Genomic DNA, 55,892 nt, shown 5'->3' with positions numbered 1-55,892 from the left:
TGGACTATGTGAAAGCGCATCCAGACGGAATTCCGGGCCAGATCTCCTTCCTCATCACTGGTGACGAAGAAGGCCCTGCCATCAACGGCACTGTGAAACTGCTGGAGTGGGCCAAAGAGCAAGGGCATGAGTTTGATGCCTGTATTGTTGGTGAGCCAACCAACCCGGATGCTCTGGGCGATGCCATCAAAGTGGGCCGCCGCGGCTCCCTGACCGGCACAATCAAGGTCAACGGCACACAGGGCCATGTGGCCTATCAGCATCTGGCAGACAACCCTGTACCGGGTATGCTCAAACTGCTGAGTGCAGTCTCTGAGGTGGAACTGGACAAAGGTAACGAGCGCTTCCAGCCATCCAATCTGGAAATCACCACCGTCGACGTTGGCAACACAGCAACCAACGTTATTCCGGCGCATGTAATGGCGAAGTTCAACATTCGCTTTAACGATCAGTGGTCCGTCAAATCTCTGAGCGAGCACGTCACCAAGCTTCTGAGCGACGCAGCGCCAGAAGGTCTTGATTGGAGCATTGAGTACGCCAAGGAAGCAACGGACAGCTTCCTGACCCATGACGAAGCGCTGATCCAGACCCTGTCCAACTCCATCAAGACAGTCACAGGTCGTACGCCAGAGCTATCTACCGGCGGTGGCACCTCAGATGCACGCTTCATCAAGAACTATTGTGCTGTAGTCGAGTTCGGCCTTGTTGGTCAGACCATGCACAAGGTCGATGAGCACGTCGCAGTGGCAGATATCGAGCAACTCGCCGACATCTACCTCCGCTTCCTGCAAGACTACTTTCAGGCTTGAGTTGATTAGGAACAGGGTGGTGTGATGGCTCTTGGCATTCAGGAAATTCGCCAGTCCTGCATTGCATCCTGGAGGATCATGAAGGGTGAGGCAGAAGCGGCGCAGCAGTTTGATCTGTCTGCAGACGGCTTCTGGCGATCCTTTCTGGTCATCTTCCTGTTGCTGCCCTTTTACTTTCTGTCTCTGATCTCTGAGCAGGCTTTGATGCTTGAGCATCAGGCCGTTATGGGGCCTGAGGCAACAGAAGTTGTTGCAACTGGCGCTCAGTTCTACACCGGCAAAACTATCTCGCTGTTCGTGGATTGGATTGCCTTTCCGATCGTCGTCAGTCTTCTGGCTGGATCACTGGGGTTGGGGCGCAACTACGGCCCCTACATCATCGTCAGAAACTGGAGCACACTGCTTATTCTGTTACCGCAGACGTTCCTCAATCTGTTCTATCTGGCGGGGTTGATCCCATCTGCTCTGCTGATCATGCTGACATTCCCGATTGTCGGCTGGGTGCTGTGGTACCGATTCCAGATCGCCCGCATTGTTGGTGGATGCACATTCTCCATCTCCATCGGCCTTGTCGTGCTGGATCTGGTGCTTTCCATCCTGATCAGCGCCTCGTTTGACCGGTTGTTTACCTGATCAACCCAGTTTTTCGCTTGCCCCTTTAAATTTTCGGTAGCGCTCACCTGAGTTTCCGCGCACACTTGACGTGGAGGAAAATTGGGAGGGACGGATGTCAGACAATCATCTGACTGTACCTGCGGGTGCACAAAACCCGCAGAACAAGCTGGCGAAACCTATAGTTCGTCAGGTTACTTTGGAGGATATAACAAGCTCCCTGAAGCTTGGAATTCTGGACTTTGTGAAAACGCCGGCTATTGGCTTAACCTTCGGCGCATTCTTTATGATTGGCGGAATACTGGTCACATTGCTCTCGTTCTGGGTGGATATGAGCTACATCAGCTACCCGCTGGCCTGCGGCTTCTTGTTGCTTGGCCCATTTGCAGCGCTTGGGCTCTATGAAGTCTCCAGACGGCTGCAGGCAGGGGAAACACCACGTATGAGTGGCCTGTTCACTCTGATGTGGGAGCAACGGCGTGGTGAGATCGCCTGGATGGCCTTTGTGGTGATCTTCATCCAGTTCCTATGGATGTTTAAAGTCCACCTGCTACTGGCACTCTTCTTAGGGATGCAAGGCTACGGCACATTTGTGCAGTTCGCGCAGACGATCTTTGAAACCTCAGACGGGCTCTTGTTCCTTGCGGCGGGCCATCTTGTGGGGGCGTTCTTTGCAGTCCTGCTGTTTGCTGTCAGCGTGGTCTCTTTTCCAATCCTGTTGGATACGGAACTGGACTTTGTCACTGCGATGATCACGAGCGTAAAGGTCGTAACTGGAAGTCCAGTGGTTATGGTTGGGTGGGGACTGCTCATCACGGCAATCCTGATGGTCTCCATGATCCCTGCGTTCATCGGTCTGCTGGTCACACTGCCAGTGCTGGGCCACACCACATGGCACCTTTACAAGCGTGTGGTGACCTTCGAAGACGCAAAATAAATCGGCAAACCGGAGGAGGACGGCCTCCGGTTTCCTTTTTTAAGCTGTCGGGAAAAGTAGCCTAGTCTTCTTCATCCGCCGGCGCTTCATCAGCACCAACGTTCTTCAGGCTATCCTGATAAGCGAGGAAAGACGCTTCATCCTCTTCTGGTGTGCGATAGTCCACCTGAGTGAGGTAAAGCCCTTCAGGAACGGCAACAGGCCCACACGCCTTGCGATCGCATGCTTCCAACGCAGTTTTCAGATCATCCTTGGTCCAGCGGCCTTCGCCTACAAGACGCAGACTACCCACCATAGAACGAACCTGATTGTGCAGGAACGAGCGGGAACTGCATTCCAGAAATACGTGATAGCCTTGGCGATAAACGCAAATGCGCTCCATGGTCTTCCACGGGCTCTTCGCCTGACACCGCGTATGGCGGAACGTCGTGAAATCATGATGCCCCAGCAGCACCTGCGCCGCTTCATTCATAGCTTCCGCATCCAGCTCCGGCTTCACGTACCAGGCCAGACCACGGTCATGCGTCAGAGGCTCAAGGCGGTTGGCAATCTTGTAGCGGTAATGACGGCGGATGGCAGAAAAACGCGCATCAAAGCCAAGCCCGGCCTTCTCACAGTCTAGGATAGCAACGGGGTCTGGCTGCGCATGAAAGTTCAGCGCATTCTTGACGGTTTCTGCTGGCCAGTCCTTGGAAAGATCCAGATGAGCCACCTGACCCGTTGCATGAACACCAGAGTCCGTGCGGCCAGCGCCACCAATGGTCACTGTCTCACCCGTGAAAGACTTGATTGCGCGCTCAATCACACCCTGAACTGTTGGGCCGTTGTCCTGACGCTGCCAGCCAACGAAAGGGCGTCCGTCATAATCAATGGTAATTTTGTAGCGCGGCATTCTTGTTCTTTGCAAAGGTTAAGCGGCAGGCTGTTCAGCCCGTGCACTGTAGCACAGGCAATCGCCCGCAGGATGCATCGGAAATTTCGCGCTGTACTATCAGATTTGAATGAGCAAGGCCAGACCTCGTGACAAGGCTGGAACGGAACCTACTCAAACTCCTGAAACGGCGTAGCATAGGTCACTTCAACAGGAAGCTCCTCACGTCCCGCCTGAGTAAATGGCAGCGCCATGAAGATAGGCCCGGCATACGGCCCTTGCACTTTCTTTGCCAGTTCACTGTCAAAGCCAAAACGGTTGAAGTAGTCGGGCGCACCAAGCACGAGGACAAGATCTTCACCCAGTCCCTGCAACTCATCCAATGCCGTCTGAATAAGCTTGGTGCCAACGCCTTTGTTCTTGGCAGCAGGTTCAACACAAACCGGCGCAAGGCAGCTGATCTTCAGCCGGTGACCTTCACCAGTGCCAGTCACCCGTGAGAATGCAAGGTGACCGAGAAGATTGCCATCAGTATCCGTCGCAATCCGTTCCAGAACCAGAGCACCGCAACCACGAAGCCGCTCAACCAGCCGACCCTCATTGCTTTGCCCGAATGCCCGAACCAGCAGCGAAAGGATCGCAGGCTCATCTTTCTTTTCTGGCCCACGGAGATCAACTTGATCCACTCCAAACTGTTGGACTTCAACCATGTCGCCTCCGTGTGTTTTTGTGTCTCTTAAGAAAAGCCTATCTGATTAAGGTGGGTCAGGAAACCTTGTCTCCAGCACTAAGCTTAGAGCCGCGTAAAAATTCATCGGTAGACATAGCCTTTTTGCCTGCCCGCTGAACCTGAACCAGCTTGATCGCACCAGAACCGCACGCAATGGTCAGCGTGCTTTCTTCTGCAACCAGAACCTCGCCAGCAGTGCCAGAACCTTCAGCAAGGCTGCTGCGCAGGATCTTCACACGCTCAGCGCTCTTGCCGCCCAGTTCCATCTCACACCACGCACCTGGGAAAGGAGAAAGGCCGCGAATATGGTTGTGCACCTGCTCTGCTGGCAGGGACCAGTCAATGCGGGTTTCGCTTTTCTGGATCTTCTTGGCATAGGTCACACCATCCTCAGACTGAGGCGTAGAACCCAAACCACCACGAGACAGCGCAGAAAGCGCGCGCAGCATCAGGTCACCACCAAGGCCAGAAAGGCGATCATGCAGTTCGCCAGCAGTCATATCCTCAGTGATCGCAACGGTTTCAGACATGCATACTGGGCCTGTATCCAGCCCTTCTTCCATCTGCATCACCTGAATGCCAGAAGCTTTATCGCCCGCCATGATCGCACGGTTGATCGGCGCAGCACCGCGCCAGCGTGGCAGCAAAGATGCGTGACCATTCAGACAGCCGTACTCGGTACCTTCTAAAATGGCTTTCGGCAGCAGAAGACCATAGGCCACCACAACCGCCACATCTGCTTCAAAAGAGCGGAACCGTTCCTGTTCCTCTTCGCTCTTCAGAGAAGTTGGCGTGAACACAGGAATGCCAAGGCTTTCAGCAGCTTCGTGCACCGGTGTCTTCTTCAGCTCCATGCCGCGTCCGGCTTTGCGTGGTGGCTGCGAGTAACACGCAACCACATCCCAACCTTGCCCAACAATCTCAATCAGAGTTGGGACGGAAAAATCGGGAGTACCCATGAAGATGACGCGCAATGACATAGCTGACCTGCCTGCTGTAATTTTTGTGTTGCTGCTTTATAGCCTATCTCCGGCAAGTGGAAACCGGTTTTCCTGCAAAGATGCGTGGGAAACAGACCCGTCTGTCGTCAGAAAGAAAGCAATAAAAAAGCGGCCTCCGCTGAAGGCCGCTTAATCTAAATGCATCGCCAGATGGATCAGGCTTGCTTCTGCTGCTTGATCATCTTTTTGACGATCCGGTCACGCTTCAGGCGAGACAGATAGTCAATGAACAAAACGCCGTTCAGGTGGTCCAGCTCGTGCTGAATGCAGGTTGCCAGCAGGCCGCCAGCTTCAATTTCCTGTTTCTCACCTTCGATGTTGAGGAAGGAGACGCGAACCTCGGCAGGTCGCTCAACATCCTCATAAATCCCAGGAATGGAAAGACAGCCTTCCTGATAGGTGTTCTTTTCTTCAGAAGACCAGGTGATCTCAGGATTGATAAAAACCATCGGCTCTTTTTCGACGCTGTCGTCTTCTTCGCTTTCGCGCTCTGCAACATCCAGAACGAACATGCGCTTCATCACACCAATCTGGCTCGCAGCAAGGCCAATGCCCGGCGCGTCATACATGGTCTGTAGCATGTCGTCGGCAAGTGTTCTGATTTCGTCGTTGATGTCTTCAATCGGAGCGCACTTCTCACGAAGGCAGGCTTCCGGGACAAATTTAATCTCGCGAATCGTCATAATTACTTTTGAAGTTGTTCTCGTTGCAAAGCTGTCCGCTCAACATGAGGCCGGCTGACATTGATGTTCTGGCTTCATATCCTCTTATAGGAACTTTGCCAAGTCGTTGACTATAGGCTTTTGGCTAGAGGTTTTTAAGAGGGCTCCCCATCAATTGAAGGATGTGGGTTGCAGTGCATCCAAGAAAGCTGAGAGGTATCGCGGGCTTGCAAAGTGTTCTATGTTTGTTTCATGGAACAGACAGTCTTCACATACGGTGCATTCACCCTCTCATACATTCAGGCAGCCATCATTGGTGGCGGTCTTTTGTTCTTGCTGCTGCTCATCTGGATCATGGGTTTGCGCGCAAAATTGAACAGGGTGCGCGTTACATCGGCGTTGGAGCAAAAGCAGGCTGCGGATACAGAAGCAGCTCTGGCGGAACTGGTGCGCTCTCAAGGCGAGATGACCGGCCGCATGCAAACCATGGCAGAGGTGTTTGGCTCCCGCCAGTCAGACCTGATGCGTGTGGTGAATGACCGTCTGGATGGCCTTGGCAAAACGCTGGGCGCCTCTGTTCTGGAAACCCACCGCCAAACCCATGCCAGCCTGACGGGACTGCAGGAGCGGATGGCTCTGCTCGACAAAGCTAACAAAACCATGGGTGAACTGGCCGGGCAGGTGACAGACCTGCAAATGGTGCTGAATGATAAGCAGTCTCGCGGAGCGTTTGGACAAGGCCGTATGGAAGCCATCATTGACGATGCATTGCCGCCAACCAGCTTTTCGTTTCAGAGCACACTCTCCAACCGATCACGCCCCGACTGCCTGATCCATATGCCAACGGGTGCACCGCCTCTGGTGGTTGATGCCAAGTTCCCATTAGAGGCTTTTGCGGCCATCAAGGATGCGGAGACCAAGCCAGAACTGAAAGATGCAGCCAACCGTTTCCGAAAGGATATCTCCAAACACCTTGAAGATATCGCAGGCAAATACTTGCTACCGGGTGAAACGCAGGACACGGCACTCATGTTCGTGCCCTCTGAAAGCCTCTTCGCCGAAATCCACGAGGGCTTTCCGGATCTGACGCAGAAAGCTCACCGTCTGCGGGTGGTGATCGTCTCTCCATCCCTGCTGGTTCTGGCCGTGCAGGTGATTCAGTCCGTACTGCGCGACGCCCGCATGCGCGAACAAGCCCATCTCATTCAGGCAGAAGTCGGCAAGCTGCTGCTGGACGTTGGTCGGCTGACAGAGCGCGTCTCCAAACTGCAAAACCACTTCGCCCAGACCAACAAGGATCTGGATCAGATCATGATCTCTGGTGATAAGATCAGCAATCGTGCCCGCAAGATTGACGAGATGCAGTTGGGCGGCAAAGCAAGTGAGCCAGTTACATCCTCTGCTTCACAAGCACCGCAAACAACTCATCTGGCTGACGATGAACTGCCATCTCCCTTTCAGTTCGATCGCAGATAAGCTCTAGGAAACCTGCACGAGGTGGTCACGCAGTGCCGCCACAGCAGGACGCCGCCACGCTGCTGAACTCCCTACCATGTAATAGGCGTTCCCCGTCACATGGCGAGCGGAAACCGGTTCTATCAAAGTACCATCCGCCAGATCTTTCTCAATCAGGAGGGAGGGGAGCAGCGCAAGCCCAAGCCCCTGACGTGCTGCCTCCAACACCATAAAGAAGTGCTCAAAGGAGAGGGAGGTATCTCCTGGCAGATAGCTGGAAAGCTTATGCGCCTCCGCCCAATACTCCCAGCTACCAAGGCGAGTGGAATGGATGAGCCGCGGCAAACCAAGTACATCTTGCAGGCTCTCCGGTTGTACATCACCCAGAAGGCTTTGACTGCACACCAAAACCATCTCTTCATCGCAAATGTGATGGCTCTCCAGCGCAGACCAGCTGCCCCGCCCAACAGTAAGCGCCACATCCACGCTGGAAGGGTCCCAGTTGACGGGGTCTTTGTGCCCAGCAGAAAAATCCGCTGGGATCGTGACAAGATCAATGCTGATAGCAGGGTAGGCCTCTGTGAACCCTCTGATCCTCTGCATCAGCCAAAGGTTAGCCAGAGACGGCAAAGTGCCAATGCGCAGCTGACCTGAGACCGAGCCCTTCAACTCATGCTCCAGATCCTCAACCAGCTTCAGCGCATTCTTCGCTTTCTGGCTAAGCAGCAATCCATCCTGCGTCAGCGCCAGTGTCTTCCCCTGTCGGGAAAACAGAACGAGCCCAAGCTGTTCCTCCAGACTCTGAATACGCCGCGAAACAGCACCCTGTGTAATGCCTAGCTCTCTGGCCGCCCGCGTAAAGCTGCCATGACGCGCAGCAGCGTCAAAAACAGGCAGCACAGATAGGATTTGCGAGGTGATCGAAAGATTGTGTCGGCTCATAATATGAGTTTAACTCATGTCTATGTGACTGTCATTGGCCTATTCATGAGATTTTAGGCAGTTTAAAACAACTCCAACATGAGTTTTAGGTATAGAACGTACTTCAGATAGTGCTTCCGCTTCTCTCATCTGAATGCGTAATGAAGTTTGAAAGTAAGGTGAGGCTGATCATGGCGCATCCATTCCATCTGGCATTTCCAATTGATGATCTGGAGCAGACCAAAGCGTTCTACATGGGCGTGCTTGGGTGCAAACAAGGCCGTGAGCTGGAAGGCAAATGGGTCGATTTTGACCTGTTCGGTCACCAGATGTCCGCTCACCTTCGCGATAAATCGCAAATCTCAATCGGAGTCACTGGCGTAGTTGATGGCGATGCTGTCCCTGTTCCTCACTTTGGCGTTGTTTTGCCAATGGATGAATGGTTGGCTTTGGCAGATCGCCTGAAAGCGCATGAAGGTATTGAATGGCTGCTCGAACCTAAGATCAGGTTTCAGGGCCAGCCGGGAGAGCAGGGAACTTTCTTCATCAAAGATCCCTCGGGCAATGCTCTTGAGTTCAAAGCTTTTGCCAGTGACTCTGACATTTTCGCAACCTGAGTAGAACCCCATGGAAATTTTAGAAGCAACACATACAACACAAAACCCTGCTGCATCTGATAAAATCAAAGTCGCTCTCGCTCAGATCGCTCCGGTCTGGCTGAAGCGCGAAGCAACACTGCAAAAAGTGGCAGATGCGGTAGAACTCGCAGGCAAACAAGGCTGCCAGCTCGTCACCTTTGGCGAAGCTCTGGTGCCGGGTTACCCGTTCTGGATTGAGCGCACCGACGGTGCTCGTTTCAACGACCCAAAGCAAAAAGCAATTTACGCCGAGTACCTTGAACAAGGCGTTGTGATCGAAGATGGTCATCTCGATGGCATCTGCGCAATCGCGAAGAAATACAGCATTGCTGTGTATCTTGGTGTGATGGAGCGCGCGGCCAACAGAAGCGGCCACAGCCTCTACTGCACACTAGTTTATATCGATCAGAACGGCGAAATCGGTTCCTCTCACCGCAAGCTGCAGCCAACCTACGAGGAGCGCCTTGCTTGGGCTCCGGGTGATGGCAACGGCCTGCGCGTGCATCCGCTGGGCCGCTTCACTGTTGGTGGCCTCAACTGCTTCGAAAACTGGATGCCTCTGTCCCGCGCTGCTCTGTATGCGCAGGGCGAAGACCTCCACGTTGCTGTCTGGCCGGGCGGACTTCACAACACGGAAGACACAACCCGCTTCGTTGCGAAGGAAAGCAGAAGCTATGTGATTTCAGTATCCGGCCTCATGCGTCCATCAGACTTCCCGGAAGACACGCTGGAGCTCGCTGAAATTCTGGAAAACAGCAATGATTTCCTCGCAAACGGTGGCTCCTGCATCTCCGCACCAGATGGCTCCTGGGTCGTTGAACCTCAGGTCGGCAAAGAAGTGCTGATCACGGCTGAGCTCGATCATGCAGTCGTGCGTGGTGAGCGCCAGAACTTCGATCCAACCGGCCACTACAGCCGCCCGGATGTGACTCGTTTGGTCGTCGATCGCAAACGCCAGCAACTGGCTGATTTCATCGACGCTGAATGAAACTAAGTACTCAGGAATAAAGAGTGAGGCAGGACGTAAAGTAGACCGGTTTTTCTCTCAAAAATTTCAGTGAAGTTGAGAGATGCAACCCGCTACAGACCAACCTGCCTCATAGTAAGATTAAGATCTGGAACGGCAAAACCTCGTCAGTCAAACGACATTTGTTTTTGCGGCCCTGCCGTGCCTCTCTGTGATCTTCACCTTGCATACTGAGTATTAAGCCATGGAAATTTTGGAAGTTACGCATACATCGCAAAACCCATCCGCATCAGACAAAATCAAAGTGGCCCTCGCGCAGATCGCACCGGTTTGGTTGAAGCGAGAAGCGACCTTGCAAAAGGTACTCGATGCGGTGGAATTGGCTGGCAAACAGGGCTGCCAACTCGTGGCCTTTGGCGAAACACTTGTGCCGGGGTACCCCTTCTGGATTGAACGGACAGATGGAGCGCGGTTCAACGACCCAAAGCAAAAAGCCATGTATGCGCGATTTCTGGATCAGGGCGTCGTCATTGAGGAAGGCCACCTCGATGCAGTCTGTGCCATGGCGAAGAAACACAGCATATCCGTCTACCTTGGCGTGATGGAACGGGCCGCCAACAGAAGTGGCCACAGCCTCTACTGCACGCTGGTCTATATTGATCAGAACGGTGATATCGGATCAGTCCACCGCAAGCTGCAACCAAGCTATGCAGAACGCCTTGCATGGGCACCGGGCGATGGCAATGGCTTACGTGTGCATCCCCTAGGTCGGTTCACCGTCGGGGGGCTTAACTGCGCAGAAAACTGGATGCCGCTTTCCCGCGTTGCCCTCTATGCGCAAGGGGAAGATTTGCATGTGGCCGTCTGGCCGGGTGGTTTGCGAAACACGGAAGACCCAACCCGTTTCGTGGCAAAGGAAAGCAGAAGCTACACACTCTCTGTCTCCGGCCTCATGCGGGCTTCAGATTTCCCGGAGGATACGCCGGAACTCGCTGAAATCCTTGAAGGCAGCAGTGAGTTCCTCGCTGACGGCGGCTCCTGCATCGCAGCGCCGGATGGATCATGGATTGTGGAGCCGCAAGTGGGCAGGGAGCTTCTGATCACCGCAGAATTGGATCACGCCATGGTCCGTGCCGAGCGCCAGCTCTTCGACCCAACCGGTCACTACAGCCGACCGGATGTAACCCGATTGGTCGTCGACCGAAAACGTCAGCAGCTTGCTGATTTTGTCGACTCTTAATAAAACGAACTGCGCAATTGATATATGACAGCGCAGTGCCGAAGATCGCTCAGTGATCTTCGGACGAAACACACTTGGAAATGGAGTGCCTTATGAACCTGGTCTTGTCTCTCAAAAACTTCAACGAAGCTGAGTGGATCGACCGGCTCCAAGCACTCCTGCCCAACCGAAAGATCGAAGGCTGGAATGGCGGTGTTTCTGAGCCGGAAAAGGCAGAGTATCTGCTTGCATGGAAGCCGGACCCTGCTGTTTTCGCAGCGCTGCCAAACCTGAAAGTAATCTTCTCATTGGGCGCAGGTGTTGACCATCTCACATCCCTGCCAGAACTGCCGCGGCTCCCACTCGTACGCATCGTTGATCCGGACCTGACCAGTCGCATGACCGAGTGGGTCGTATTCCAAACATTACTCCACCATCGCCAACACCTGACCTACGCGGCTCAACAAGAAGCGGGCGTGTGGCATGGTCACAGGCAATGGGCCGCAAAAGATGTTCGCGTAGGCATTCTTGGGCTTGGTGAGCTGGGTTTGGATTCCGCCAAAGCGCTCAAATCACTCGGTTTCAACGTCGCGGGTTGGTCCCGCACGTCGAAAACGGCTGAAGGCATTGAAAGCTTTGCTGGTGAAGACCAGCTGGAAGCATTCCTGAACCGCACAGATATTCTGGTCAACCTGCTGCCATCCACGCCAGCAACGCATAAACTGATCAACGCAGACCGACTTGCCATGTTATCGCAAAGTGGAGCGCTTGGTGGCCCTGTCTACATCAACGCAGGCCGTGGTGCGACGCAGGACGAAATCGCGATTGATGCAGCTTTGACGTCTGGAACACTCAAAGGCGTAAGTCTCGACGTGTTTGCTGTTGAGCCTCTGCCGGAAGAGAGCCCCCTCTGGAAACAGAATAACTGCATCATCACTCCACACGTAGCCGCCGAAAGCGATCCGCAGGCGCTCTCCGAATACGTGGTAAAGCAAATCAAGGGCTTTGAGAGTGGGGAGGCTTTGGAGAACCTCGTGGATCTGGAAGTCGGCTACTAAGCCGGTCATGTCTTGATGAAACCTTAGCGGGAAAGCCCGAAAACCCAAACAAGTTGAGCGCCTCAATCAATCTAAGGTTTAGCTGCAAGGAGTAGCATCACACACAACTATAACAATAAAGTTGTGATCTGATGCTCTCCATCCTGCGAGGTTTGTTCCAGCGAGAACTGGGCAGTGCGACAATTGAGTTCGGGCTCATCTCTGGCCTCATCGCCCTGGCCATCCTTGCCATGGTGTCTGCTCCTACACTTACCAATTCTGCTTTTATTCCAGCCAGTAACAAGGCACAGATCGGTGAAACGGAGCGTGATCTACAGCTGTGGGAGCTCGTAAAACCAAACAATTAAATTTGTAAATAAATGAGGTTTCAGGAGATAAAAATATCAGTCGTTAAGCTCCTGTTTGGATTTGCTCTTGCAAAACCATAGTACGGTATTTGTGGGGGAGATCACGACATGATTGCAAATGGACTATTGATCATATTTCCATTGCTGCTTGCGGTTGCTGCTTTCTTTGATCTCTTCACCATGACAATCCCGAACAAACTCAACTTGCTTCTTGTCGTTGCATTTGTTGCCATGGCCTTCCTGCTGCAACTGCCTCTCCAACAAGTGGCTATGAGCTTCGCATTAGGCTTCGGCGTCATGGTCATTGGCTTTGGATTGTTCGCTCTGGGTGTGATGGGCGGCGGTGATGTCAAATTTCTAGCCGCAATCTCACTCTGGCTGGGTTTGTCCATGAACATGTTGGACTTCATCCTGCTCACCAGCATCTATGGCGGGGCATTAACGCTGGTCATCCTGGCATTGCGCAAAGTGCCATACTTCCCGCAGTTCATGCACGGGCAAGCTTGGTTGCTGAAGTTGCACGATAAAAAGTCCGGCGTACCCTATGGAATCGCTATCGCAATAGCAGGGATTCAGGTGTACCCGAACACCCTCTGGTTCTCGCAGATTCCAACTTTGTGAGCATATCGCGAGCAATTAATCTAAACAAAGTATTAATGTTTGGAACTAGTGTGTTTTCACTAGGGTTAACCTGTTGCTCTTCATAGATATTCCCAAATTGACTCTATGCACATAAGTAAAAATTACAAATGTAGTGTTGTTACGGAATATTAACTATGTCTTGACAATTTTTGCTCAAATTAGGGTTAACGAATGCTGCTTAGCCAAATCTCTTAGAGGGTGGGTGCCACATGAAGGCCTCCAGATTATTAGTTTTAATTATCGCTTTAAGCGCCGGTGGATTGGCCGCTTGGCTAAACCTGTCTTCTGGTTCCCGGGAGCCGGCACAAACCATCGTTGTGCAGGAACAGGAAATACCTTCTCTGGAAATTCTTGTCGCCGCACAGGATCTCAAAGTCGGCACCGCCCTCACAGAGGGTGATCTGGCCTGGGCCAAATGGCCGGAAGAATCTGTATCTGACGGCGTGATCCTGCGACGCTCCAGCCCTCAGGCGGATGAAGAGTTCCTCGGCCAAATCATCAAAGCTGCAATGTTCAGCGGCGAACCAATCCGCGCAGAACGATTGATCAACACCGACAAAGGCTTCCTTGCTGCGATCCTCCCAAAAGGAAAACGCGCAGTTGCTGTGCCGGTGGATGCGGTCTCCACGGCAGGTGGTTTTATTCTTCCTGGCGATAAGGTCGACGTGCTGATCAGCATGCAGGCCAAGAAACGCGATGAAGGCTTCATCAGCGAAACGCTGCTCGAGAATATCAAGGTGCTCGCCATCGACACCACGACAGCATCAGAGAACAGCGAAAAAGCCATGTCACCGGATCAGACAGCCACGCTGGAACTCTTCCCTCACGAAGCCGAGACAATTGCACGCGCCACTCAAATGGGAACGCTCTCGCTGTCACTGCGCAGCGCTGCGGACTCAAAGGATGGCGTGAAGCAGCCACCACGCGTGAAAGGTGGTGTGAAGTTTGTGAAGTACGGGATTGCCTCCCAGTCTGTTAACGGAAATTAGTAGGTAAACTATGGTTTTTCATCGACACATTCGTCCGGCGAGAAGTTTACCGCAGAAATCCCGTTTCAGCGGAGCTCTCCTAAACCTGTTCATGGCGCTGACACTGACAGTAGCCGCTCCACAACTTGCCGCAGCCCAAACCAACTTCGAAGCCACAGTAGAAGTCACCTCCCAACACAGCGGCAAAGTCCGCCAGCTGAATGTGGGTGAAGGAAGATCTATTGTCCTGAACACAAACGAAGAAGTCCGTGATGTGCTGGTCTCGAACCCAGAAATTGCAGACGCCGTAGTACGCACAAGAAATCGCGTCTTCGTCTTCGGCAACAAAATCGGCCAGGCGTCTTTGGTTTTGTTTGGTAATGGTGGACGGCAGTTGGCATCATTCAATTTGAATGTTCAACCTGATCCATCTGGACTTATCGAGCTCATCCAGCGACTGCTGCCGAACTCTGCAATCAATGCTGATATTGTGAACGAAAGTGTTGTTCTTTCTGGAACGGCTATTTCTGCACTTGAAGCCCAGCAGGCTTACGATATTGCTCTGAAATTTGTTGGCAATGACGACAAGAAGATAGTCAATACAATCGCCGTTGCTGAAAAAGATCAGGTCCAGTTGAAAGTGACGGTAGCTGAAGTTGAGCGCACGACAATCAAACAGTTAGGCGTGAGCCTACAAGGCGCATTGTCTATTGGTGCGTTGGATGTCAAATTTAACACATCGCCTGCATACAACATCAATCCGTCAGTTGTGAATGCTGGTCTTTTTCAAGGACAGCTGCCAATTGGTGGTGGTTCAATTGTACCGACGATCAAGGCACTTGAACGTGATGGAGTGATGAAAACACTCGCTGAACCAACACTGGTTGCAGTCTCTGGTGAGAATGCAAGTTTCCTGGCCGGTGGTGAATTCCCAATTCCAGTTGCTTATGAAGACAACAAAATCAGTTTGGAGTTTAAACCATTCGGTGTTGGGTTGGATTTTACTCCTGTTGTGTTGTCTGAAGGGCGTATCAAACTTCGTATTAAAACCGAGGTTAGTGAGCTGAGTTCCGAAGGCGCGGTTAATTTGGCTGGTGCAATTTCTGTATCTGCTTTGAAAGTACGCCGCGCAGAATCTACGTTGGAGCTGCCATCAGGTGGTACGTTGGTAATGGCCGGCTTGCTGAAGCACAATTATGGTCAGGAAATTGATGGGATACCTGGTTTGAAAGATGTTCCAATTCTTGGAACCATGTTTAAGAGCCGCGATTACATCAATAAACAAACCGAACTGGTAATTTTTGTAACACCTTATGTCGTAAGGCCAGTTGCACGTTCTCAGATCGCTCGCCCGGATGACAACTTCGCAGCGCCGAGTGATCAATCAACGATTTTTCTAAACCAGCTTAGCCGGATTTACAGGTCAACAGATGCACCTGTGAAAGGCAGCTATCACGGTAAAATTGGCTACATTTACGAGTGAGGATGCGTTCAATGAGTGTACATATGTCACCCTCTACAAAGTGTAGCGGTTTTATCAGGAAGACTGTCGTATCTGTAGGTGGTTTACTATTGCTAGCTGCTTGTAACTCAACACCATCTTATGTTGAACAGCATACTGTTGCTGATATTGATTACAGAAAGCGGCATCCGATTGTTATCACCGAAGTGCCTGAAAATTTTGATATTCCAGTTTCTGGTGAAGCTAGAAATCTGAACCGTTCACTGAAGACAGCTGTAGCAGCCTTTGGCCAACAGGCAATCGTTGATGGGAATGGTTTTGTAGAAGTTTTAGTTCCTTCCGGATCCGCAAATGAGGCCGCGGTAAGAGCAATTTCTCCGCAAATCAGAACAGCGTTAAAGCAAGGTGGAATGGAAGCAAACAAGATCGTTATGAGGTCATATTCTGTTTCTGATATGGCTGCATCTGCTCCTGTTCGCCTCTCCTTTATGCGGGTGAAAGGAGCCGTCCGAGATTGCGGAAACTGGCCTACTGGTATGGTCATCAATCATCAGAATCTTGATTACCATAACTTTGGTTGCGCATCGCAGGCAAATCTCGCCGCGGTGGTAGACAATCCTACCGATTTGCTGCGTCCACGTACGCTTGGTCCTAATGACCCAAGCCGTACAAACGTAGTTCTGACCAAAAACCGAGCAGGTGAAGTGACCGCTGGGGATTATGCAACCGGTGTTGGCGCAGCGATATCCTCTGTAGCGCAGAACTAGTGGGATAAAACATGAGTGATTTGGCATATAAGGGGTCTGGTAACGATCCAATGCAAAATTCGTCAGGGCAACTCTCAACCTCTGAGTTTCAGTTCGTAAGCATCCCGAGAATCTCAGTTCAAGCGTTTTGCTTGGATGCGCAGACTGCTGAGACGATCCAAAATGCAAGTCTGGATCGCCGCATGGCCAAGGCGCACACGATGGTGCGACAAGGAGGTATTCCTGCTGCTGTCGAGACTTTCCAAAGTGCAGCAACGCCGAACTTTTTGATCGTAGAGTCTCTTTCTAGTCCTCATGAGGTTATTGAAGAGCTGGATCAGCTTGCAGAAGTTTGTGATGCTGGGACCAATGTGCTGGTTATTGGCCGCGTGAACGATGTGAACCTCTATCGTGCGCTCATTCAGCGTGGTGTTGGCGAGTACATTGTCGGGCCGGTCGACATCGCGCAGATCATCAATACGATTGGTCAGTTTTATTCAGATACTGAAGCTGAGCCGTTTGGTCGAACGATTGCTGTGATCGGTGCAAAAGGTGGGTGTGGTGCCTCTTCTGTTGCGCACAACCTCTCCTGGTCCATTGCCAAAACCCTGGACAATGATGTTGCGATTGCAGATCTGGATTTGCCTTTCGGAACCGCCGGTCTGGACTTCAATCAGGACCCTCTGCAAGGCGTGATGGAAGCTGTTGCTTCACCAGAGCGTCTGGATGACACATTGCTCGATCGTCTGCTTTCAAAGTGCAATGACCGCCTGAGCCTGCTCGCAGCTCCTGCAACGCTTGATCAGACCTATGATTTTGAAACTGACAAGTTCGATCAGGTCATTGAAGTGATGCAAAAAGGCACGCCAACTGTTGTGCTCGATTTGCCTCATACTTGGAACGGCTGGGTGCGTCATATCCTTGCGCATGTTGATGAAGTTCTGATTGTTGCGGAACCCGATTTGGCAAACCTGCGCAACGCTAAGAACCTTGTTGACAGCATTGGTCAGCTGCGCCCGAACGATGCAAAGCCTTATCTGGTCTTGAATAAAGTCGGCATTCCAAAACGCCCTGAGATCAAACCTGACGAGTTCAGCAGTGCGCTGGATGTTGTCTCTTTGGCGTCCATGCCATTTGAGCCAGCGCTGTTTGGTACCGCTTCCAACAACGGTCAGATGATTGCTGAGTTTGATAGCCGGCATGCAGTTGCCGGTCTGTTTGAAGAGATCGCTGCGAAAGTGACTGGCAAGGCCGAGATGAACCAGAAGAGCAAATCTCTCTTCGCATCCCTAATGAAAAAAGTCCGTAAATAGTCCTTGGGCTGATTTAAAGGCGTTAGAATATGTTTGGTAGACGTGGCAACGGTGAATTTGGAAACAAAAAACCAAAGTCTGCTCCTGTAAACCCAGCGGTACAGGCGCAGGCAGCAAAGCCTGTTGTTCAGGAAACGCCGAACAAGATAAAGCCAACCCAACCGGTTATTGAGAAGCAACCTGAGAAGCCGAAGGAAAGTGCTCCCGAGAACAAACGAACTCAGGAGTATTATGCGACCAAGGCCTCCATCTTCAATGCGCTGGTTGAAGCGATTGATCTCTCGCAGCTAAGCCGTCTGGAACAGGACGATGCGCGCGATGAGATCCGCGATGTTGTGAATGACATCATCGCCCTTAAAAACCTCGTCATGTCCATCGCCGAGCAGGAAGATCTACTCGAGGATATCTGTAATGACGTTCTCGGCTATGGTCCGCTGGAACCGTTGCTGGCACGTGATGATATTGCGGATATTATGGTGAACGGCGCAAACACCGTTTACATCGAAACAGATGGCATGGTGGAGCAGACTGGCATTCAGTTCCGCGATAATCGCCAGCTGATGAATATCTGCCAACGCATCGTATCGCAGGTCGGCCGCCGTGTTGATGAATCCAGCCCAATCTGTGACGCCCGCTTGCCGGATGGATCTCGTGTAAACGTGATCGCACCACCTCTGTCCTTGGATGGTCCAGCCCTCACAATTCGTAAGTTTAAGAAAGACAAACTTACACTGGACCAGCTTGTGAACTTTGGCTCCATCTCGCCAGAAGGGGCTGAAATTCTTGAGATTATCGGGCGTGTCCGCTGTAACACCGTTATCTCTGGCGGTACGGGTTCCGGTAAAACCACACTCCTCAACTGTTTAACACGTTACATCGATAGCACTGAACGCATCATCACCTGCGAAGATAGTGCGGAACTTCAGCTTCAGCAGCCGCATGTGGTACGTCTGGAAACCAGACCACCCAACCTGGAAGGCGAGGGGGAGATCACCATGCGTGATCTCGTCAAAAACTGTCTGCGTATGCGTCCTGAACGTATTATCGTGGGTGAGGTACGTGGCCCGGAAGTATTCGATTTGCTCCAGGCCATGAACACCGGCCACGATGGTTCCATGGGCACAATCCACTCCAACTCACCGCGTGAATGCCTGAAACGTATTGAATCCATGATTGCACTGGGCGGCTTCTCTCTGCCATCCAAGACAGTGCGTGAGATCATCGTCGGTTCTATTGATGTGATCGTGCAGGCTGCCCGTCTCAGAGATGGCTCGCGTCGCATCACTCACATCACCGAGGTGGTCGGCATGGAAGGTGATGTCATCACCACGCAGGATCTCTTCACCTACGACATCACTGGTGAAGATGCGAACGGCAAAATTGTAGGTCAGCACCGCTCAACCGGCATCGGCCGCCCACTCTTCTGGGATAGAGCGAGATACTTCAACGAAGAAGAACGCCTGGCCCGCGCCCTCGACGCCTCAGACATCTCAGGAGGACTGCATGGCTAACCTCGATAGCTTCCTCGCGTCTCCTCTGGCTGACTATCTCATAACGGCACTGATAATGATCAGCGTCGTCGGTGTTACCTTCACCTTGCTGGCGCCGCTGTTCTCAAAGGATAAACTGGGCAAGCGAAAAGAAAGCTTGGTCCAGAAAGATATCTCTGGTCTCAAAGGGAGCAATAAAAAGCTGGACATTACGGCACGCAGAAAGTCCGTACAAGATCAGCTCAATGCTATGGAAGCCGCGCAGGCTGCCAAAAAGAAAAACGCTGACAAACCGATTTTTGCAGACTGGATTGGGCAAGCTGGGCTCAACTGGACGAAACCGAGATACTACGCCTACTCGGTAATCTGTGGTGTGCTTTTGTTTTTGGTTAGCATGCTCTCAGGGCAGTCGATCTGGATTTCACTGGCTCTCTTGTTTGTAGGCATATTCGGTCTGCCTCGCTTTTATGTTTCCAGAGCCAGAAAGAAGCGCTTCAATCGTTTCCTTGAAGAGTTTCCAAATGCGGTTGATATCATTGTGCGCGGCATCAAGTCTGGTATGCCGCTAGGTGATTGTATGCACATCGCTGCTTCAGAGGCGAAAGATCCTGTCGGGACGGAGTTTTCCTTGGTCTTGGACAAAATGCAAATGGGGATGCCACTTGCTGAAGCAATTCAGTCTTTGCCTAAAAGAGTCCCTCTTCAGGAAACCAACTTTCTGGCTATTGTTGTAACCATTCAGGCTCAGGCCGGTGGGAGCCTATCGGAAGCTCTGGGCAACCTTTCTAAAACTTTGCGCCAGCGGAAAGAAATGAAAGGGAAGATCCGAGCCGTGAGCCAGGAAGCAAAATCGTCTGCTGCGATTATTGGGTCCCTTCCGTTTATTGTAACCGCCCTGCTATTCGTTCTGAGCCCGGACTACATAAAGTTACTCGTGGATACGGATATAGGTCTGGTTCTGATTGGCATTGGTTTGTTCTGGATGTCGATTGGAATCCTCGTAATGCGCAAAATGATTGACTTCAAAATTTAGGGTAGCGAACATGAATTTGGTATCTTTGGGAGGTAACAACATCTTCATGGTTGTCCTGACGCTTATAGCGGTATCAGGAACTGTGTTCGCTCTTTTATCTCCGCTTTTTGAGAGAGATGATCTCAAAAGCAGAATGAAATCTGTTGCTTTAGAGAGGGATAAAATCCGTTCTCGTGAACGAAATCGTCTCGCTCAGGAAAAAGAAAATCAACGTGTGTCACTGCGCAGTAATCCGAAGGATGGCGTTCGGGAGTTTGTTGATAAATATGACCTGAAGAAGCTGCTATCGAGTGACAATGTTGCCAAGAAGCTCAAAATGGCAGGGTATCGGGGGGTATCACCTCTTTATACTTATCTCTTTTTGCAGATTATTCTCCCTGTAGCTTTTTTTGCAGCCTCATTTTTCTATCTGGTCGTTATCCTCCAACTGGATATCCCTTTTGCTGGTGTAGTCGCTTGTAGCTTGGGTGTGGCTGCGATTGGATTCTATGGCCCGAGTATTATCGTACAGAACAAAGTGATGAAGAGACAGGAATCCATCAGGCTAGCTTGGCCAGATGCGATGGACCTGATGTTGATTTGTGTTGAATCTGGAATGTCTATCGAAGCTGCCTTCAAAAAAGTAGCAGAAGAAGTCGGTCCACAATCGACAGCGTTGGCGGAAGAGCTGATCTTGGCGAATGCCGAGTTGTCTTACCTTGATGAACGCAGAAAAGCTTATCAAAACTTAGCGGAAAGAACCGGATTGGATGGCGTCAAAAACGTAGTTGTAGCGCTTTCCCAGGCGGAGAAATACGGTACACCAATCGGTTACGCTCTGCGCGTTCTATCTGAGGAAAGTAGACAAGAACGTATGCAGGAAGCTGAGAGAAAAGCTGCAGCTCTTCCGCCAAAGCTTACCGTACCAATGATGCTGTTCTTTCTGCCTGTATTGTTCATCGTATTGATTGCACCAGCAGTCATCAAAGTCTCAGCCCACTTCTAACTCAAGCCTTCCCGAGCATTGTCTTCAGGTACGCCACGTTTTCGGCGGCCTGGCGGGGGTCGATATCGGATTGAGCGACGCGGACGGCTTCATCGAAGCGGCCTTGGAGGCCGAGGGTGAGGGCGAGGTTTTGGCGGACCTGGCTACCGGCGCGGCCTGTGTCGAGAGCAGAGCGCAGCGCGGTCTCGGCGTTACGTAGGTCTCCGGCCAGCAGATAAGACATTCCCAGATTGTTCAGCACAGACGGCTCGTTCGGGGAGATCTTGAGCGCCTGCTGATAGGTGGCGCGCGCCTGCTTGGTTTCTCCCAGTTGATCCAAGATAGCAGCTTTGGCTGAGAGCATTTTCCAATTTGGCTGAGCAGGGTCAAAAGCGTTGTCGATGACATTCAGCGCTTCCTGCAACTTTCCGTTTTCTGCAAGCACTTTGCCGTAACTGGCTGCAATGGTTTTGTTCTCAGCATTGGCGATAACACCACGGCGTAAGATTGCTTCTGCTTGCTGACCTTGACCATCAATCCTGAGTGCTGCTGCATAGTTTAGGATCGTGCGTGGGTTCTTCTGATCCTTAGAATAAGCTCCGCCCCAATAGGCAAGCGCCTTCTGCATTTCCTGTGAACCCGGCTTTAACTGCTGACTTTGAGAAACAGAAGCTTGCGCTCGAGGTTTGTTCGTTGCACAGCCAGAAAGCGCAATCCCGCAAGCCAACAGCAATGAGACAGCTGTCGCACTTTTGAAAATGCCGGTAGACATCTTGGTTTTGTGTGTGCGGTCAAATACGGCCATGGAACCCTCAGCAACGAAGCAATTCAAATATTGTTTGAAAATGAAATATTAACCCTAATTTCTGGTTAACTCTCATGGCGTGCTCTCCCTGTAAGGCAGGGGAGGGAGCCGCTCTCTGTCTTGCACAGAACCGGTAACGTGGTTAGGTTGCCTCAACGCTGCCCATTCAGGACAGATCATAGATTTCTCACATCTTAAAAATGGAGCTCCCGGTGCACGGTCCGTTAATTTCTGCAGAAGAAACAGTCAATCCAATTCCAGTGGTCGCACTCTCGACCAGCGAGTTGGAAGCGCACCTCGAAGCTGCAGGTCCAGTGGCGCAGGCTTGGGCAAAAGCGCAGGAGTTCGAAGCTGCATTTGGTGATACGCTTGTTATGCCGAATGAAGCTGGTGAAATCGCAACCATTCTGTTTGGCTATGGCAGCGGTCAGAAGGACGCGTTGGAAACAGGGGCAATGCTGAACAAGAAGTTGCCTGCTGGTGCTTTTGAACTTTCCAAAGGCTTCGAGGATCATGCCGGTATTGCGCTTGGCTTCTCTCTGGCAGCTTACCGGTTTGATGCCTACAAAAAGGTGCCTGCTGCTAAAGCGCAACTGGTTATTTCTGAAGCTGGCATTCTTGAAGAGTTGGCACCCGTTTTGGCAGGGACGCGCCTCGCGAAAGATCTCATCAATACACCCGCCAATGATATGGGGCCGGAAGAGCTAGCCGCAGCTGCTTCTCAGTTGTTTGAGGACCATGGCGGAGCCGCAAAGATCATCATGGGTGATGTTCTGGAGAACGAGTTCCCGCTGGTGCACGCTGTTGGTAATGGCAGTGACAGAGCGCCTCGCCTGATTGACGCCACTTGGGGGAAGGACACCGACCCTAAAATTACTCTGGTTGGTAAAGGTGTGATCTTCGACAGTGGCGGTCTGGATGTAAAACCAGCTGCTGGCATGATCCTCATGAAAAAAGACATGGGTGGTGCAGCCAATGTGCTGGGCCTTGCAGCCATGATCATGAAAGCAGAACTGCCGATCCGTTTGCGCGTGATTGTACCTGCTGTCGAAAACGCAATCTCAGGCCGCGCCTTCCGTCCATCCGATATTTTCACAAGCCGCAAAGGCCTGTCTGTTGAGATCGGCAACACCGATGCAGAAGGCCGCCTTGTACTGGCAGATGCGCTGGCATTGGCAGATGAGGAAAGCCCAGAACTGATCATCGACATGGCAACGCTGACCGGCGCAGCGCGTGTCGCCCTTGGGCCAGACCTGCCTCCTTACTACACCGATGATGAAGAGCTGGCAGAGACCATCGCAGTTCACAGTGAGGCGGTGAACGATCCGCTATGGCGTATGCCATTGTGGAAGCCATACAAGAAGTACATCACTTCCAAAACGGCTGATCTGGCAAACATCAACACCAGCGGTGTGGGCTTTGCAGGCTCCGTAACAGCAGCTTTGTTCCTGCAGAGATTCGTTGAGAATGCCGGAAGCTGGGTGCATTTTGATATCTACGGTTGGACACCAATCGAAAAGGATTTCAGAACCCATGGCGGCGAAGCTCAGGCAATCCGGGCACTTTTTGATATGCTGAAGACCCGCTTCGGCTAAGGTCTATACGGATTACACCGTCAAAAATACCCAATACCTCAATCTGGTAAGGGTCCCGAAATAATTTGCAGGCTAGGTTTTAGCCTGCAATAGGGATTAGGACGAATAAATATGCCCGTAGAGATCCGCCCGTCGCAGGCGCTTAAGCTATGGCATGATGTAGTGTTGGAATTGGTGCGCGCGGCAGATCAGGATTTGACTGCTCGTCAAATGTCTATTCTTTTAACTGTATATCTTGAGCCTCCACCCCATACCGTGCGCGGATTGGCGCAAAAGCTTGGGGTAACAAAACCTGCCATCACGCGTGCTCTGGATACTCTGGGCGCAAACAAGCTGCTTTCCAGAAAGCGTGATGAAAATGATCGCCGCAACGTTGTTGTTACCCGCACCGTTGCTGGTGCGCTGTATCTGGAGCAACTGGGCGATCTCGTCTCTGAAAAAGCGCAGGATCTTCCGCGATAATCGGGATGCATGTCCTCTGATAGTCAGGTATGACTACAGGACTCTGTTTGGAAGGGGCTCTTCATGACTGCTCAACTCGACCGCCGTTTACATCCGGTACGACCAGACCTCGCCTCCGCCGCCTATCGCGGTCAGGTGGACGCTGAGCGTTTTGTTGACGGAACTGGGTTCTCAGTAACAGTAGATAAGGTTGAGCTGCGCGCACGACCAGAGCTTTCTTGCGGGATCGACACAGAAGTGAACTTTGGCGAAACCTTCCAGGTTTTCGAGAGCACATCAGAGGGTTGGTCCTGGGGCCAGCTTGCGACTGATGGATACGTCGGCTGGCTGCCAACCAGCGCACTTGGCACTAATGAAACGGCAACCCACAGAGTTGCTGCCCTACGCACCTACAGATATCCGGAAGCTGAGATGAAACGCCCTGTTCTGGGGCAGATTTCGATGGGGTCTCTCCTACGCGTTGTTGGGCATGAAACGACACGGGGGCTGGAGTTCGCCAAGCTGGCAGATGGCTCCTTCGTGGTGAACAAGCATCTGGTCAAGCGCGATCATAAGGCCACCGATTGGGTAGAAGCCGCTGAAGCGATGCTCGGGACGCCTTACCTTTGGGGTGGACGCTCTTCGCTCGGGCTTGATTGTTCTGGATTGATTCAGCTCTCCTTGCAAACCGGCGGTGTAAAAGCTCCCCGAGATGCAGACATGCAGGAAGCCATGCTTGGTGAGCATCTGGATCTCTCAAACGGCCTACCCGCCTTGCAACGTGGAGATCTCATGTTCTGGAAAGGGCATGTCGGTGTTATGGCTAATCCTGAAACCCTGTTGCATGCCAACGGCTTCACCATGACCGTCGCCTATGAGAACTTGCAGGCCGCATTGAAACGCATCGGTGAGAATGAGTTTGGCGCACTGACCTCGGTAAAACGGTTGGTCTGAAAGCCGTTTACTCACGCTTAACCATAAAGCGCATTATCGGCATATCTGACCCGTCAAAACGCGCAAATTAGGTTTTCGTTCACTAAAATTATCGCACAAATAACTGGTAAAATTTAACAGTTATTCGGTGGGGTTTGCCGTGTTTTGGAAGCTGCAAGAACAGGTCTCAGATCGTTTGCCTAAGATTGCCTCTGGTGCAATCTTGACTGCGATGATTGCGGGCATCTCCGCAACTTCAATCGCACCAGCCTATGCAGATGTGGAAGTGGTTGCTGATCAGGCGAAAGTCTTTCGTCTTGAAGAGCCCGCTGAAACCATCATCCTCGGCAACCCGAGCATCGCAGACGTCACAGTCCACGATCGCCTGACAATCGTCATCACCGGCAAATCATACGGCACCACCAACCTCGTCGTGCTCAACGATGCGTCAGAGCCTGTCGTTGAAGAGCTGATCACCGTAACCGCCGAAATGGCCGGCTACGTCGCCATCCAACGCAACAACAGCCGCTTCACCTACTCCTGCAACCCCGACTGCCACGAAGTCCTGCGCTTGGGTGATAATAAGAAGAAGATTGAGGAAGTTGTTAGCACCATCAGTATGCGTAATGACTTGGCAGAAAACGGAATTGTTACAAGTAATACAGAATAGCAACTGGGCTATATATTATGTCCGACTGTAAGAAAGAGTATAGTTTTGTTTTGCAACGCCTGATCAAAAGTAAAATTTTGATTGGCAAATTTGCAAAAAATGCGCGTGGTGTTACCGCCGTTGAGTTTGCGATCATTGCGCCATTCTTGTTGGGAATGGTCATGGCTATTTTAGAGCTCGGCTTATCTTTCTTAGTAGAAGTCGTTTTGGACAACGCTGTCGCGGAAGCTTCCCGTCACATTAGGACTGGCCAGGTTTTTTATGATGCGGAATATGATCTGGGCAAGTTTAAGAAACATGTCTTAGATAACGGGGCTGGCCTTCTAAACGCTGTAGACGAGAAAATTTTCATCAGTGTGCAGCACCGCGATAACTTTGAGAAGCTTCCCAAACCAGAACCATTATTGGACAAAGACAATAATGTTGTTATGCAAGAAATATGGGATCCTGGTACGCGGAATGATGTGGTCTTGGTTCAGGTTGTATGTGCGTGGCCAATGGTAAGCGCAGTTATGCTGGATTATTTTGGAGTAACTGCAGGTGGTGAGAGGCTCTTGGTTGCAACCGAAATTTTCAGAAATGAGCCGTTCTAATGATATGCAATTTCCATAAGCTACTATACGAAAGAAGGTGTTTTTCGCGAGCCGGAAAGCGTAAAGCTCAATGTCTTGTTGCGGATCAATCAGGACTTGCCGCACTTGAGTTTGCGCTGATGCTGCCACTCGTCATGGTCTTGTTTCTTGGAATGGTTGAGATGGTCACTGCACTATCTCACGATCGAAGAGTTAGTAAGACAGCCTTTTCAGTTGCTGATCTCGTAGCGCGCTCTACAGATGTCTCCTCTAGTATGGGAGATATCGAGATCGCAATTGCTCACCAAATGAAACCCTTTGATGCTAATGGAGTTGGAGTAAGGGTAGGGATGGTGCGCATTGTAAAGGATACACCTGAGGTTATTTGGAGCTGGAGTAACCCATACAGTTCACCTTGGACAAAAGGGAATGAGCCTACTGGTATCCCATTTTCACAAGGAATGCTGGTAAATGGCCAAACCTATGTTGTTACTGAAGCCTCATTGGAGCACAGTTTAATCCTAGGTGATGCATTCGATAACATAGCGCGGTTGGTAACTTCCTCAGATAAGACACTTGCAGCTATCACGCTTCGCGATACTTTTATCCTTCATCCAAGAAAAGTTTCTTGCGTGGAATATAAGGACAGCTGCACTTAGTAAACTCTACGAGTAACTACGTAAGATTTAGCGCTGTAATCTAAAGATTGATGTGTCATAACTTCGCAGATCGCCAAAATCTGCTGTTTTGTGATCTTTACCGATAGATTTGTTAGCTCAAATGTTGAATAAGCCCCCCCAAGCTTGGCGAAGAATTTAACGCACGTATCGCTGAACAGTCACAGAGCTGCGATAGTATGGCAGAGTCCTCCCCTCATGAGCCCTATCGCAATACTCATGAGCTCGGACAGGAGTGATACGTGGAAAATGAAAAGAGGCTATCAATGGCTACTAATCGGACCTATGACCAAATCCAGGTCGGTGATTCCGTCACTCGCTCCCGCATCTGTACAGCAAATGACCTTTACGTATTTGCGCACGCGTCTGGCAACATCAATCCTCTGCACCTGCCAAATGCACAGTGGGAAGGCATTGAGAAGAAAGATGGCCCATCCGCACCGTTCATGTGGGGCGCTACTCTGATCTCAGCTGTCGTCGGCAACTACCTCCCAGGTCCAGGCTGCGTCTACCGTGATCAGACCCTGTCCTTCCACAACAAGGTGAAAGTGGATCAGGTTCTCGACGTTACCGTCACCGTGCTCGAAAAGCTGCCAAACAACATCATCCGTCTTGCAACAAGCGTGAAGGTTGATGATGGCACTCTGGTTGCTGAAGGTGAAGCCCAGGTAGAAGCACCAACAAAGTCCATCTCTTACGATGCAGAAGAGCTGCCAGGCCTGCTGATGAAGCGCCACCAGCACTTTGATCGTCTCGTTGCAACAGCGTCCCAGCTGCCAGCGATCCCGACTTCTGTTGTCTGCCCAGACGATGCAAACTCCCTCGGCGGTGCAGTCATGGCAGCTCAGGCTGGCCTGATCATTCCAATCCTCTGTGGTCCTGAAAAGCGTATTCAGGCAGCTGCTGACAAGATTGGCGCTGACATCTCCGGTTACGAGCTGATTGATACGCCTGATGAAGGTTCTGCAGCTGCAAAAGCTGTTGCGCTGGTTCACGAAGGCCGCGTTCGCTCCGTCATGAAGGGGCACCTGCACACGGACGACCTGCTGCGCCACGTTGTGAAGCGCGAAGGTGGTCTGCGCACTAAGCGTCGCCTGTCCCACGCATTCGTCATGGACGTTCCAGGCCGTGAAACACCGCTGATCGTATCTGACGCGGCTATCAACATTGCACCAGACCTGATGGCCAAAGTGGACATCACTCAGAACGCGATCGATGTTGCACGTTCTATCGGCATTCAGCCTCCAAAAGTTGGTATCCTGTCCGCTCTGGAAACCGTTAACCCGGCGATCCCATCCACCATCGACGCAGCTGTGCTGTCCAAGATGGCTGACCGTGGTCAGATCAAAGGCGGTATCGTTGACGGCCCTCTGGCAATGGATAACGCGATTGACCTTGAAGCTGCCCGCACCAAAGGCATTGAGTCCGTTGTTGCAGGCCGCGCAGAAGTGCTGATCGTGCCAAACCTTGAAGCTGGCAACATGGTTGTGAAAGAGCTGACCTTCCTCGCACATGCGGAAACAGCTGGTCTCGTAACTGGTGCTCGCGTTCCGATCATCCTCACCAGCCGCGCAGACAATGATCGTGCGCGCCTCGTATCCTGTGCTCTGGCTTCCATGTACGATTACTACCTGCGTACTGGCGAAGCATTCAACGGTGAGCAGGATCTGGCAGAAGCTGCAGAGTAATTCGGGATAGCTGAGAATATAATAATGACAATCGAAACAATTCTTGTTCTGAACGCTGGTTCATCCTCCATCAAGTTCCAGCTGTTCAAAGGCGAAGAAAGTGTGCTTTCCGGCCAGATCGACGGTCTGGGTGCTTCCGCTTGGATTAAGGGCAAATCTGCTGAAGGCGTAACGATCATGGATCGTGCGCTTTCTGAAGAAGAAGCTCAGAACCACAACACCGCACTGCAGGTGATCCTTGCTCTGCTGAAAGAGTTTGATCCAAACCTCGAAGTGGACGCAATCGGCCACCGCGTAGTTCATGGTTCTTCCAAGTATTCTGCACCTGTACTGGTGACTGAAGAAGTTGCTGCAGAACTGGAAACCTTCAACCCACTCGCACCTCTGCATAACCCGCATAACCTTGCTGGTATCGCTGGCGCGAAAGCGGCATTCCCGGGCAAGCCAAACGTTGCGTGTTTCGACACCGCGTTCCACCGCACCCAGGAGTTCAAGAACGAAGCCTACGCGATCCCAACCAAGTACTACGATGAAGGCATTCGTCGGTATGGCATGCATGGCCAGTCCTTCCACTACATCGCGGAAGAGCTGCACAACGTTGCACCAGAAGTAGCCAACGGCAAAGTCGTTGTGGCTCACCTCGGCAACGGTGCATCCATGTGTGCGATCGAAAACGGCAAGTCCGTCACCACCACCATGGGCTTTACCCCGGTTGATGGTCTGGCAATGGGCACCCGCTCTGGTCTGATCGATCCGGGCGTCATCTTCTACCTGATTGAAAACAAAGGCATGTCCGCAAAAGAAGTTGCGAACCTGCTGAACAAGGAATCCGGCATGAAGGGCCTCTCCGGCATCTCGCAGGACATGCGCGATCTGGAAAACTCCGACAGCCCGGACGCAAAACGCGCGCTCGACTACTACGACAACCGCATCAAGCGTGAGCTTGGCGCTCTGGTTGCAGTCATGGGCGGTCTGGATGCGATCGTCTTCACCGGTGGTATCGGTGAAAACTCATCCCAGACACGTGCAGGAGTTTGTAAGGGTCTTGAGTTCCTCGGCGTAGAAATCGATGAGGAAGCAAACAAGGCTCGTGCGAAGGAAGCAATCACAATTTCTAAAGCCTCTTCCAAGGTTAAGGTCATGGCGATCCCAACCAACGAAGAAGCAATGATTGCACGTCAGACTCGCGCAATCTGCGAGGCATAATCGACCCAAAAGTGGTGTTGATCACAGCGTTTTAGCCGCCCTTTTCATATACGAAAAGGGCGGCTTCTTTTTTGCTTGCCTATACGTACAAGAGCAGACGGGATAGTTGCCCAATCATGTTTACAGTGGTTGAATTATCAAATTAAGTTATATATTGAGGCGTGCATCTCAATTATACATAACTTCAAAAAATCTGGCATTCCTATGATCATTGCTGCAACCACATTGGCACTTCCGGCATCTCTGCAAGCCGCTGAGTTGCGTCTGGTGGAATACCATCAACGAAACCTGGCGTACATTATCGTTCCCAAGACAGATAAGAAACTGCAGGCCCTCGTGCTCTTTCATGATTGGGGTGGATTGACCGAAGAGGCGATCCTTCAGGCTGCGAAAATCGCAGAAGAAGGCTACGCAGTGTTCCTTCCGGACCTGTTTGGTGGCAAGGCCCCAAAGACCAGAGAAGAAGCCCAGCCGCTTGTTGAGCAGATCCTGAAGATGGATCACAAGCAAGAGCTGATGGCGAACGTTCACTCAGGTCTTCAACTGTTGGAAAACGTTGAGGAGGTGGAGCCGGTTGATGTGTCCATTTGTGGGTTCGGCATGGGCGAGCAAGTTGCCAGTTACATCTCAAAAAGTGATATGAAGCCAGCGCTGCCACTTCTGGCTGAGGCTTAAGGCTCCCGCCTTACAACTGCCATTTTGTAGTCCCACGCATTGCATCCTCACGTCTGAACCAATACTACAAGACCAAGATATTTATTGCTTCGAGAGGAGGGGCGCATGTCCTCACCAGTTACTGCTGTCGTGTTTGATATCGGCAATGTTCTGATCGCTTGGGATCCGGAGAACCTTTACAAGGATCTCATCCCGGATGCTTCAGAGCGCGAACATTTTCTGAATGAAGTTTGCCCTTACGACTGGAATCTAGAGCAGGACAGAGGTCGCCCTTGGAGCGAAGCCATTGATGAGCGTCTGGCAAAGTTCCCGCATTATGAAGAGTGGATCAAAGCCTACTACGAGCGTTGGGAAGAAATGCTCGATGGCGCGATCGAAGCCAACGTTGCGCTTTTGAACGAGCTGAAGGAAAAGGGCGTCTCCTTGTATGCCATCACAAACTTCTCCAGCGAGAAGTTCGAGGACGCAAAACGTCTGTTCCCGTTCCTGGCTGACAGCTTCATCGATACCGTGATTTCTGGTGATGAGCAGCTTCTGAAGCCCGATGCGGCGATCTACAACGTGCTGCTGGAAAGAAACCAGCTCGAAGCCTCCAACCTTGTCTTCATCGATGACACACTCAAAAACGTTGAGGCTGCTCAGAACGTCGGCATGAAAGCGCTCCACTTCTCCGAAGCAGAAAAACTCCGCTCAGAACTGAAACAGCTCGGCCTGCCGGTATAAGAACAATGACGTCATCCCGGGCGAAGCGTAGCTGAGACCCGGGATCCAGAGCATCTTGCTTAAACAGCAGCGATCGTTGCACTAGATCCCGCATCCTATGCGGGATGACGGCGGTGGGCTTAGTCGATAAGCAGCTGACTTTCGCCTAAAAAACTTATCCCCCTCACCAAAAACCTCCTTAAGCTTGATCTCGTGCCCACGCATTCGGGCAGGAGTGGACCGTCCATTCCGTGGCGTGGGCGGGGTTGGGCTACCGGCAGGAGGTAACGTATCGTGTCGGGAGGTCCGGTGAAGCGCCATACCCTATTGAGACCACAGTGGTAGTAGGGAGCTTGGGGTCGTTCCGAAGGGCGTCCGGTGGTGACAGGAAACTGTCAAAGGCATGGAAGTGCATCTGTGATGTGCAAACGTGCCTGTCGCGTCTGTTCGAGAGGGAGCCCGCGTGTTCATGAGAAAAGGCCCGGGCGAGGCGAACAGCCAATGCCGAAGAAACATTTCTAACAAGTAGCGCAGGCAGAGCCTGTTCGCCTTGCTCCCCCCGTTGAAACGGGATCCTCAAACACAAACACCGCACGGAGAGCCATGCGGTGATATTGGTGTTACTAATCAGCTCAAGCGTATCTTTGAAAAGTGGACACCGGTTTTCAAAGATACGCAAGAACAAAAGCTAAAGCAGATCAAGCGCTTCAGCTTAAACGCGAACTGCTTTAGCGCTGAGTGAGGATTTAGATCTGGTGGCCGCAGTGGCCTTCTTCAAACGCCCAGATGCCCAAGCCTTCACCTTCCTCCAAAATAGCGTAGGCAACGTGGATATCCACGCTGGCAGGAATGTCCACGCTGAAGAGTGGTGGGTCAGCATCAATGTCCTCACAAGTGCAGCCCAGCTTCTCAAGCTTGGCCCACTGCTTGGAGAACTCGTCTGGCTGTGTCGTCTCTTCCACCATGATGCGGTAGGTGGAGTGACCGGAAGCCTTGGCCACCTTGTCAAAGACCAGCTGCCCTTTTTCACGATTTGCCAGCAGCTCATCACCATTGGCCACGCCGCAAGCGAAGAACGGAGTGTTCTCCAGCTTATAGCGATTGCCACCGAGCGAGCGTACCCACACAGTTTCACTTTCAATGCCGTGCCAGTCATGCGGATCCAGCGGGAAAACCAGTTTGTGCAGATTGCTGTTCTTATTCATGGGGCCTCACAAAATCTAAGCGCAATATACTCATGCGTTCAGGCGAAGCAACCGACATCTTGAGGGAATGTGTTCATAGCGTAACCGCGCTGCAATTTAGGTTAAGTCCAGCTGCAGAACAGAGGAATTTTGAAGGAAGTAGCCATGAAAAAAGCCGGAGCATTTGCCCCGGCTTTGATCGATCAAAACTGATCAGAATTCTTAGTCGCGTAGAAGATCGTTCACAGAAGTCTTCGCACGGGTCTGTGCATCAACGCGCTTCACGATAACCGCACAGCCCAGGTTTGGACCTGGAGTGCCGTCTGGAAGCGGCTTGCCTGGCATAGAGCCCGGAACAACAACAGAGTAGGCAGGCACTTCACCGTAGAAGATTTCACCGGTTGAGCGGTCTACAATTTTGGTGGTTGCGGAGATGAACACGCCCATGGAGAGCACGGCACCTTCACGAACGATAACGCCTTCAACAACCTCAGAACGAGCACCGATGAAGCAGTTGTCTTCAATGATAACCGGGCCAGCCTGAAGCGGCTCAAGAACACCACCGATGCCAACGCCGCCGGAAAGGTGAACGTTTTTACCGATCTGCGCACAGGAACCAACAGTCACCCATGTATCAACCATTGTGCCTTCATCAACAAACGCACCAAGGTTTACGAAGGAAGGCATCAGAACAGCGGACTTGCCGACGAATGCGGAGCGACGAACGATGGAACCAGGAACAGCACGGAAACCAGCTTCTTCAAAATCGATTGCGCCCCAGCCATCGAACTTGGAAGGAACTTTATCCCACCAAGGAGCGTCGTCTGGACCACCTTTGATGATCTGCATTGGGTTCAGGCGGAAAGAGAGCAGAACTGCTTTCTTGGCCCACTGATTGACCACCCAGTCGCCAGAGGTTTTATCCGCAACGCGCAGCTTGCCGTGATCCATAAGGTTCAGTGCGGTGTTAACTGCATCACGCACGTCACCAGTGGTGTCGGTGCTGATGTTATCACGGTCATCAAATGCAGCGTTGATGGTGGCCTCTAGGGCCGCAAGATCAATCTGGCTCATTGGCGGCAGACTCTCACAATTAATGGGTTACGAATTAGAGCTACCGAGGGGTACGCAAGCACCAACCAGAAGTCAATACTCTCAGACTTCCGGTTGTCTCATCTATCGATTTAGGTTGTTTCAGGTGCCTTGAATGGCTGCTGGGATTGTTCCATGAGCCATTTATGGAAAGAAGCAACCGGACGGGTCAGCGGACGGTTCGCATTTCGCACAAACCAATAGCCGCTTTCCAGCGACAGGCGAGGCCAGTCAGGAACAACAAGATGGCCTGCTGCCACTTCCTGTTCAACAAAGCGGGTGTCGATTGCAATCGCGCCCATACCAGCAACAGCCGCCTGAATAGCCATGTTCCGGCTTTCAAACATCGCACCGGACGTCTGATCAGGATGCGGCAGACCAGTGCCATTGAGCCAGCGAGGCCAGTCTTCACGTCTGGAGGAGGTGTGCAGCAGCTTCAGCTTATCTAGCAACTTGATGTCCGGGTTCGGATCACCGTTACTCAACTGAGGAGCAAAGGCAACAACCAGATCTTCCTGCCAGAGCTGATGTCGCTCTACATGGGGCCAGGCCCCATCCCCCAGTCGGATTGCGCAATCATAGGACTCTCGATCAAGGTCCACGACGCGCATACTGGTCGAGATCAGCAGCTCAATATCCGGATGTTTCTCCTGAAAGTCCGGCAGGCGCGGAATAAGCCAGCGCGTCGCAACTGTAGAAAGGGTAGAAATGCGCAGTTCAGTACGGCTTCTACGCCGGAACGCCTCCACCGCATGCTCAATCTGGTCAAAGGAGTTGCCAAGATTGGAAGAAAGGCGCTGGCCTTCTTCAGTCAGCGCAAGGCCGCGGCCATCACGAATAACCAGAGCGGCGCCAAGCTCGTTCTCCAATGATCGGAGCAAGTGCGTCAGGGCTGATGGTGTAACGCCAAGATCCTCTGCGGCACGAGCTGCTCGGCCGTGTTTAGCCAGCAGTGAAAATGCATGTAGCGCGCGCAGTGAAACCATGACGAATGCCCTTCCTTATGAGTTCTTGAATTAATCTCAATAAAGGGAAAAAAGGCATTCGTCTAGCCAGTCGTGATATTTTTTCTGTTTGCGCCTTATTATGCGCAAAATTTGCAATTTTTGGTCAAAACTGCCCTTACTGGAGTTTAAGATGCAAATCGGAAGCACTATCGTGTTTAGAGGCATTTAGCCTAATTCTTGAGTTCCCCTAGGATATTGTGCAGGAACCCATCCAGGTGGTCCGTCACAAAGTCCACATGCGGTTCTGATCCACTGGAAAGCTCCCAATCTTCGCGGAAAACCTCGCGTGTTCCGTCAGGCACAACAAGCACAGTGCGCATGCCGAGGGAGTTTGGAACCACCAGATTACGGGAAAGATCCTCAAACATGGCAGCTTTCTTAGGAAGAATGCCATTCTTGACCAAGAAGCGCTGGTAAGTCTCTTCCGCGGGCTTCGGGATCAGATCCGCTTCCATGATGCCGAAGATGTCTTCGAAGTGATGCGTAATGCCCAGTCGGTTCGCCACAGACTCCGCATGCTTCCGCGTCCCGTTGGTCAGGATGTAGCACTTGCCCGGCAACTGGTTGATTGCATCAGCAAGCGTCGGGTTTGGCTGCAGTACGGAGTGGTCAATGTCGTGAACATACTCAAGGAATTCATCAGGCTCGATGTTGTGTTCCAGCATCAAGCCACGAAGGGTGGTCCCGTACTCTTTGTAATAGGAAATCTGCAGCTCTCTGGCTTGCTCAGCAGGTTTTCCAGTGAGCTTTTGAACAAACTCAGACATCCTCTGATCGATCTGATCGAACAGGTTTGAGTGGTGAGGATAGAGAGTATTGTCCAGATCAAAAATCCAGCTTTCAACGCTGGCAAATGGGGAATTGGTCATGCTTATCCGTTCAGCTATCAGCAATGCCGATAAGTGTTGTTTGATACCAAGCAAAACAGGAAAGAATAAGGATAGCAAGAGAGGCGACCATTATTCGCCTCTCTCTATCGATGTTTAAGGTACGATAAGAGTACCTGCACCGTGGTCGGTGAAGAGTTCCAGAAGAACCGCGTGAGCGACTTTACCGTCAACAATCACCACGCCTTCCACGCCCTGATCGAGGGCTTCAAGGCAGGTCTCAACTTTTGGGATCATACCGCCGGAGATGGTGCCGTCTTCGATAAGAGCACGGGCACCGGCGCGTGTCAGCTGCTTGATCAGCTTGCCGTCTTTATCCAGAACGCCCGGCACATCGGTAAGGAACAACAGACGTTTGGCGTTCAAGGAACCCGCAATCGCACCGGCAAAGGTGTCAGCGTTGATGTTGTAGGTCGCACCATCACGCCCCGGAGCTACAGGAGCAACAACAGGAATAAGATCACGCTCAAGGATCAGCTCAAGCACTTTGGCATTCACGGCCTCAGGCTCACCAACGAAGCCAAGATCAAGAATTTCTTCAATCTTGGAATCTGGATCACGATGTTTGCGGTGCAGCTTACGGGCAGTGACCATGTCACCATCCTTGCCGCAAAGACCAATAGCACGGCCACCTTCACGGTTGATGTCCGCAACAATGCCTTTGTTGATGGAGCCTGCCAGAACCATCTCAACCACTTCAACGGTTGCCTGGTCAGTAACACGCAGGCCGCCTTTAAACTCGCTCTTGATGTTCAGTCGATCCAGCATGGAGCCGATCTGAGGGCCGCCACCATGAACAACAACAGGATGCACACCAGACTGGCGCAGCAGAGTAATGTCTCGGGCAAAAGCGCGGGAAAGGGAGTCATCTCCCATGGCATTGCCGCCGTACTTTACAACAACACGTCGGTCATCATAGCGCTGCATATAAGGAAGAGCTTGGGCGATGACGTGCGCACGATTACTGGATTCCGAGAAACTCATAGCGATTGGTACACCTGGAGAAAACAAAGGATTGATACGCAAATCACACGGACTGCGTGTGAAGTATATAACCGCATTATGATCACGTCACAAATGTTCAGTCATCCCCGCCTGCGTGGATTTACTCAAGTAAAAGAGGAAATTGTCTAATGCCTCTCACGCAGATAATCCGCAAAACCATCTTCTCCGGCAGGTGCAGAGAATAAGTAGCCCTGCGCATTAGTGCAGCCGCTGCTCTCCAAGAGCTTCATTTGCTCTTCGGTTTCAACACCCTCAGCAGTTACTTCCATATCGAGCAGATGAGCAAGCTCGATGAGGTGAGCGCAGGCGGTGCTGTGAACGGCGGAGTTCGGCACACCAGACATAAAGCTGCGGTCGATCTTGATCCGGTCAACTGGACAATCCAGCAGATGCTTCATGGAGGCAAAGCCGGTGCCGAAGTCATCAAACGCCACGGAGATACCCAGTTCCTGCAGCTGACGCATGTTCTCAATGGCATGCGGTGCACGGTCTAGATCAATCCGTTCTGTCACTTCAAGCTCTAAGAAATGCCCGGGGGTGCCAGTGTCCTGTAAAATCTTCTGAATACGGGAGACAATGTACTGATCAACAAACATCCGCCCGCAGATGTTCACGGAGATCTTGAAGTTTGGATCAACCAGATTGCTCCACCCGCTGCGCGCCTTGCAGGCTTCACGGATCACCCAATAGCCCACGTCCTTGCCAAGGCAGCTCCGGCACAATGTGGTGATGAAACGGGAAGGGGGCAGAAGGCCACTCTCAGGATGCTCCCACCTGATCAGAGCTTCAGCACCTACAAGTTTGCGGTCAGTTACACGCACGATCGGTTGATAATGCAACACAAACTCATCACGCAGATAAGCGGAGATCAAGGAACGTTCCAACGGGTTCGGACCAAACTGCCGGGCCTTGTACCACTTCTTGAAGTTCAGACCTGCCAGCAACAATGTCGGCAGAGTATGAATGAAACGCCACGTATAAGTCAGTGCATTGGTAATTGCATGCTCAGGTACGAGCGCCCAATGGTGACGGAGGGATGGAGTTGCGCACATACCTCATCCCCTTTTCTTCGCAGCAGCACTGTGATTGTGATCTTGTTTGTCTTTTCCAGACATTCGACGACCTCCCCTTCGACGACGGTCTGTCTATATTCGGGGGGTAAATTGACCCAAGGTCAAGAAGAGGTTAAGGGCGCTTGGGGAAAAGGCAGCAAAACGTGAGAACAAGGGATTTTCAACAAATTGCAGGATGGACAAGGGCAGTCGGATATGTTTGCAGAACCGCCGTCCAAGATAGAAAAGATGCAGAGAATTATGAGCCCTGCACCTTGAAATCGTTAGCCGTAGCTGACCAGCTGAGCGATCTCAGCACGCAGATCATCCATGCCAAGGCCTTTTTCTGAAGAGGTAGCAATGACTTCCGGATGTGCAGCAGGACGTTTGGCAAGCACTTTAAGCGTTTCTTCTTTCATGCGCTGAAGCTGTCCCGGTTTCAGTTTATCGGCTTTGGTAAGCACAACCTGATAAGGAACCGCAGCCTTGTCCAGAATCGCCATAGCATCAAGATCGTTCTTCTTGATGCCGTGACGTGAGTCGATCAGTGAAAAAACACGACGCAAGGTGCTTCGGCCACGCAGGTAATCAAAAATGAGTGAGGTCCACGCATCCACCATACCTTTCGGCGCTTCCGCGTAACCGTAGCCAGGCATGTCGACAATCTTGAGAATGGAGTGCTCAGCACCAAAGAAGTTCAGCATCTGCGTACGGCCCGGCGTGTTGGACGTACGAGCCAACGCCTTCTTGCCGGTGAGCTTGTTGATCAGGCTGGATTTACCAACGTTGGAACGACCGGCAAAAGCGATCTCAATGCCATCAAGCACTGGAAGCTGATGCATCTCTTTCACACTGGTAATGAATTCCCAAGGACGCGCAAACAGAAGGCGTCCCGCCTCCAGTTGTTCTGCTGAATATTCTTTTTCTGAGCTCATGCCCTGCCTTTTAACCTGCAATCTCGATTTGGTCGAGTGGTGTTTTGCAATGCTTTGCCTTTATGTCCGGCACACCAGAACTCTGCCAATACCAACGGTTCATTCAACGAAAAAACGCGGCCCTAAGACCGCGTTTTCAATCTCTGTCATCTGAGAAAGCTTACTTGCTTTCTTCCTTAGGCTTGCGCTTGAAAGTCGCTTTCAAGTTGTCAAACAACTCAAGCTTTACGCCCTGACGACGCATGATAACACCTTGCTGCAAAACAGAGAGGGTGTTGTTCCATGCCCAGTAGATCACAAGACCTGCTGGGAAGGTCGCCAACATGAAGGTGAAGATCACTGGCATCCAGTTGAAGATCATCTGCTGTGCAGGCTCAGCTGGTGCCGGGTTCATCTTCATCTGCAGGAACATGGTGATGCCCATGATCAGAGGCCATACACCAATCATCAGGAATGTTGGTGGGTCCCAAGGGATCAGACCAAACAGGTTGAAGATGGTGGTTGGGTCTGGGGCAGAAAGATCCTGAATCCATCCGAAGAATGGCGCATGGCGCATCTCGATGGTGACGAACAGAACCTTATAGAGCGAGAAGAAGACCGGGATCTGGATCAGCATTGGCAAACAACCTGCCAACGGGTTGATCTTCTCAGTCTTATACAGCTCCATCATGGCCTGCTGCTGCTTCTGCTTGTCGTCCTTATACTTCTCGCGGATTTCAGTCATCTTCGGCTGAACAAGCTTCATACGGCTCATGGAGACGTAGGATTTGTTAGCCAGCGGGAAGAAGATTGCTTTCACAATCACGGTCACGAGCAGGATCGCAATACCGAAGTTGCCAACCAGAGAGTAGAGCCAGTCAATGGTCCAGAACATCGGCTTGGTTAGGAAGTAGAACCAGCCCCAGTCGATCATCAGGTCGAAATTCAGAATATCGTAGGAGTTCTGATAGCCATCAATCAGACTGGTAATCTTCGCACCTGCATAGAGCAGGGAAGAGTTGGTGATCTTCGCGCCGTCAACAACCTGTGTTGCGCTGCCGAGGTAGTCACTCTGGAAGTTCTGAGTACGTGCGTTGTAAGAGAAGTTCGGCTGGAACTCTGTGCCCGGAGTTGGGATCAGAGTTGCCGCCCAGTACTTATCGGTAAAGCCGAGCCAGCCCATGTTGGCGCGACCTGGGCGAATGCTGCCGTCATCAATCAGATCAGAGTAGTTGATTTCCTGCAGGCCTTCGTCGCCAATCACGCCAATAAGGCCTTCGTGCAGAACGAAGAAGCCAGCGGTTTCAGGCTCACCGTTACGTGCGATTAGGCCATATGGGTACAGCTGAACGTTCTGACCGGAGTTGTTTTGTACTTCTTGATCGACAGTGAACATGTAGTTCTCGTCGACAGAGAAGGTACGCTTGAACACCAGACCTTCGCCATTGTCCCAGCTCAGGACGATTGGAGAAGATGGGGTCAGGTTGCCGGAAGTCTCTGCAGTCCAGACAGTTTCAGCGTTTGGAAGCTTGATCTGAACGCCCGGGTCTGCAACCCAGCCATGTTCTGCATAGTAAGGAGCAGGGCTGCCTTTTGGTGAGAACAGAACAACGGTTTCGCTGTCCTTGGCGATGGTCTGACGGTAGCCCTTCAGGCGAAGGTCATCCAGCTTCGCGCCCTTCAGGTTTACGGAACCGGAGAGGCTAGGGGTATCAATGGTCAGACGAGGAGATGCAGCCAGTGCCTGTTCGCGACTGACGAATGATTGCGCAGCGGTTCCGCTTTCGGTTCCTGGGGCAGTCACCTGGCCGGATGCACCTTCAGGCAGTGCAACGGGTGAGCTGGAACCGGCTTGTTGTGCATCGTTTGCCAGCTGCGCCTGTTGCGCTTCCTGCTGAGCTTCTAACTGTGGTCCGGCAATAAAATATTGCCAGCCCAATAGCACAACCAGCGACAGGACGATCGCTACGATCATATTGCGATTATCGTTCATCGACTGGATCACTCATTTTCAAAAGGGTGGAATAAACATTCATCACTGGTCAGTCCGCCTGCACTTTATCATGTGGAGGTTTAGAATTTGCCAGCGAATTCGGTTTTGATCGGATAGGGCGAGATTTGCGAGGCTTGAACGCATTCTTCACACTGCCTTTGAGATCTTTCAGAAGATCCTCGAAGGGCTGGGAAAGTGCTGCTCTCCGGCCAACCAGTACATAGTCGGCGCCAGTCTGGGCAATATCCAAATCGAGAGATGCGACAGCGGCTCGTAGTCGGCGCTTAATACGACTGCGCTCAACTGAATTCCCGGTTTTCTTGGTGACCGTGTAACCCATCCGAGGGGCGCCATCACTGCGGGTTTTAGCCGCTTGAAGCACAAAAGCACGCCGAGCTGTCCTTCCGCCTTTTGCAACGGTAAGAAACTCGGAGCGCTTTTTGAGTGTTTTCATGTTTTTGCGGCGGAACTTGTGTTCAATGTTTATGAAGTGAATGCCGCCGCGCAACGTCGCGATTAAGCGCTAAGACGCTTACGACCCTTAGCACGACGACGTGCCAGAACCTGGCGGCCATTTTTGGTTGCCATACGTGCCCGGAAGCCGTGGCGACGCTTGCGAACAAGGTTGCTCGGTTGGAAAGTACGCTTCATTTTATTACCCTAGCAGAGCCATTGGCTCCAACTTAAACGTTAATTTGGATTGTGCGTCTTGTCCCCGAAGTCACCGCGACTTTATTCAAGTTACAGGACCTTGCGCATGGGACACGCACTCCTATTCGTCGGCGCTTATATTAGCGTGAGCCCTTCAAGTCAATAATTGCTGTGCTGGAATCTGCGATATCCTGACTCTTTATTCCCTCACGCGAGCGTGTACAGGTGTTACCCCCCATTCAAAACCCAGTGAAACTACGGGCAATGCACGAACCTGTGATAACACCGGAGGTCTTTCTGATTGTATGAAAATTCTAACGCATCAATTCGTTAGGCAGTTGGCCTGCAAAAAACATAGTAACCTATTCGGTTTAGATTGGCTAAGAACACAGAGGTTTCGGTTCTTATCGGTCTGAACTCTGAAACCACCTAAGGAAAAGCACATGGGAATCACGGAACACAACGATAACAAGTCATCAGCTGAGGGAGCCCTCGGCTTCATCAAACGCTGGGGACTGCTATTTGTTATCCTTGCCGTGTCCGCCTATGGCATCTCTCAGGGTTGGCATCAGCAGATCACAATCAGCAACCTGATCAAAAATCAGCAGTTGCTGGCAAATTATCTCGCTGAGTATCCGGTCCTAACCCCACTCATCTATTTCGTGGTCTACACGCTTGCAGTTGCGCTGTCCTTCCCGGGCGCATCCCTGCTGACCATTGCTGGTGGTTTCCTGTTTGGTTGGTTCTTTGGTGGATTGCTCACTGTTGTCGCGGCAACCATTGGTGCCGCACTGCTCTTCATCGCAGCAAAAACCTCTGTTGGTGCGACACTAAAAGAAAGAGCAGGGCCGTTCCTTGATAAAATGTCTGAAGGGTTCCGCAAGAACGCGTTCAGCTACCTTCTCTTCCTGCGTCTGACGCCAGTCTTCCCATTCTGGCTGGTCAACATCGCTCCGGCACTGTTCCATGTTCCGCTCACTACATACCTCATCGCGACATTCGTGGGCATTATCCCGGGCACCTTCGCATATGCCTTCGTTGGTGCAGGTCTGGACAGTGTGATCCTTGCGCAGGAACAGGCAAACCCAGGTTGTTCTGCAGCGGGTACATGCGAAGTGGAGATCTCCGCACTGATCACACCTGAGTTGATCTGGGCATTTGCAGCGCTTGGCTTGGTTGCGCTCATCCCACCAGTCATTCAGCGCTTCCGCGGCAAATAATTCTCAGACAAGATCAATTTCGAAATCACGGACTTTCTCGATGACCAATAACAATAATGCAAAAACTTTGACCCCGGACATCTGTGTAATTGGCGCCGGTTCGGGCGGCCTCTCCGTCGCCGCTGCCGCAGCAGCCTTCGGCGTGGATGTTGTTCTGATCGAAAAAGGTAAAATGGGTGGTGACTGCCTCAACTACGGCTGTGTTCCATCCAAAGCAATCATCGCAGCAGGCAAAGCGGCGGCGACTTTCCGTTCCTCCGAAAAGTTCGGCGTAGGCGCACATGAACCTGAGATCGACTTCTCTAGAGTGAATGACCACGTCCACGATGTCATCGCGACCATTGCCCCCCATGACTCTGTAGAGCGCTTTGAAGGGCTGGGTGTGAATGTTATTCAAGGAGCGGGTGAGTTTATCTCTGCCGATACCGTAAAAGTCGGCGAGCAACTCATAAAAGCGCGTCGCTATGTGGTTGCCACTGGGTCCAGTGCGGCAGTTCCTCCGATCCCGGGCATCGAAAACACGCCATACCTCACCAACGAAAACCTGTTTGAGCTGACAGAGTGTCCTGAGCACCTCATTATTATTGGTGCAGGTCCAATCGGCATGGAAATGGCTCAGGCACATCGACGCCTCGGAAGCCGCGTAACCGTCATCGAAGCTCTGCGCCCATTGGCTGTGACAGATCCGGATCACGCTGCTCAAGTCATTCGTAAAATGGAAGCTGAGGGCGTTGAGATCCTTGCCGACACCAAGGTCAATGCTGTTGAACGCACTGATAAAGGTGTCAAAGTCTCCATTAAGGTAGACGATGAGGCCGAAGGTACTGTTGAAGGTACACATCTTCTGATAGCGGCTGGTCGTGCTCCAAATGTCTCTTCCTTAGGTCTGGAAGCTGCTGGCATTGAGTACACTCGCAAGGGTATCAAGACAGATGATGGCCTGCGGACAACCAACCGTAAGGTTTATGCGATTGGTGATGTCGCAGGTGGTGCACAATTCACCCACGCCGCAGGTGCACATGCATCTCTGGTTATCCGTTCCATCCTGTTCCGCATGCCAATCAACCACAACAGCATCACCATGCCTGCTGTGACCTACACTGAGCCGGAAATCGGTCAGGTTGGTCTCTCTGAGCAGCAAGCGCGTGAGCAGTATGGTGACAAGCTTAAAGTCCTTACAGCCGAGTTCTCAGGAAACGACAGAGCGCTGGCAGAAGGCAAGGGCGAAGGTCAGGTCAAGCTTCTGGCAAATGGCAAGGGCCAGCTTGTTGGTGCATCCATTGTTGGTCCTGGTGCTGGTGAGCAGATCGGTCTGCTGGCTCTCATGATCTCACAGAAGCTGAAAGTCGGCGCGCTCCTCGGTGTTGTGTTCCCGTACCCAACACTAAATGAAGCAATTCGCAGGGCTGCACTTACGTATTATGCGGATGCCCCTAAAAATCCTTGGGTTCGCAGAATTCTGGCGCTTCTGAGAAAGTTCGGATGACGCACTTGTGATCGGCTGTGAGAGAAGTGTGTTGCTTGGCACACGTCATCTGCTAAAAATGAGTAAGGCATAGCGCGTAACAACAATCTGCGCTGCACGATCATTGTGTACCAACTCATCAGGTAGGTGGATGGCTCAAAATAATGGGAGAGTGACCTCTGAAACAGAGGTCACGCCGAAAAAGCTGAACTCGGATGAATCTCCGAAAGGCAAACGCCGCAAGTTATTCCGCGGTGGCATGGGCCTCTCTGGCAAACTTCTGGTGCTGACGATCCTGTTCGTCATGCTCAGCGAAGTTCTTATTTTTGTCCCTTCAATTGCAAATTATCGAAACACCTGGCTTCGTGACCGTCTGGCGGTTGGTGGTGTAGCGGCAACCTTGCTGTCTGAAAGTGAGACCCTGTCTCCTCAGGTTCAGCATGAGCTGCTTGAAGCAACCGGCGCGCAGGCCATTTCTCTGGCGGTCGGCGAACGCCGCAATTTGATCGCGATGGACAGTTCTCAAATGAACATCACCAAGACGATCGATATGACACGGGATTCCCCTTGGGATGCCATTGGATGTAGCCTGCAGTTCCTGACCGGAACTCGAACAGGCCAGATCCGTGTGATTGGCGACATCGATATGCGCTCCGGCGGACGCGTGGATATGGTCTTCCCGGCGTCCCTGCTACGTGACGACTTGCAGAAATACGCTCTGAACATTCTGCAGCTGTCTCTCATCATCTCCTGTTTGACGGCAGCGCTTGTTTATCTGTCCATCCGCTCCTTGCTGCTGCGCCCTTTGCAGCGTTTGACCGGTTCAATGATGCGCTTTGCTGAATCTCCGGAAAATGCACGAGAGATCATCAAGCCAAGCGGACGCTCTGACGAGCTGGGTGAAGCTGAGATTCAGCTACAATCCATGCAGAAGTCTCTGAACCAGACACTGAACCAGCAGCGCCGTATGGCTGCATTGGGTTTGGCAGTCTCCAAGATCAACCACGACATGCGCAACTTGCTGGCATCTGCACAGCTGTTCCTGGAGCGTCTGGAAATGCTTCCGGATCCAACTGTGCAGCGTGTAGCTCCGAAAATTCTGGCTACCCTTGATCGGGCCGCTAGCTACACCAGCGCAGTGTTGTCCTATGGCAAGGTTCAGGAGGCTGCGCCAGAACTACGTGTTATCCGTCTCGCATCCGTCCTGCGCGATGTGGAGGAGGTTCTTGGCCTCTCCAGTTATTCCAAAGGCATTGAGATGCATGTGAATGTGCCGGAGACACAGGAGCTGGAAGCTGATCCGGAACAGATCTTCCGCGTCCTCCTCAACCTCTGCCGAAACTCGGTGCAGGCAATGGAAGCATCCAAAGGTGCATCTGAAGTCGTGTGCCGGATCGAGATCCACTCTGAAGTAGAAGAGGATATGCTCTCTATCTATGTGTCAGATACAGGACCGGGCATTCCTGCCAAGGCACAGGAGGGCCTGTTCAAAGCCTTCCAGACTTCAGGCAAGGTCGGGGGCACTGGACTGGGTCTGGCGATCGCAGCAGAGATCGTTGTGGCCCATGGCGGAAAGATCACATTAGAAAAAGATGTGACCACTGGGGCCTGCTTTAAAATACAGCTTCCATACAAACATGGCGTGCAAGCTGCTGAAAAAGTTACGAGACTATTCCCGGCTGACAGCAGCAAGGGTTAAATTCTGGAAAAGCTGCACCCTGCAAGTGCAGCTTTTCTCACGTTTAGGGTGCAATGCCCTACGTCTTTGTTCTGATAGTCAGAAATTGTTATCCCCAAAACGCAAATTCCCTTCAAAAAACTTCTCTAAAGCGCTTGCCAAGGTCGGGGAAGGCGGCTACATAGACCCCCGTTCCGCAGGGAACACGGCCTGCACCGGTAGCTCAGCTGGATAGAGCACCAGACTACGAATCTGGGGGTCGGGGGTTCGAATCCTCCCCGGTGCGCCATTTACTCTCTTCTAAAGAGTAGATGGTTTGGATAGCACTAGGCCAACATATAATTCTTGTTCGCAAGAAACCGCGCACCGGTAGCTCAGCTGGATAGAGCACCAGACTACGAATCTGGGGGTCGGGGGTTCGAATCCTCCCCGGTGCGCCATTTTTCTCTCTCCCGAAAAATTAGACCGCTTCATCCAACAGGCGAACTGTACGTATTAAAATGCTTTTGTCTTCAATCGCTTGAGGCAAGCGTTTCTTCACCGCGTTCTCCTTGTGGAAGATTTTCCAAAAAGAATCTGATGGCATTCTCACCCATCACGGCTGCAATCTGGTCTTCAGAGAAGCCGAGGTTCAAAAGTTCCTGTGTCACTACTGCAAATTCTGAAGCATCAAAAGCCGTTGTAACAGAGCCATCGAAGTCAGAACCCAGGGCGACGTGATCGATACCAGCGATAGAGACAGCGTATGCGATAGATTTAGCAACGCCTTTGGGGCTGATGTCGCAGGCGGCTGCTGCCCAAAAACCGATGCCAATCAATCCATTCTTAGCCGCGACAGCTCTCACCTGATCATCAGTAAGGTTCCTCGGAGTGTTACAAGCACCTTTCACACCGGTATGTGAAACAATGACAGGCCGTGTACTCATCGCCAACACATCCGCAATGACTGCCGGAGAGGAATGGGCGAGATCAATGATCATCTCCTTCTCTTCCATAAGGCGCACCACGTCTTTGCCAAAGTCCGTCAGCCCTCCCTTAGAGAGACCATGCAGCGAGCCTCCTAGCTTGTTATCGAAGAAGTGATGCAGACCCATGAGGCGCAGCCCGCCATCATAGAGCAGGTTTACATTGTTGAGGTCGCCGTCCAGCGCGTGACCACCCTCAGTGCCTAAAATGCCAGCCATAACTTTGGAGCCATTGTCACGGGCTTTCAGAACAGCTTCCAGTTCTTCCCTGTTGTGAATGACTTTGACTTTATCTGGATGACTTTTCTCTAAAGCATAAAGGCGTGCGGCTTGGAGGAGAGCTCGTCGGGAGAGTTCATTCAAAGCGTCTGTTGGCCAACCTTGTACAAGGCCCAGAAGCGTAATGTTGTCAAAGGCGTCTGAGCTGTTGTTCTTATAGTTTTGTCCCCGAGGAGACTTGGTAACGCTCGTGAACACCTGCACACCAACATTACCTCTGTCGAAGCGAGGAAGATCAGAGTGCCCGGTTTCAGAGGCTTTGGTGATGTCTCTGCCCCACAAAAGAACATCATTATGCAGATCAGCAACCCGAAGTTTGGAATGCAAAACCTGAGCGTCTTCATCTATGGAATAAGGCTGGTGAGCAGTGACGATGTTTCGTGAGTTGTCGACATACTCAGCAACATAGCCAGATCGAATGATGCCGTAGCCTGCAGCGGCAATAACAACAATAGCTCCTAAACCAACCTTTAAATAAGAGACACCCATAATACGCACCCAATATGTTTGCAGTCACTGACTGGGAAATATCGGTTTACCTTAAGGTAAATTGCGTATTTGTCCAGCCAGGCTAACTCAGATCTGCGGTGCTGAAAGTGCAGGCGGCATGCTTATCTTCTTGTAGGCTGACAGTTCATCTGCGTAGTATGAATGCAAATTTCATCGGTTCTATAAATAGTTAAAGGCGAGAGGCGTCATCATGAACGCTCAACAACTAGTCGAGATTATCCGCTCACGCACATCGGCCTCACTAAAGCAGATGAAAGCTCCTGGACCGAGCAGAGAAGAGATGAAGCTTATAGTTGAAGCCGCCGCAGCAGCGCCTGACCACGGCCACCTGCATCCCTTCCGAATTTTGGAAATCCCGACAGATGCTCGCAATGATCTGGGAGAGCTTTTTGCAAAAGCTGTCGAAGAAACGCAGGCAACACCAACCGAAGAAGCGCTGACCCGCGCAAGGGAAAAGGCGCATAAAGGGCCAGTGCTTCTCGTTTTAGTAGGGTGTTTTCACGGTTCCGATGAGACTCGCATTCCCAAATATGAGCAAATGCTATCTGCCGGAACAGCTTTGCAGAACATGGTGCTGGTTGCACACGCGATGGGCTATGCATCGCGGATCACCAGTGGTGACAGCGCACGTTCTCCTGCATTCCATAAAGGATTGGGCCTCTCAGAAAATGAGGAGTTCCTCTGCTTCATCTCGCTTGGCAAAGTTGATGAGACACGACCAGCCAAGGGAAGACAAGAACCTCAGGAACTCCATTCAACCTGGATGCCGATGTAAGGCTCTTATTTTGCCTTCGGGCGGAATGCCACGATCACGTCTGGATCCGTTTCAATGCGGCCTGCGCCAATCAGATCCAGACAATAAGGAACAGCCTGAAACACAGCATCAAGACAGGTTTTGATGCTGGCTGGCTTGCCCGGCAGGTTAATGATCAGGCACTTGCCGCGAATACCAGCAGTCTGGCGGGAAAGAATTGCAGTTGGAACCTCTTTCAGAGACAACTGACGCATCAGTTCACCAAAGCCACGCAGCTCTTTCTCCATAACCAGTTCCATGGCCTCAGGCGTGAGGTCGCGGGGAGAGGGGCCAGTGCCGCCGGTGGTGAGGATCAGGTCAACACCATCTTCGTCAGCCAGCTGCTTCAAAGTCGTACTGACGCTTTCGATTCCATCTGGAATGATCTTATGGATCGGCTCCCATGGGCTGGTAACAGCATTCTCAAGGTAAGCCAGAATAGCTGGGCCACTTTTATCTTCGTAGGTGCCGTCACTGGCGCGATCAGAGATGGTAACAGCTGCAATCTTCATGGATATCTCTCATAAACACAGGTGATTTCCTGCGAGAGTAAGGGGGGAAATGCTTGCATTCAAACATTTATTAGCCTCTGATTTCCTTGTCCTCTTATTCTTTGTCTTGCGCAGAAAACACAGCTGTTGTCTGAAGGGTTTTGCGAGTGCTCCCGTGTTTCTCACTGTATATTTTGATAGACTGACGCTTCTTTGTTTAAACGTTACTATCCCGTCATTACTGAAGTTTTTAGGATGTAGTCTACGTAATCCGGGGGGAGAAGCTGCAACAGATTGAGATGCATTTTACCCGTAACAGTAATGGTCTCTTGCAGGTCAGGCACTAACTTTGGGTAAAGTCAGGTGCAGTTATTCTTGGACACTCTCAGCTTACAACATCAATGCACCGGGATGTTTCGGACATGTATTTTGCAACTGTGCCAAATAGAACAGTTAAGGATAAGTACGTAGAATAGCTTGGTGATCTGACTTTTTGAAATGCACTCAAACAGCTGCAAGGCTGTCAAAGCGTAAGGATGCCGCTGAATGCGTAAGGTGCAAGTTGCTGCATTAAATGAACTGGAAGATCGTAAACCTGCTCATGCACTTGTTGGTGAGGTAGACCTCGTCATTGTTAGGTTTGATGAGGATATTTCCGTCCTGTATGGCCGCTGTTTGCACCGTGGCGCTTTGCTCTCAGATGGGTATGTCAGAGGACGAAACCTGATCTGTGGTCTTCATAACTGGGATTACCGATTAAACTCAGGTGTTAGTGCCTACGACAACAAAGAGTGCCTGCAAAAGTTCACCCACTTCGTGGAAGATGATGCTGTCTACGTCGATGAAGACGAAGTCAAAGCCTGGGCAAAAGACAACCCTCAGCCATACTTCCGCAAATCGTATCTTGGTGAGTATGCCGACTTTCACGGCACCGAAGAAGAACCTCACAACAAGCTAATCCAGAACTATGCACGCGCCGGTTTGAAACAGACAGGCCACCATGGTGCTATCGAAGCCATGGGCGTACCAACCACTGAGCTGCCTCAGTGGGAAGACATTCAGATCCTGACTGCCCAGCTGCACAGACCTCCGCGCTTGGATGAGGAGCCTGTAGGTACTGATGTGGTCATCGGCCCGAAAGCGCAAAAGCCGCTGCGCCTGCAAATTCCGCTCTTCGTTTCGGATATGAGCTTTGGTGCACTTTCTGAACCAGCCAAAATCGCCCTTGCTCGTGGTGCTGAAAGTGTTGGCACAGGTATCTGCTCCGGTGAGGGCGGAATGCTGCCGGAAGAACAGGCTGAAAACTCCCGTTACTTCTACGAACTCGCCTCGGCACGCTTCGGCTTCTCATGGGAGCAGCTGGAACGAGTACAGGCCTTCCACTTCAAAGGCGGACAGGCTGCCAAAACCGGCACAGGCGGACACCTGCCTGCGGCGAAGGTAACTGAAAAAATCGCTGCGGTGAGGGGATTGAACCCTGGAGAAGGTGCAATCTCTCCAGCCCGCTTTCCTGAATGGATGAAGCCTGCAGACTTCCGCAATTTTGCAGATGAGGTACGCGACAGAACGGGCGGTATCCCAATCGGCTTCAAGCTCTCTGCGCAGCATATCGAAAAAGACATCGATGCCGCGCTGGAAGTGGGCGTGGACTACATTATCCTTGATGGACGAGGCGGCGGTACGGGTGCGTCTCCGTTGGTGTTCCGTGATAACATCTCAGTTCCAACCATCCCGGCTCTCGCAAGAGCACGTCGGCATTTGGACCGAAGTGGTCAGCGGGATGTAACGCTCGTCATCACAGGCGGCCTGCGTAAGCCCGAAGACTTTGTAAAAGCAATGGCTTTGGGAGCAGACGCAGTAGCTTTGGCAAACGCTCCGATGCAAGCAATTGGCTGTATTGCCATGCGCGCATGCCACACCAACAACTGCCCGGTTGGCATTGCGACCCAGAAAGATCACCTCGTCGCCCGGCTGGAAGTCGAAAAATCCGCCAAGCGCTTGGAGAAGTTCTTCTCAGCCTCAGTGGAACTGATGAAAGTCCTCGCCCGCGCATGCGGGCACGCTCATATCTCAGATTTCTCAGTCAACGATATCACCAGTTGGAAGAAAGAAATGTCAGAGCTCGCTGGCATCAGTTGGGCAGGGCATGGTCCAAATGAGTGAAAGAGACGTTAATCGCAGAACAAGATCAGTAGGTTGCAGATATGGTTGTTGCTGAAAGTATTATTCTGATTGCACAAATTTACTGCGTGATTGGTCTGATCGTGGCCTTCGCTTTCATAACCATCGGGCTAGGGCGTATTGAGCTGGCGGCTCGTGGAGCCTTTCTGTTTCGTCTGCAAATTATCCCGGGTCTTATCCTGCTCTGGCCAATCGTCATTGTTCGCTGGGTAGCGCTGGAGCGCTCAGGCGAGAAGATCCTGCTGGATAAGGAAGAAGCCGAACTGCACAAAGATCAGGAGGGCAAAAAGTAATGCAACGCGCCTACCGCAAAGCCCACCGCACCATATGGTTTGTCCTAGCTTTTCTCATTCCAATCATTCTTGGGCTCGCACTTTTGATGCGCCCCACCGGAACGCATGAAGAACCACCCGTTCCACTCGATGATGCTGCTAAATCGGTTCTGGAGGCAAACCAGTGAGTGTTAAATATGTGCCAGTGATCTGGAACCGAACGAAGTTTGTCTACGATGCTGTCGTGCTGGCAACCGTTGGGGCTTATCTGGGAATCTACATTTACGTCGCACCCATGTTCCAAACGGTGACAAGGCCGATTGATTGGGACATCTACAAAGCACAGGCCTTTGGAACTTGTGTCTTTTTCCTGCTCACATTCATCCTATGCATCGGCCCAATGGCTCGCCTGGATAAGCGATTCCTGCCGTTGCTCTATAACCGCAGACATCTGGGTGTGATCACCTGTGTTCTGGCCTACTTCCATGTCGACAATATCCTTGGTTGGTACAATGCATTCTCACCAATCAACCGCTATGTTTCAGTCTTCATGGTCAACACAAGCTTTGACCGTTTCCTCGGATTTCCTTTTGAAATACTCGGCGTATTTGCTCTTCTGATCCTGACAATCCTCGCCGTTACCAGTCATGATTTCTGGCTCCACTTTCTAAAGCCAACCCTATGGAAGTTCCTCCATATGGGCATCTATCTGGCATATGCGTTGATCGTGGCTCATGTCGCTCTTGGAGCACTCCAAAGTGCCGCTGGTCCGTTCATGACCACCGCAGTTGGTGCATCTGTTGCTTTGGTTGTCTCGCTTCATCTGCTCGCGGCTCGCAAAGAGCATCTCATAGACACGCAGCAAAATGACGTCGATGACACCGGCAAATGGATGGATGCTGGTGATCCAAAAGATGTGCCGGACAAACGGGCACGGATTATCTCAATCACAGATGATGAACGTGTGGCTATTTTCAGAAACGGCAAGAAGCTCTCAGCGATCTCCAATGTCTGTGCCCACCAGAATGGACCTCTTGGAGAAGGTAAGATCGTATATGGCTGTGTGACATGCCCATGGCATGGCTATCAGTATCGTTTGGAAGATGGGAAATCGCCTCCTCCATTCACGGAGAAGATCTCCACTTATCGGCTCAAGCTGGAAAATGGTCGCCTCTGGCTGAACATTGAGGCACTGCCTCCGGGCACGTATATCGAACCTGTCGTATCCCCGATGGTTGCGGAGGGAAGCTAATGGCCAAGAAGAAACCTGATCCCTTCTTTATCGGTTGGGCGAAGAAACCGCCTAAGAGCCTTCAAGGCTTCCTGTTCCTGATTTCGGCTGTGTTGGTCGGCGCTGCTGCAGGTGTTGCGCTGGGCATTGGCTCGTCTGTGCCTGATCCCGGCGATGCCCGTTTTGCTTGGGGCGCGGGCTATCAAACCTTTACAGGGTATGTCGATGCCAAACCCTATCCGTTACTGCGCCTTCCAGCCGGTGAGGACGGCCGCGATAAACCGCATGCCATGCTGATTTCAGGCGTTGGTAAACGGGGGATGCAGCAGCTTGCGGGCCCGCTGGATGGTCAGCCTGTCGATGCTGGCGGCATTCTGCTCAAACGTGGTGATCTGGATATGCTGCAGGTTGGCGGCAAGGTCTCCTTGCGTGCAGCTGAAAATCCGGTGCCCAACTTCACTCCAGCACCGGCTGAGCACCTGGGCAAATGGCGGCTCACAGGCGAGATCTGTGATGGCAAGTGCTACAACGGTGCAATGCGCCCGGGCGTGGGCTTAGCTCACAAAGCCTGCGCCAACCTCTGTATCATTGGCGGTATTCCTCCGGTCTTCGTCACCACCACACCTCTGCTGGGCAGCGAGTTTTTCCTTCTGGCAGATGAAAACGGTGAGCCTCTGAGTTCTGAGGTTGAAGACTGGGTTGCTCTGCTGATCTCACTGGAAGGCGAAGTGGAGCGCCGCGATGATCTCATGATCTTCAAGGTGAACTTAGATAGTGCCAAACAGCTCTGATCCGTGAGATAAAGGCTAACGGCGGCAATGCAGAGTGCCGCCCAAAATACAGCGTACCCAAAGGTTGAAGTGGCGCAACAATTCATAGACTGCTAAAAACACCAAGTTTGCAGTGCAACACAAATTGTATTGCGTCCTCCTCCCGAGGTGCTCTTGTCTGCCGCGTGTTCCCAAGCATGTGCGTGAAGCAGCACCGTTGCTAAGCACAATCTGGTGATCCAATGATACAGTTTTTTGCCTATCCAGAATCCGTCTTCTGCGCGAAAGTTCGCATTGCGCTGGACATGAAGGAACTGGATTACGCCGAAGTGCCGCCGCCTGATGGGTATGGATCAATAGCATATAAAAAGATTGTTCCGGCAGGCTCCATTCCGGGCCTGAAGGATGAAAGCGCAGCGCTGTCAGATTCAAATGCGATCCTTGAATACTTAGAAGAAACTGCACCTTCTCCAGCCTTGCTACCTGAACACCCTGTTGAACGCGCGCAGGTGCGAGCGCTCATGGGGTTACACGACACCCGTATTGAACCTTCCGTTCGTGCCTTCTATGCACCGATCAAAGCCGGGAAGTCGCCGAGCGATGAGATCTACAGGCAACTGATTGAAGACATGAGTGCTGCATTCGAGCGTCTGGAAGATATGATCGAGGCAGCGCCATACGCGGTTGGCCATCATGTCACTTTGGCCGAATGCGCTTTTGCAACCACCTTCTCTCAGGCACAGCAGCTCGCGTTTCTGTTTGGTGGTGAGCTGAAGTTGAAGCCCAAGTGCCAGCGTTGGTGGCAGGCAATGCAGTCTCTGTCTCATGCGGCCTCCTCGATTGATATCAATCGGAAGGCCATGCAGGACTGGGTGGCGAAGTTCATCCAGGTAGATGCATAGGGAATGCTGAAACCAAAAGAAAAGGCGCCGCAAATGCAGCGCCTTTTTTGCTTGTATGTGCAGCTTCTTACTGCGCCAGTCCCCATTTCTGGGCTGTTGCATCAAGGAAGCCATTCATCTTCTTAATCTTGATCCAGTTGTTGATGTAGTTGATCCAGACTTGATCATCCTGTGGCATCAGCATCGCGATTGGTGTCGGGTTTCTGCTCTTAGCAACTGGCACGTTGGTGATCTGCTTGAACTTTGCTTTCAGCGTTGCACCTTCAATGTTGGAAGTGATGAACACATCAGCACGGCCAGAGAGCACTTCCTGATATCCGCGAGCAGGGGCCTCAACAACCTTGATGGTTGCATTTGGGAACCATTCCTTGCTCAACTTCTCAAAGGTGGTGCCAAGAGTAGTCGCGACGGTCACGTCTTTCTGGTTGATGCTGTCCCAACTGTTGAACTGTTCAACTTTGTTGCTGGTCGTAAACGGCAGAATCTCAACGGAGATGTAGCTCTCAGAGTAACCAGCCACCTTCATGCGGCTCGGAGAGATGGAGGCAGAACCAGTCAGGTTGTACTTGCCAGCTACGATGCCGTTCACCAGCGTTTTCCAATCGGTTGGAACAAAGGTGAGCTTCACGCCAAGATCAGTGGCCAGCTCATTCATGATGTCGATATCATAGCCCTTGTACCCATTGCTGGCAGGATCACGGACAGACATTGGGTTCCAGTCGCCGGTTGTTCCAACCTTCAGCTCGCCAGAGTCGAGAATTTCATTGAGCGCGGATTGCGCAAATGCGGAGCCGGAGAACAACGTGCCCACGGCAAAAAGTAAAGTAAGAAATGAGCGTAGCATCTTCATGAGAGTTCCTTGAAACGCAGTTGGAATCTGGCCCACTGCAAAACTAGTCATTTTAGCGCCAACTACAATGCCGTTTTGGTAAGAAAAATGACTTCAACTAATTGTGTGCGGTAAGTCCCTATAAGATTTGTATAAGAGCGCACGACACTCTAGGTTTTGTGTCCGGCAATTTATCTGTGTTGAGGCAGATACATGAGCTGCTTGCATCTTTGGCTTCTGGCAGCAGCTCTTTATACATTGGAAGGTGGATACCTTGAAATTCCGAAATGCAGCAGTGCTCGCCGCATTGGCAGTTGTTTTGGCGGGCTGTTCTGGAGATCAATGGGGCTGGTATGTGGTCTCACCGGAAACGGAGACGGGCAGAGTCAATCTCGGTTTCATGATTGCAGGGCTGCAAGAAACAATCAGTGTTTCACTTACAGCAATCGCTATATCTATGCTCGTTGGCCTCTTTGTTGCTCTGCCGGGGCTTTCAGATAACAAGTTTGGCCTTGCCTTCAACCGAACCTACGTTGAAGTTGTCCGTTCAGTGCCAAGCCTTGTGCTGATCTTCTGGGTCTATTATGGTCTGCCGGTTGTCGCGAACATTTCGATCAATGTCTTCTGGGCAGGCGTATTAGCGCTCGCTTTGTCGGACAGTGCATTTCAGGCAGAGATTTTTAGAGCGGGCATTCAGTCCGTTGATAAAGGGCAGATCGAAGCTGGTCACTCGCTCGGTCTGAGTTATTTCCAACGCCTTCGCTTCATCATTCTTCCGCAAGCCATCCGCCGCATGCTGCCGCCTTTGGGCAATCAGCTGGTGTATATGCTGAAGATGTCCAGTCTCGTGTCCGTTATTGGTCTGCAAGATCTGACAAGACGCGCAAATGAGCTCGTGGTCACAGAGTACAGACCACTGGAGATCTACACAGTTCTGGTGCTGGAGTATCTGGTTCTGATCCTGATTGTATCTCAGGGAGTACGTTGGCTGGAGCGACGCTTTAAAGCGGAGCGGATCTGACAAGCAGCCCGAAAATCAGTCTTCGTCCGGAGACCAGTTTGCCAGCAATGCCTTCAGTTCTGGCTCATCAACAGCATGAACAGCATCGCGCACGGAGAACCATTTCCGTGTGCGTTCATCCTTTTCGGGCCAATCGTCAAGCATTTCCGTGACTTCCAATGGAAATACTTTTACGCGGCATGGAATAGGTTCTTTGGTTACGCGCAGCTTAGGATAATGATAGATACCTGCAGCTTGTTCGGTAAGCTTACCCCGAATACCTGCTTCTTCAAAGGCTTCCTGCTCTGCAGCTTCCCCGCCATTTAAATCCTTCATAGGCCAGCCTTTAGGGAGAACCCAGCGCTTGGTCTCGCGGGAAGTAATCAGAAGAATTTGCAGTTTACCTTTTTTATTCTTTTTGAAAGGCAGCGCAGCAAACTGGCGTTTTGGTTCTGGCCAAGTTTGCGCCTCTGTCTTTCTTAGGGCGCTCTTCATGGGTATCTTCCTTACAGTGATCCGGCCTTTTCCATTCTTGTTTGACACGGGTCTTTGGCCGTGAGCGGATCTTTCCTTTGTTACGCTAAGAAGTTGGATCTGCCCCTGATGATCAATTGTACTGCTTATTAAAATTCAGCGCTATTGCAAGATGTCGCTGTCAAATCGGCTCAGCCGAGCCAGATTTATTTCCTTTTTTGCATATTTAGAATATTTG

58 protein-coding genes and 2 tRNA genes (1 of these 60 cut by a window edge) are annotated in these 55,892 nt (G+C 51.7%); 40 read left to right on the top strand and 20 right to left on the bottom strand.

Going from position 1 to position 55,892, the window contains the following annotated elements; translation table 11 throughout:
- The 3 genes from dapE to AC3CB2_RS17170 form a co-directional block, all read left to right on the top strand.
- A protein-coding gene (gene dapE / locus AC3CB2_RS17180) for a succinyl-diaminopimelate desuccinylase (RefSeq protein ID WP_352934718.1) crosses the window boundary here: on the top strand, positions 1–809 show its 3' portion. It extends 361 nt beyond the left edge of the window; only the last 809 of its 1,170 coding nucleotides appear in the window; the start codon falls outside the window, past its left edge; the stop codon is at positions 807–809.
- Positions 810–833: 24 nt separating this feature from the next.
- Complete coding sequence (locus AC3CB2_RS17175) at positions 834–1,442, top strand: hypothetical protein (RefSeq protein ID WP_352934716.1); 609 nt, start codon at positions 834–836, stop codon at positions 1,440–1,442.
- 94 nt (positions 1,443–1,536) lie between these two features.
- Positions 1,537–2,358, top strand: coding sequence for a DUF2189 domain-containing protein (locus AC3CB2_RS17170; protein WP_352934714.1), 822 nt, complete (start codon positions 1,537–1,539; stop codon positions 2,356–2,358).
- 61 nt (positions 2,359–2,419) lie between these two features.
- Here AC3CB2_RS17170 and truA read toward each other — a convergent pair whose 3' ends face one another.
- From truA to def, 4 genes are all read right to left on the bottom strand, one after another.
- Positions 2,420–3,250, bottom strand: coding sequence for a tRNA pseudouridine(38-40) synthase TruA (gene truA, locus AC3CB2_RS17165; RefSeq protein WP_054784315.1), 831 nt, complete (start codon positions 3,248–3,250; stop codon positions 2,420–2,422).
- A gap of 149 nt (positions 3,251–3,399) precedes the next feature.
- Complete coding sequence (locus AC3CB2_RS17160; protein ID WP_352934711.1) at positions 3,400–3,939, bottom strand: GNAT family N-acetyltransferase; 540 nt, start codon at positions 3,937–3,939, stop codon at positions 3,400–3,402.
- A gap of 55 nt (positions 3,940–3,994) precedes the next feature.
- The gene (gene fmt, locus AC3CB2_RS17155) at positions 3,995–4,933 is read right to left on the bottom strand and encodes a methionyl-tRNA formyltransferase (protein ID WP_041768886.1); all 939 of its coding nucleotides are present in this window, start codon (positions 4,931–4,933) and stop codon (positions 3,995–3,997) included.
- Between the two features lie 182 nt (positions 4,934–5,115).
- The gene (gene def, locus AC3CB2_RS17150) at positions 5,116–5,643 is read right to left on the bottom strand and encodes a peptide deformylase (RefSeq protein ID WP_008552325.1); all 528 of its coding nucleotides are present in this window, start codon (positions 5,641–5,643) and stop codon (positions 5,116–5,118) included.
- Between the two features lie 231 nt (positions 5,644–5,874).
- Between def and AC3CB2_RS17145 the strand changes: the two genes are divergently transcribed.
- On the top strand, positions 5,875–7,098 hold the full coding sequence (locus tag AC3CB2_RS17145; RefSeq protein ID WP_352934708.1) for a DNA recombination protein RmuC: 1,224 nt from the start codon (positions 5,875–5,877) through the stop codon (positions 7,096–7,098).
- A 3-nt stretch (positions 7,099–7,101) separates the two neighbouring features.
- Here the strand turns inward: AC3CB2_RS17145 and AC3CB2_RS17140 are convergent, their stop codons facing one another.
- Positions 7,102–8,019, bottom strand: coding sequence for a LysR substrate-binding domain-containing protein (locus tag AC3CB2_RS17140; protein ID WP_352934705.1), 918 nt, complete (start codon positions 8,017–8,019; stop codon positions 7,102–7,104).
- A gap of 140 nt (positions 8,020–8,159) precedes the next feature.
- Here AC3CB2_RS17140 and AC3CB2_RS17135 point away from each other — a divergent pair, with 140 nt between their 5' ends.
- The 13 genes from AC3CB2_RS17135 (at position 8,160) to AC3CB2_RS17075 (ending at position 20,866) form a co-directional block, all read left to right on the top strand.
- On the top strand, positions 8,160–8,615 hold the full coding sequence (locus AC3CB2_RS17135; RefSeq protein WP_008552354.1) for a VOC family protein: 456 nt from the start codon (positions 8,160–8,162) through the stop codon (positions 8,613–8,615).
- Positions 8,616–8,625: 10 nt separating this feature from the next.
- A complete protein-coding gene (locus tag AC3CB2_RS17130; RefSeq protein ID WP_352934702.1) occupies positions 8,626–9,624 on the top strand; it encodes a carbon-nitrogen hydrolase family protein in 999 nt (332 codons plus the stop codon).
- A gap of 223 nt (positions 9,625–9,847) precedes the next feature.
- Positions 9,848–10,843 carry a carbon-nitrogen hydrolase family protein gene (locus tag AC3CB2_RS17125; RefSeq protein ID WP_352934699.1) on the top strand — a complete coding sequence of 332 codons (996 nt, stop codon included), beginning with the start codon at positions 9,848–9,850 and terminating at the stop codon, positions 10,841–10,843.
- 92 nt (positions 10,844–10,935) lie between these two features.
- Positions 10,936–11,880: a 2-hydroxyacid dehydrogenase gene (locus AC3CB2_RS17120; protein ID WP_352934696.1), complete on the top strand. Its 945-nt coding sequence runs from the start codon at positions 10,936–10,938 to the stop codon at positions 11,878–11,880.
- Positions 11,881–12,011: 131 nt separating this feature from the next.
- Positions 12,012–12,227, top strand: coding sequence for a Flp family type IVb pilin (locus AC3CB2_RS17115; RefSeq protein WP_352934694.1), 216 nt, complete (start codon positions 12,012–12,014; stop codon positions 12,225–12,227).
- 108 nt (positions 12,228–12,335) lie between these two features.
- The gene (locus AC3CB2_RS17110) at positions 12,336–12,848 is read left to right on the top strand and encodes an A24 family peptidase (protein WP_352934691.1); all 513 of its coding nucleotides are present in this window, start codon (positions 12,336–12,338) and stop codon (positions 12,846–12,848) included.
- Positions 12,849–13,078: 230 nt separating this feature from the next.
- A complete protein-coding gene (gene cpaB / locus AC3CB2_RS17105; protein WP_352934688.1) occupies positions 13,079–13,858 on the top strand; it encodes a Flp pilus assembly protein CpaB in 780 nt (259 codons plus the stop codon).
- Between the two features lie 10 nt (positions 13,859–13,868).
- On the top strand, positions 13,869–15,320 hold the full coding sequence (locus tag AC3CB2_RS17100) for a type II and III secretion system protein family protein (RefSeq protein WP_488389907.1): 1,452 nt from the start codon (positions 13,869–13,871) through the stop codon (positions 15,318–15,320).
- A gap of 11 nt (positions 15,321–15,331) precedes the next feature.
- Entirely contained in the window at positions 15,332–16,066 is a 735-nt protein-coding gene (locus AC3CB2_RS17095) for a CpaD family pilus assembly protein (RefSeq protein ID WP_352934683.1), read from the top strand.
- Positions 16,067–16,077: 11 nt separating this feature from the next.
- Positions 16,078–17,358: a CpaE/TadZ family protein gene (locus AC3CB2_RS17090; RefSeq protein WP_352934680.1), complete on the top strand. Its 1,281-nt coding sequence runs from the start codon at positions 16,078–16,080 to the stop codon at positions 17,356–17,358.
- 29 nt (positions 17,359–17,387) lie between these two features.
- The gene (locus AC3CB2_RS17085; RefSeq protein WP_075699818.1) at positions 17,388–18,869 is read left to right on the top strand and encodes a TadA family conjugal transfer-associated ATPase; all 1,482 of its coding nucleotides are present in this window, start codon (positions 17,388–17,390) and stop codon (positions 18,867–18,869) included.
- Complete coding sequence (locus AC3CB2_RS17080) at positions 18,862–19,881, top strand: type II secretion system F family protein (protein WP_008552430.1); 1,020 nt, start codon at positions 18,862–18,864, stop codon at positions 19,879–19,881. Before AC3CB2_RS17085 ends, AC3CB2_RS17080 begins: the two co-directional genes overlap by 8 nt.
- A 10-nt stretch (positions 19,882–19,891) precedes the next feature.
- Positions 19,892–20,866 (top strand): type II secretion system F family protein, encoded by a 975-nt coding sequence (locus AC3CB2_RS17075; RefSeq protein WP_008552332.1) that lies wholly within the window; start codon positions 19,892–19,894, stop codon positions 20,864–20,866.
- A gap of 1 nt (position 20,867) precedes the next feature.
- On the opposite strand, the gene AC3CB2_RS17070 is transcribed toward AC3CB2_RS17075, so the two are convergent.
- Positions 20,868–21,650 carry a tetratricopeptide repeat protein gene (locus tag AC3CB2_RS17070; protein ID WP_008552484.1) on the bottom strand — a complete coding sequence of 261 codons (783 nt, stop codon included), beginning with the start codon at positions 21,648–21,650 and terminating at the stop codon, positions 20,868–20,870.
- 212 nt (positions 21,651–21,862) lie between these two features.
- Here AC3CB2_RS17070 and AC3CB2_RS17065 point away from each other — a divergent pair, with 212 nt between their 5' ends.
- The 10 genes from AC3CB2_RS17065 to AC3CB2_RS17020 all read left to right on the top strand — a co-directional run bounded on the left by AC3CB2_RS17065 (position 21,863) and on the right by AC3CB2_RS17020 (position 30,830).
- On the top strand, positions 21,863–23,245 hold the full coding sequence (locus tag AC3CB2_RS17065) for a leucyl aminopeptidase family protein (protein WP_352934675.1): 1,383 nt from the start codon (positions 21,863–21,865) through the stop codon (positions 23,243–23,245).
- Between the two features lie 111 nt (positions 23,246–23,356).
- Positions 23,357–23,707: a MarR family transcriptional regulator gene (locus tag AC3CB2_RS17060; RefSeq protein WP_037038072.1), complete on the top strand. Its 351-nt coding sequence runs from the start codon at positions 23,357–23,359 to the stop codon at positions 23,705–23,707.
- Positions 23,708–23,770: 63 nt separating this feature from the next.
- Positions 23,771–24,640: a C40 family peptidase gene (locus AC3CB2_RS17055; protein ID WP_352934672.1), complete on the top strand. Its 870-nt coding sequence runs from the start codon at positions 23,771–23,773 to the stop codon at positions 24,638–24,640.
- Between the two features lie 139 nt (positions 24,641–24,779).
- Positions 24,780–25,289: a pilus assembly protein N-terminal domain-containing protein gene (locus AC3CB2_RS17050; RefSeq protein WP_352934669.1), complete on the top strand. Its 510-nt coding sequence runs from the start codon at positions 24,780–24,782 to the stop codon at positions 25,287–25,289.
- Positions 25,290–25,306: 17 nt separating this feature from the next.
- The gene (locus tag AC3CB2_RS17045) at positions 25,307–25,882 is read left to right on the top strand and encodes a TadE/TadG family type IV pilus assembly protein (protein WP_352934666.1); all 576 of its coding nucleotides are present in this window, start codon (positions 25,307–25,309) and stop codon (positions 25,880–25,882) included.
- On the top strand, positions 25,882–26,520 hold the full coding sequence (locus AC3CB2_RS17040) for a TadE/TadG family type IV pilus assembly protein (protein WP_352934664.1): 639 nt from the start codon (positions 25,882–25,884) through the stop codon (positions 26,518–26,520). The genes AC3CB2_RS17045 and AC3CB2_RS17040 overlap by 1 nt, the downstream gene beginning before the upstream one ends.
- A 284-nt stretch (positions 26,521–26,804) precedes the next feature.
- A complete protein-coding gene (locus tag AC3CB2_RS17035; RefSeq protein WP_008552449.1) occupies positions 26,805–28,226 on the top strand; it encodes a bifunctional enoyl-CoA hydratase/phosphate acetyltransferase in 1,422 nt (473 codons plus the stop codon).
- A 24-nt stretch (positions 28,227–28,250) separates the two neighbouring features.
- Complete coding sequence (locus tag AC3CB2_RS17030; protein WP_008552305.1) at positions 28,251–29,432, top strand: acetate/propionate family kinase; 1,182 nt, start codon at positions 28,251–28,253, stop codon at positions 29,430–29,432.
- Between the two features lie 204 nt (positions 29,433–29,636).
- Positions 29,637–30,107 (top strand): dienelactone hydrolase family protein, encoded by a 471-nt coding sequence (locus AC3CB2_RS17025; protein ID WP_352934660.1) that lies wholly within the window; start codon positions 29,637–29,639, stop codon positions 30,105–30,107.
- 105 nt (positions 30,108–30,212) lie between these two features.
- Positions 30,213–30,830 carry an HAD family hydrolase gene (locus AC3CB2_RS17020; protein WP_352934657.1) on the top strand — a complete coding sequence of 206 codons (618 nt, stop codon included), beginning with the start codon at positions 30,213–30,215 and terminating at the stop codon, positions 30,828–30,830.
- A 725-nt stretch (positions 30,831–31,555) separates the two neighbouring features.
- Here AC3CB2_RS17020 and AC3CB2_RS17015 read toward each other — a convergent pair.
- The 10 genes from AC3CB2_RS17015 to rpmH all read right to left on the bottom strand — a co-directional run bounded on the left by AC3CB2_RS17015 (position 31,556) and on the right by rpmH (position 40,594).
- The gene (locus tag AC3CB2_RS17015) at positions 31,556–32,014 is read right to left on the bottom strand and encodes a DUF4265 domain-containing protein (RefSeq protein ID WP_008552477.1); all 459 of its coding nucleotides are present in this window, start codon (positions 32,012–32,014) and stop codon (positions 31,556–31,558) included.
- 201 nt (positions 32,015–32,215) lie between these two features.
- Positions 32,216–33,067, bottom strand: coding sequence for a 2,3,4,5-tetrahydropyridine-2,6-dicarboxylate N-succinyltransferase (gene dapD / locus AC3CB2_RS17010; protein ID WP_352934654.1), 852 nt, complete (start codon positions 33,065–33,067; stop codon positions 32,216–32,218).
- A 110-nt stretch (positions 33,068–33,177) separates the two neighbouring features.
- Positions 33,178–34,071: a LysR substrate-binding domain-containing protein gene (locus AC3CB2_RS17005; protein WP_008552397.1), complete on the bottom strand. Its 894-nt coding sequence runs from the start codon at positions 34,069–34,071 to the stop codon at positions 33,178–33,180.
- 191 nt (positions 34,072–34,262) lie between these two features.
- A complete protein-coding gene (locus tag AC3CB2_RS17000) occupies positions 34,263–34,961 on the bottom strand; it encodes a pyrimidine 5'-nucleotidase (RefSeq protein ID WP_008552314.1) in 699 nt (232 codons plus the stop codon).
- 114 nt (positions 34,962–35,075) lie between these two features.
- Positions 35,076–35,963 carry an acetylglutamate kinase gene (gene argB, locus AC3CB2_RS16995; RefSeq protein WP_037038074.1) on the bottom strand — a complete coding sequence of 296 codons (888 nt, stop codon included), beginning with the start codon at positions 35,961–35,963 and terminating at the stop codon, positions 35,076–35,078.
- 146 nt (positions 35,964–36,109) lie between these two features.
- Positions 36,110–37,036: an EAL domain-containing protein gene (locus tag AC3CB2_RS16990; protein WP_014283914.1), complete on the bottom strand. Its 927-nt coding sequence runs from the start codon at positions 37,034–37,036 to the stop codon at positions 36,110–36,112.
- A 284-nt stretch (positions 37,037–37,320) separates the two neighbouring features.
- Positions 37,321–37,971: a ribosome biogenesis GTP-binding protein YihA/YsxC gene (gene yihA / locus AC3CB2_RS16985; protein ID WP_352934649.1), complete on the bottom strand. Its 651-nt coding sequence runs from the start codon at positions 37,969–37,971 to the stop codon at positions 37,321–37,323.
- Positions 37,972–38,131: 160 nt separating this feature from the next.
- Positions 38,132–39,943 (bottom strand): membrane protein insertase YidC, encoded by a 1,812-nt coding sequence (gene yidC / locus AC3CB2_RS16980; protein ID WP_014283917.1) that lies wholly within the window; start codon positions 39,941–39,943, stop codon positions 38,132–38,134.
- A gap of 49 nt (positions 39,944–39,992) precedes the next feature.
- Complete coding sequence (gene rnpA / locus AC3CB2_RS16975; protein ID WP_208609119.1) at positions 39,993–40,397, bottom strand: ribonuclease P protein component; 405 nt, start codon at positions 40,395–40,397, stop codon at positions 39,993–39,995.
- A gap of 62 nt (positions 40,398–40,459) precedes the next feature.
- Positions 40,460–40,594 (bottom strand): 50S ribosomal protein L34, encoded by a 135-nt coding sequence (rpmH, locus tag AC3CB2_RS16970; protein ID WP_014283918.1) that lies wholly within the window; start codon positions 40,592–40,594, stop codon positions 40,460–40,462.
- Positions 40,595–41,037: 443 nt separating this feature from the next.
- Here rpmH and AC3CB2_RS16965 point away from each other — a divergent pair, with 443 nt between their 5' ends.
- The 5 genes from AC3CB2_RS16965 to AC3CB2_RS16945 all read left to right on the top strand — a co-directional run bounded on the left by AC3CB2_RS16965 (position 41,038) and on the right by AC3CB2_RS16945 (position 45,397).
- Positions 41,038–41,814, top strand: a complete 777-nt coding sequence (locus AC3CB2_RS16965; protein ID WP_352934645.1) for a TVP38/TMEM64 family protein — start codon at positions 41,038–41,040, stop codon at positions 41,812–41,814.
- Positions 41,815–41,854: 40 nt separating this feature from the next.
- Entirely contained in the window at positions 41,855–43,300 is a 1,446-nt protein-coding gene (locus AC3CB2_RS16960; RefSeq protein ID WP_352934643.1) for a dihydrolipoyl dehydrogenase family protein, read from the top strand.
- 151 nt (positions 43,301–43,451) lie between these two features.
- Positions 43,452–44,978, top strand: a complete 1,527-nt coding sequence (locus AC3CB2_RS16955) for a sensor histidine kinase (protein WP_008552367.1) — start codon at positions 43,452–43,454, stop codon at positions 44,976–44,978.
- Positions 44,979–45,169: 191 nt separating this feature from the next.
- Positions 45,170–45,246 (top strand) — tRNA-Arg (locus AC3CB2_RS16950).
- A 74-nt stretch (positions 45,247–45,320) separates the two neighbouring features.
- Positions 45,321–45,397: transfer RNA gene (locus tag AC3CB2_RS16945), tRNA-Arg, on the top strand.
- A gap of 72 nt (positions 45,398–45,469) precedes the next feature.
- On the opposite strand, the gene AC3CB2_RS16940 is transcribed toward AC3CB2_RS16945, so the two are convergent.
- Positions 45,470–46,690, bottom strand: coding sequence for a dipeptidase (locus tag AC3CB2_RS16940; RefSeq protein ID WP_352934640.1), 1,221 nt, complete (start codon positions 46,688–46,690; stop codon positions 45,470–45,472).
- A 211-nt stretch (positions 46,691–46,901) separates the two neighbouring features.
- Between AC3CB2_RS16940 and AC3CB2_RS16935 the strand changes: the two genes are divergently transcribed.
- A complete protein-coding gene (locus AC3CB2_RS16935; RefSeq protein ID WP_352934638.1) occupies positions 46,902–47,486 on the top strand; it encodes a nitroreductase family protein in 585 nt (194 codons plus the stop codon).
- 5 nt (positions 47,487–47,491) lie between these two features.
- On the opposite strand, the gene mog is transcribed toward AC3CB2_RS16935, so the two are convergent.
- Complete coding sequence (mog, locus tag AC3CB2_RS16930; RefSeq protein ID WP_352934635.1) at positions 47,492–48,016, bottom strand: molybdopterin adenylyltransferase; 525 nt, start codon at positions 48,014–48,016, stop codon at positions 47,492–47,494.
- Between the two features lie 525 nt (positions 48,017–48,541).
- On the opposite strand from mog, the gene AC3CB2_RS16925 reads away from it, so the two are divergent.
- The 6 genes from AC3CB2_RS16925 (at position 48,542) to AC3CB2_RS16900 (ending at position 53,351) form a co-directional block, all read left to right on the top strand.
- The gene (locus tag AC3CB2_RS16925) at positions 48,542–50,158 is read left to right on the top strand and encodes a glutamate synthase-related protein (protein ID WP_352934632.1); all 1,617 of its coding nucleotides are present in this window, start codon (positions 48,542–48,544) and stop codon (positions 50,156–50,158) included.
- Between the two features lie 41 nt (positions 50,159–50,199).
- Positions 50,200–50,469: a hypothetical protein gene (locus AC3CB2_RS16920; protein WP_352934629.1), complete on the top strand. Its 270-nt coding sequence runs from the start codon at positions 50,200–50,202 to the stop codon at positions 50,467–50,469.
- Positions 50,469–50,636 carry a hypothetical protein gene (locus AC3CB2_RS16915; RefSeq protein WP_157039310.1) on the top strand — a complete coding sequence of 56 codons (168 nt, stop codon included), beginning with the start codon at positions 50,469–50,471 and terminating at the stop codon, positions 50,634–50,636. The genes AC3CB2_RS16920 and AC3CB2_RS16915 overlap by 1 nt, the downstream gene beginning before the upstream one ends.
- Positions 50,633–51,700: a Rieske 2Fe-2S domain-containing protein gene (locus tag AC3CB2_RS16910; RefSeq protein ID WP_352934626.1), complete on the top strand. Its 1,068-nt coding sequence runs from the start codon at positions 50,633–50,635 to the stop codon at positions 51,698–51,700. Before AC3CB2_RS16915 ends, AC3CB2_RS16910 begins: the two co-directional genes overlap by 4 nt.
- Positions 51,700–52,470 (top strand): hypothetical protein, encoded by a 771-nt coding sequence (locus AC3CB2_RS16905; protein ID WP_054784292.1) that lies wholly within the window; start codon positions 51,700–51,702, stop codon positions 52,468–52,470. Before AC3CB2_RS16910 ends, AC3CB2_RS16905 begins: the two co-directional genes overlap by 1 nt.
- 221 nt (positions 52,471–52,691) lie before the next feature.
- Positions 52,692–53,351 carry a glutathione S-transferase family protein gene (locus tag AC3CB2_RS16900; RefSeq protein ID WP_352934623.1) on the top strand — a complete coding sequence of 220 codons (660 nt, stop codon included), beginning with the start codon at positions 52,692–52,694 and terminating at the stop codon, positions 53,349–53,351.
- Positions 53,352–53,418: 67 nt separating this feature from the next.
- On the opposite strand, the gene AC3CB2_RS16895 is transcribed toward AC3CB2_RS16900, so the two are convergent.
- Positions 53,419–54,252, bottom strand: coding sequence for a transporter substrate-binding domain-containing protein (locus AC3CB2_RS16895; RefSeq protein ID WP_352934620.1), 834 nt, complete (start codon positions 54,250–54,252; stop codon positions 53,419–53,421).
- A 193-nt stretch (positions 54,253–54,445) separates the two neighbouring features.
- Between AC3CB2_RS16895 and AC3CB2_RS16890 the strand changes: the two genes are divergently transcribed.
- Entirely contained in the window at positions 54,446–55,201 is a 756-nt protein-coding gene (locus AC3CB2_RS16890) for an amino acid ABC transporter permease (protein ID WP_244529453.1), read from the top strand.
- A 15-nt stretch (positions 55,202–55,216) separates the two neighbouring features.
- On the opposite strand, the gene AC3CB2_RS16885 is transcribed toward AC3CB2_RS16890, so the two are convergent.
- Complete coding sequence (locus tag AC3CB2_RS16885; RefSeq protein WP_352934617.1) at positions 55,217–55,675, bottom strand: NUDIX hydrolase; 459 nt, start codon at positions 55,673–55,675, stop codon at positions 55,217–55,219.
- Positions 55,676–55,892: the final 217 nt, after the last annotated feature.

The organism is Pseudovibrio sp. SCP20 (assembly GCF_057774105.1).
This window is presented reverse-complemented; position numbering and strand designations above follow the sequence as displayed.

Excerpts from the sequence above, each read along its gene's own strand:
- AC3CB2_RS17175 (WP_352934716.1), top strand. The coding sequence starts at position 834 with ATGGCTCTTGGCATTCAGGAAATTCGCCAGTCCTGCATTGCATCCTGG.
- AC3CB2_RS17170 (WP_352934714.1), top strand. The coding sequence starts at position 1,537 with ATGTCAGACAATCATCTGACTGTACCTGCGGGTGCACAAAACCCGCAG.
- truA (WP_054784315.1), bottom strand. The coding sequence starts at position 3,250 with ATGCCGCGCTACAAAATTACCATTGATTATGACGGACGCCCTTTCGTT.
- AC3CB2_RS17160 (WP_352934711.1), bottom strand. The coding sequence starts at position 3,939 with ATGGTTGAAGTCCAACAGTTTGGAGTGGATCAAGTTGATCTCCGTGGG.
- def (WP_008552325.1), bottom strand. The coding sequence starts at position 5,643 with ATGACGATTCGCGAGATTAAATTTGTCCCGGAAGCCTGCCTTCGTGAG.
- AC3CB2_RS17145 (WP_352934708.1), top strand. The coding sequence starts at position 5,875 with ATGGAACAGACAGTCTTCACATACGGTGCATTCACCCTCTCATACATT.
- AC3CB2_RS17140 (WP_352934705.1), bottom strand. The coding sequence starts at position 8,019 with ATGAGCCGACACAATCTTTCGATCACCTCGCAAATCCTATCTGTGCTG.
- AC3CB2_RS17135 (WP_008552354.1), top strand. The coding sequence starts at position 8,160 with ATGAAGTTTGAAAGTAAGGTGAGGCTGATCATGGCGCATCCATTCCAT.
- AC3CB2_RS17130 (WP_352934702.1), top strand. The coding sequence starts at position 8,626 with ATGGAAATTTTAGAAGCAACACATACAACACAAAACCCTGCTGCATCT.
- AC3CB2_RS17125 (WP_352934699.1), top strand. The coding sequence starts at position 9,848 with ATGGAAATTTTGGAAGTTACGCATACATCGCAAAACCCATCCGCATCA.
- AC3CB2_RS17120 (WP_352934696.1), top strand. The coding sequence starts at position 10,936 with ATGAACCTGGTCTTGTCTCTCAAAAACTTCAACGAAGCTGAGTGGATC.
- AC3CB2_RS17115 (WP_352934694.1), top strand. The coding sequence starts at position 12,012 with ATGCTCTCCATCCTGCGAGGTTTGTTCCAGCGAGAACTGGGCAGTGCG.
- AC3CB2_RS17110 (WP_352934691.1), top strand. The coding sequence starts at position 12,336 with ATGATTGCAAATGGACTATTGATCATATTTCCATTGCTGCTTGCGGTT.
- cpaB (WP_352934688.1), top strand. The coding sequence starts at position 13,079 with ATGAAGGCCTCCAGATTATTAGTTTTAATTATCGCTTTAAGCGCCGGT.
- AC3CB2_RS17100 (WP_488389907.1), top strand. The coding sequence starts at position 13,869 with ATGGTTTTTCATCGACACATTCGTCCGGCGAGAAGTTTACCGCAGAAA.
- AC3CB2_RS17095 (WP_352934683.1), top strand. The coding sequence starts at position 15,332 with ATGAGTGTACATATGTCACCCTCTACAAAGTGTAGCGGTTTTATCAGG.
- AC3CB2_RS17090 (WP_352934680.1), top strand. The coding sequence starts at position 16,078 with ATGAGTGATTTGGCATATAAGGGGTCTGGTAACGATCCAATGCAAAAT.
- AC3CB2_RS17085 (WP_075699818.1), top strand. The coding sequence starts at position 17,388 with ATGTTTGGTAGACGTGGCAACGGTGAATTTGGAAACAAAAAACCAAAG.
- AC3CB2_RS17080 (WP_008552430.1), top strand. The coding sequence starts at position 18,862 with ATGGCTAACCTCGATAGCTTCCTCGCGTCTCCTCTGGCTGACTATCTC.
- AC3CB2_RS17075 (WP_008552332.1), top strand. The coding sequence starts at position 19,892 with ATGAATTTGGTATCTTTGGGAGGTAACAACATCTTCATGGTTGTCCTG.
- AC3CB2_RS17070 (WP_008552484.1), bottom strand. The coding sequence starts at position 21,650 with ATGGCCGTATTTGACCGCACACACAAAACCAAGATGTCTACCGGCATT.
- AC3CB2_RS17060 (WP_037038072.1), top strand. The coding sequence starts at position 23,357 with ATGCCCGTAGAGATCCGCCCGTCGCAGGCGCTTAAGCTATGGCATGAT.
- AC3CB2_RS17055 (WP_352934672.1), top strand. The coding sequence starts at position 23,771 with ATGACTGCTCAACTCGACCGCCGTTTACATCCGGTACGACCAGACCTC.
- AC3CB2_RS17045 (WP_352934666.1), top strand. The coding sequence starts at position 25,307 with ATGTCCGACTGTAAGAAAGAGTATAGTTTTGTTTTGCAACGCCTGATC.
- AC3CB2_RS17040 (WP_352934664.1), top strand. The coding sequence starts at position 25,882 with ATGATATGCAATTTCCATAAGCTACTATACGAAAGAAGGTGTTTTTCG.
- AC3CB2_RS17035 (WP_008552449.1), top strand. The coding sequence starts at position 26,805 with ATGGCTACTAATCGGACCTATGACCAAATCCAGGTCGGTGATTCCGTC.
- AC3CB2_RS17030 (WP_008552305.1), top strand. The coding sequence starts at position 28,251 with ATGACAATCGAAACAATTCTTGTTCTGAACGCTGGTTCATCCTCCATC.
- AC3CB2_RS17025 (WP_352934660.1), top strand. The coding sequence starts at position 29,637 with ATGATCATTGCTGCAACCACATTGGCACTTCCGGCATCTCTGCAAGCC.
- AC3CB2_RS17020 (WP_352934657.1), top strand. The coding sequence starts at position 30,213 with ATGTCCTCACCAGTTACTGCTGTCGTGTTTGATATCGGCAATGTTCTG.
- AC3CB2_RS17015 (WP_008552477.1), bottom strand. The coding sequence starts at position 32,014 with ATGAATAAGAACAGCAATCTGCACAAACTGGTTTTCCCGCTGGATCCG.
- dapD (WP_352934654.1), bottom strand. The coding sequence starts at position 33,067 with ATGAGCCAGATTGATCTTGCGGCCCTAGAGGCCACCATCAACGCTGCA.
- AC3CB2_RS17005 (WP_008552397.1), bottom strand. The coding sequence starts at position 34,071 with ATGGTTTCACTGCGCGCGCTACATGCATTTTCACTGCTGGCTAAACAC.
- AC3CB2_RS17000 (WP_008552314.1), bottom strand. The coding sequence starts at position 34,961 with ATGACCAATTCCCCATTTGCCAGCGTTGAAAGCTGGATTTTTGATCTG.
- argB (WP_037038074.1), bottom strand. The coding sequence starts at position 35,963 with ATGAGTTTCTCGGAATCCAGTAATCGTGCGCACGTCATCGCCCAAGCT.
- AC3CB2_RS16990 (WP_014283914.1), bottom strand. The coding sequence starts at position 37,036 with ATGTGCGCAACTCCATCCCTCCGTCACCATTGGGCGCTCGTACCTGAG.
- yihA (WP_352934649.1), bottom strand. The coding sequence starts at position 37,971 with ATGAGCTCAGAAAAAGAATATTCAGCAGAACAACTGGAGGCGGGACGC.
- yidC (WP_014283917.1), bottom strand. The coding sequence starts at position 39,943 with ATGAACGATAATCGCAATATGATCGTAGCGATCGTCCTGTCGCTGGTT.
- rnpA (WP_208609119.1), bottom strand. The coding sequence starts at position 40,397 with ATGAAAACACTCAAAAAGCGCTCCGAGTTTCTTACCGTTGCAAAAGGC.
- rpmH (WP_014283918.1), bottom strand. The coding sequence starts at position 40,594 with ATGAAGCGTACTTTCCAACCGAGCAACCTTGTTCGCAAGCGTCGCCAC.
- AC3CB2_RS16965 (WP_352934645.1), top strand. The coding sequence starts at position 41,038 with ATGGGAATCACGGAACACAACGATAACAAGTCATCAGCTGAGGGAGCC.
- AC3CB2_RS16960 (WP_352934643.1), top strand. The coding sequence starts at position 41,855 with ATGACCAATAACAATAATGCAAAAACTTTGACCCCGGACATCTGTGTA.
- AC3CB2_RS16940 (WP_352934640.1), bottom strand. The coding sequence starts at position 46,690 with ATGGGTGTCTCTTATTTAAAGGTTGGTTTAGGAGCTATTGTTGTTATT.
- AC3CB2_RS16935 (WP_352934638.1), top strand. The coding sequence starts at position 46,902 with ATGAACGCTCAACAACTAGTCGAGATTATCCGCTCACGCACATCGGCC.
- mog (WP_352934635.1), bottom strand. The coding sequence starts at position 48,016 with ATGAAGATTGCAGCTGTTACCATCTCTGATCGCGCCAGTGACGGCACC.
- AC3CB2_RS16925 (WP_352934632.1), top strand. The coding sequence starts at position 48,542 with ATGCGTAAGGTGCAAGTTGCTGCATTAAATGAACTGGAAGATCGTAAA.
- AC3CB2_RS16920 (WP_352934629.1), top strand. The coding sequence starts at position 50,200 with ATGGTTGTTGCTGAAAGTATTATTCTGATTGCACAAATTTACTGCGTG.
- AC3CB2_RS16915 (WP_157039310.1), top strand. The coding sequence starts at position 50,469 with ATGCAACGCGCCTACCGCAAAGCCCACCGCACCATATGGTTTGTCCTA.
- AC3CB2_RS16905 (WP_054784292.1), top strand. The coding sequence starts at position 51,700 with ATGGCCAAGAAGAAACCTGATCCCTTCTTTATCGGTTGGGCGAAGAAA.
- AC3CB2_RS16900 (WP_352934623.1), top strand. The coding sequence starts at position 52,692 with ATGATACAGTTTTTTGCCTATCCAGAATCCGTCTTCTGCGCGAAAGTT.
- AC3CB2_RS16895 (WP_352934620.1), bottom strand. The coding sequence starts at position 54,252 with ATGACTAGTTTTGCAGTGGGCCAGATTCCAACTGCGTTTCAAGGAACT.
- AC3CB2_RS16885 (WP_352934617.1), bottom strand. The coding sequence starts at position 55,675 with ATGAAGAGCGCCCTAAGAAAGACAGAGGCGCAAACTTGGCCAGAACCA.